A 56049-nucleotide genomic window follows, 5' to 3' on the forward strand; every position below is an offset into this window, starting at 1 on the left:
CTAGGTAATGTTCCGCGATAGCTCAACGGTGGAGCGCTCGGCTGTTAACCGATAGGTTGAAGGTTCAAATCCTTTTCGCGGAGCCATTTTTATAATGTAATAATATGTTTAAGATATACAAAAGCTAATTATTAGCTTTTTTTATTTTGTAGAGAATTATAGGATTAAGTTAATAAACAAATATTATATTAAGTGTGTATAATAAATATGAGTGTTATTAGTAATTTATATTTATTTATAATATGTAGTTAAGTACCAATAATTTTATATTATAGGTACTTTTATTTTTTATAATAAATACGGATATTTTACCTGAAATTACAGAACCTAATGTTAAGAACAGTAAAGAGGGGGAAATGAAATGTCTGAATATAGATTAGATATTCCTGGGAATATTAATTTAAGTGATTATAGTAGCATTCATGATTATATGGGAATAATTTCACAAAATGATAGATTTACAATTACTTCAAGAATGAAAAACTCTGAGGAAATGAAAATACTCTGTGAAATGTTAGAAAATAATAGTTTTACTATAGTGACTCAAGGAGATATGCAAAATGGTGAATACTATATTACTTCGCAAAAAGAAAGATAGTTATGAAGTTACAATATTTTCAATAAGATAGGCGGATGTTCTAAAGAGGCTTACTATAAAGTCTTGAATGTCATTAAATTGAGTGATATATTATAATAATAAATAATACATTTTAAAATATTCATTGGGAGGGGAATTGAAATGAAAAATACATTATTTAATATAAATAGGAAAAATCTTTGGGGAAGCTTAGAAGAAAATTCAATAACATTAATATTTGCAGGTGAAGCACCATATAAATCAGCAGATGAAAAATATGCATTTACTCCAAATAGAAATTTTTATTATTTAACAGGTGTTGATAAAGATAAAATGATTTTAATGATAGTAAAAATAAAGGGCAAGGCTGAAGAGACATTATTTGTAGAGAGAAATAACCCAGTATTGGCTAGGTGGGTAGGAGAGAAAATGTCTAAAGCTGAGGCAAAAGAAATCTCTGGTATACAAAATATTGAATTTGTAGAGAATTTTGAAAATTTATTTAACGCAATTTTAGAGAAAACGAAAATTGAAAATTTATATTTGGATCTTGAAAGACAAGAGTTTGATATATCAATGTCTACACCACAAAGGTTTGCAAAAGTTGTAACGAAAAGATACCCTTATTTAAAGGTACAAAACATATACCATGAAATAGCGAGTCTTAGACTTATTAAATCAGAGGAAGAAATAAAGTTAATAAGGAAAGCTATAGATATTACAGACATGGGTATAAAACAACTAATGAAAAATGCGAAAGTTGGTATTAAAGAATATAAATTAGAGGCTTACTTTGATTTTTCATTGAAAAGTGACGGTGTAACAGATTATGCTTTTCATACCATTGCAGCATGTGGTAAGAATGCAACTATACTTCATTATGTAAAAAATGATAGTGAGATTCAGGATGGTGAATTAGTTTTGTTTGATTTGGGGGCTCAGTATAAATATTACAATGCGGATATAAGCCGTACATTCCCTGTTAATGGGAAATATACAGAAAGACAAAAACAAGTTTATAATGTAGTATTAAAAGCGCAGGAAGCAGTAATAGCAATTGCAAAACCTGGTATATTGTTCTCAGTTTTAAATGAAACGGCTAAAGAGGTACTTGCAGCTGGATGTATAGAGTTAGGTCTTATTAAAGAACCGAGTGAACTATCTAAGTATTATTTCCATGGGGTAAGTCATTATTTAGGATTAGATACTCATGATGTAGGAAACCGTGACATAAAATTGAAACCTGGTATGGTATGTACTAATGAACCGGGACTTTATATAGAAGAAGAGAATATCGGAATTAGAATAGAGGATGATATACTAATCACAAAAGATGGGTGTGAAAATCTTTCAAAACAAATAATTAAGACTGTAGATGAAATTGAAGCATTTATGGCTAAGTAAATTTATATAAATAATTAAATGTGAATAAGTAGTAATTCTAGAATTACTACTTATTTTTAGCGTTAATAAATAATGCGTTATAACCATGCAATAATATTACTAGGTAGGTAATTCTTATTTTAAAATATTTACATATTATTAATATATTATGAATGAAAATGTAAAAAAAACCATTACGAAAATTATAATAGAAACAAGGTATAAAAATAGTTTTATAGAATAGTAAATATATGGAATAAAACAACTGGGAAGTTATATGTATTTATGAGGGTGTAAGAAAAGATTAAAATTAAATTAAATTAGGAGGAACGAAATGATTAAAAATAAGAATAATATTGTAGAGCTATTAGGTAAAATTAAAAGGTTCACATATTTTAAAGATAATTCAGAAATAGACGTAGTTTTAAAAGAGAGTGAAAAAATTAACATTAGATGTTATGATGATAAATGTATAATCATTAATTTTTTAGATTATGAAACGGGTATTTCTATGCTGTATAAAGATAGAAAATATATTAATATGGAAATCTCTTAATGAGTTTGCGTATTAAAAAATACATTTTAATAAGGATATGCTTAAAGTATTTTAGTATAGAATATTTTAAGCATGTCCTTTTTTATTAAATAATTACGTAATGCTATTATATCATGCAATAATTAGGATAAAATTGGGCATAATTAAAATAATAAGAAAATTTATTGCAAGTGAGGTGTTTGAACATGATGTTCAATAAATTTACAGAAAGAGCACAAAAGGTTTTAGTATATGCTCAAGAGGAAGCACAACAATTAAAGCATGGTTATGTAGGAACAGAACATATACTGTTAGGAATTTTAAAGGAACAAGATGGTGTATGTAAAAAGTCATTAAATAATATGAAAATTACGTCGGTCGAGGTAAAAAAATTAGTAATAGAGTATGAAGGTGAAGGCGACGTAGAAATGCGCAGAAATGAGATACCTTTGACGCCAAGAACGAAACGCCTATTAGAACTAAGTTTAATTGAAGCAAGAAATTTAAATCACAATTATATTAGTCCAGAACACATTTTACTTGCATTGATTAAAGAATCAGAGGGAGTTGCATATACAATATTAGCTAACTTAGGAGCAGACTTTAATATACTAAAAAATGATATATTAAATAATTGGTGCTCTGAAGGTAATCCGAAGGGAAGTATATCAAAAGAAAAAGGAAATCACAGTACGCCGACCTTAGATCATTTCGGAAAAGATTTAACTGAAATGGCAAAAGAAGGTAAGCTTGATCCTGTTATAGGAAGAGATAATGAAACTCAAAGGCTTTTAGAAATTTTATGTAGAAGGATGAAGAATAATCCGTGCCTTATAGGGGAGCCGGGCGTAGGTAAGACTGCTATAGCAGAGGGACTTGCACAAAGAATAGCTTCTGGGAGTATCCCGGAGATTTTAAAAGATAAAAGAGTTATAACTTTAGATATATCTTCTATGGTTGCAGGTTCGAAATATAGAGGAGAGTTTGAGGAAAGGCTTAAAAAGGTTATGAAAGAAATAGTCGTCGCAGGAAATATTATTATATTTATAGACGAAATTCATACTATAATTGGGGCAGGTGGAGCTGAGGGGGCTATTGATGCATCTAATATATTAAAACCATCACTTGCTCGTGGAGAAATACAATGCATAGGGGCAACAACTATAGACGAATATAGAAAGCACATTGAAAAAGATGCGGCACTTGAGAGAAGATTTCAACCTATTATTGTAGGAGAGCCAAGTAAACAAGAAGCTGTTGAAATATTAAAAGGATTAAGGGATAAGTATGAAGCACATCATAGAGTTAAGATCACCGATAGCGCAATAGAGGCCGCTGTTAATTTGTCCCATAGGTATATTGCGGATAGATATTTACCTGATAAAGCAATAGATCTTATAGATGAGGCGGGGGCAAAGGTTAGGATTCGAAATTTGACCGCTCCGCCAAATCTTAAAAATTTAGAAGATGAAATAGATAAAATTTCTAAAGAAAAATTGGATGCTATATCAGTACAGGATTTCGAAAAGGCGGCTAAAATAAGAGACACCGAAAGAAAGTTAAAGGAGAAATTATATAATTCTAAAAACAGTTGGAAAACACAAAATCAAGCGGATGAACTAATAGTTTCAGAACTCGAAATTGCTAATATTGTATCAAAATGGATTAATATTCCAATAGAAAAATTGACGCAAAAGGAATCAGAAAAATTATTAAAATTGGAGAAGTTACTACATGCGAGAGTGATAGGTCAATATGAAGCAGTTAAATCTATTTCAAGTGCAATAAGACGTGCAAGAGTAGGGTTAAAAGATCCCAAAAGACCAATAGGTTCTTTTATATTTTTAGGGCCGACTGGTGTAGGGAAAACAGAATTATCTAAAGCACTAGCTGAGGCTATGTTTGGTGATGAAAATAACATGATAAGAATAGATATGTCAGAATATATGGATAAGCATACAGTTTCGAGGCTTATGGGTTCACCTCCAGGATATGTTGGATTTGATGAAGGTGGACAACTAACAGAAAAAGTGAGAAGAAACCCATATTCAGTCATTCTTTTCGATGAAATTGAAAAAGCTCATCCAGATGTAGTTAATATTTTATTGCAAATATTAGATGACGGAAGGTTAACCGATGGAAAAGGTAAAACAATAGACTTTAAAAATACAGTAATTATAATGACATCTAACGTAGGGGCGTCTGCTCTTAAAAAGCAAAAGTCGCTAGGATTTGATATAAAGGAAAATGGCGTGAGTTCTGAATATGAAAAGATGAAAGAAAATATAATGGAAGAGCTAAAAGTTTCATTTAGACCAGAGTTTTTAAATAGAATAGATGATATTATTGTATTTCATTCACTAGAACAGGATGATTTATGTAAAATAGTAGAGTTAATGCTTAAAGTTGTGAAGGGACGTCTTGAAGATCTTAAAATTAATATTAGTTTTGATGATGAAACTAAGAAGCATTTGGCTAAGGCAGGATTTAATAGAAATTATGGAGCAAGACCATTAAGGCGAGAAATAACTAAAGTTGTGGAAGATAAATTATCTGAAGAAATACTGATGGGGAATATTAATAAAGGTGATAATATAAGTGTTGTTATGGAAAATGGTGAATTGATTTTTAAAATTTTACATATTTAATATTGTTTATATACATTAAAAAGTATATAATTAAAATGTAATATTTTTTTGTAAACCACTCTAGAGTGGTTTTTTAATTTATAGAAAATATAGAATTCATTTTAATATATAACTTTAATTTATAATTTATTAAGTAGGGAGAAAAGGATGAGAGAAGAGAAAAGTAAGGAACTTATGAGTATATTGAAAATGCTGGCACCTGGTACTTCGCTTAGAGAAGGTCTTGAAAATATTCTTAGAGCTAAAACTGGTGGACTTATTGTTTTAGGAAATGGTAAGGAAATATTAGATATTGTAGATGGTGGATTTGGAATAAATGCGGACTATAGTCCTGCTTATATATATGAATTAGCAAAGATGGATGGAGCTATAGTAATAAGTAGCGATTTGAAAAAAATATTATATGCTAATACTCAACTTATGCCAAGCTCCACAATACCAACTTATGAAACTGGAACAAGACATAGAACTGCGCAAAGAATAGCTAAACAAACAGGGTACGTTGTTGTTGCAATATCACAAAGAAGAACTATTATAACTGTTTATAAGGATGATATAAAATATGTGTTAAGAGATAGTAGTATTATTTTAGCAAAAGCGAATCAAGCTATCCAAACATTAGAGAAATATGTTTCAGTGCTTGAGCGAGTAGTAAGTAATTTAAATCTTTTAGAATTTCAAGATTTAGCTACATTGTTTGATGTACTATCAGCAATACAAAGGACAGAGATGGTTATGAGAATAGTTGGAGAAATAGAAAGGCATATATGTGAACTAGGCAATGAGGGTAGGCTAATTTCAATGCAACTAAATGAATTAATTAGAAGTGTTGAGGAAGATGGAATATTATTAATAAGAGATTATTGTCAAAGTGGTATGGATTATACCCAGATGTATAGACAAATAGAAAATATGACTTCAGCTGAACTAATAGATTTAGAGTTTATATCTAGAATTATTGGATATGTAGGGGTTCCTTTAGTTGATACTTTAATTTCTCCAAGAGGATATAGGATGCTAAATAAAATACCTAGAATACCTGTAAATGTTATTGAAAATCTAGTTAAGCACTTTAGAGAATTAAAAGCAACAATGGAAGCTTCTTATGAACAGCTTGATAGCGTAGAGGGAATTGGGGAAGCAAGAGCCAAAGCTATTAAAAACGGATTAAGAAGGTTGAAAGAGCAATTTATGCTAGACAAGCAAATTTAGCACAAAATAAGGTATAACTTATCTTGTGCAATATTTGCTAGCGCATGGTATATTTACCAAGGGTGCTAATTTTGTCGTATTCTTTTAAAAGAATGTCATATAAATTCAAACCTAAAATATTACATAATGAAGTAATATAAAAAAGATTGTTACCAAGTTCTTTTTCTAAAACTTCCCTACAGTTTTCACATAGAGCACCTTGCACCGGAGAATGAGAAGCAGCGGGGGTATCTAAATTTAAATCGTCTATATTAGGTGGCGTGTATATGGTTTTTTCTTCTAACTTAATACAGCCACAATTGGTAACAGATTTTGCAACAGCCCTATTGACTCTAGCGTCAGATTCTTGAAGTTTAGTAATTACATCTAAAACACTTCTATGCCGTAATAGGGATTCATCTACAGAATTTTGAAAATTATCAAATATACAATCTTTCATTAAGTTCAACTCCTTGTAAAAATTTAATTAGCTACATTATAGGATTCACATTACGGTTTTGTCAATAAACTAAGTACGCATTTCACCTTATGAATATATAATAAATCAATAGGAGTTTTATTAATAGGGGGAATGGTATGTTAAATATTGGTGAGAAAATATTTATATCAGATTATGGTGCTGGATATGTAAAGGATATATATGACGAAGAATCATCTAATATAGAATGTAAATATGTAAATATATATCTTTTATTAGATAACATGAATTTTATGATTCCAATAAATAAAATTGAAAATTATAGAGTAAGGGGAATTTTAAATAAAGTAGAATTAGAGGATATTTTAAATACAATAGCGAGTGATTCAGATTTTATTGAAAGAAATTGGAACAATAGGTATAGAAGCAACAAGAAAAAAATTCAAAGTGGGAGTGCTTTGAAAATGTGTGAGGTAATTAGAGATTTATATTATTTACAAAAGAAAGATATGCTACCGCCAGGAGAGGTCAAGATTTTAGAAAGAGTTGAAGGAATGGTTGCTAGTGAAATAATGTTAGCTTTTGAACTTAACATGGAACAAGCATTATGTAAAATAAGGAGTTTAGTTTAATAAATTGTTGATTGTGTGACATATTTTATTGAAATACACTCATTTATAGTATATATTAGATAATAACGGGATATAAATTCGAATAAGTGTTAATAATTTAAGGGGAGGTGAATTTTTTTGTTAAAAAAAATTTTTAGAGGACTTTTTACAATCATAGGATTAATTTTAGGGTATCTAATAGGTGAGATGCTTCTAAGCACAAGCTATTTAGCGGGGTTTAGTTATTTTAAAGAGGGTACAATTCAAGGAATAATATTCATCATTTTTTCTACTTTGATTGTTGGGGTTATTTTATTTTTGATATCTCCTATACTAGTGTCTTTTATAATGAAATTCATGGAGTATGTAGTGAAAAGCACACAGAAAATGCCAACGTCACAAATTGTTTTTGGTACAGGAGGAGCGATAATAGGGCTTGTAATTGCATCTTTGTTTTCAGGGTTATTTAATTATAAATCACCTTTATGGACTATTATTGTAATTATTTTTACAGTTATAATGATAGCTTTAGGAGCAGATATTTGTGCTAGAAAAAGAGATGAAATATTAGCTTTCTTTACAAGTATCAAAAAAAGCAACGGGTTTAAAGATAAAAAAATCAAGGGGTTTACTAATGAAAATCCAAAAGTATTAGATACATCGGTAATAATTGATGGCAGAATATTTGATATTTGTCAAACTGGTTTTGTTGAAGGTCCACTCGTAATACCAACGTTTGTATTAGAGGAACTTAGGCATATTGCTGATTCATCAGATGGGCTTAAGAGGAATAGAGGAAGACGAGGACTAGATATACTAAATAAAATACAAAAGGAATTAAATATTGAGGTTGAGATTTGGGAAAAAGATTTTCCAGACATTGCAGAAGTAGATAGTAAATTACTCAAATTAGCTCAGGTTTTGAACGGCAAAGTAATTACAAACGATTTCAACCTTAATAAGGTAGCTGAATTTCAGGGAGTTCCGGTTTTAAATATTAATGAACTTGCAAACGCAGTAAAACCAGTAGTACTTCCGGGGGAAGAAATGAAAATCCAAGTTATGAAAGATGGAAAAGAATCAGGGCAAGGAATAGCTTATTTAGATGATGGAACAATGATTGTTGTTGAAGGTGGACGAAAGTATATTGGTGAGAATATAGTTGTTATTGTAACATCAGTACTCCAGACGGCTGCAGGTAGAATGATTTTTGCTAAAAATAAAGATTCTTTAGTGAAAAGTTAGTTTTAAGATGTAAGTGAGGATTTTTATGGGTAGAAACTGCGCCATAATTTTGGCGGCGGGTAAAGGAAAAAGGATGGGAAAATCTATTAATAAGCAGTATCTAAATATTAAAGGATACCCAATTTTATACTATACTTTGGAGGCTTTTTCAAAAAGCAACTTTATAGATGAAATTATAGTAGTTGCTGCAGAAGCTGAAGTAGATTATTGTAATAAACAAATAATTAAAAAATATAACTTTTCAAAGGTGAAAAGTGTTGTTAGCGGTGGTAAAGAAAGACAATATTCAGTTTTAAATGGTCTAAAGGCTGTAACAAATTGCGAGATTGTACTTATTCATGATGGGGCTAGACCTTTTGTTAACGAAGATATTATTAGAAATGCTATTATTTATGCTGATTTATATGGAGCGGCAGCTTGTGGAGTACAACCTAAAGATACTATTAAGATTAAAGATTCTTCTGGGTTTTCTATAAAAACACTTAAGAGAGAGATGCTTTTTTGTGTTCAAACCCCACAAGCTTTTAGGTATAATCTTATATTAGAATGCCACAAAAAAATTATTAGTGAGGGTATTAAAGTAACTGATGATACGATGGTGGTCGAAGAATATGGTAATAAAGTATACCTTTACGAAGGTAGTTACGATAATATAAAGGTTACAACACCAGAAGATTTAGATATAGCTATGCAAATATTGCAAAGAAACTACTGTTGACATTATCGGATATAATGTGTATATTTATTAGTAACTATAAAATGTCACACATAAATTAAATATTAAGTAATGATGAAGAATAGTAGAAACCAATTTACAGAGAGAAAATACTAGGTTGAGAGATTTTCAAAGGTTTTGAACCTGCTTTGGAGCTGTAGCGAAACTACCGGTAATATATACCGTTAACAAATAAGTACAAATTTAGGTGGTACCGCGATGAAATTCGCCCTAAAACAGGGTGGATTTTTATTTTTTTTGTCGTTTTTATTTTAAATTTGATATATGTAAAAAGTAAATCGAAAATAGGAATGTCTAATATTAAAAAGGAGACTAATCATGGAATTTAATATGCTAAAAGGCAAATTTACAGTGGCGCAAGTTAGGCAGTTAAATCCACTAGTGCTTGCAATAGTTGGAGATGCAATTTATGAGGTATTTATCAGATCCTACCTTGTAGAAAAAAATAGAGATATGAATGCACATAAAATTCACGTTAAGGCGGTTTCGTATGTAAAAGCGCATGCACAAAGTGAGTATATGAAAAATTTAATAGCAGATTTAGACGAAGAGGAACTTGGAATTTTTAAAAGAGCTAGAAATTCTAAAAGTGGCACAACACCTAAAAATGCGGATTTAAATGAATATAAGTGGGCTACAGGCTTTGAAGCTTTAGTAGGTTTTTTATACTTAAGTGAAAAGAATGAAAGATTAAACGACATATTCGAGAAAATTATAAATCTTGATTTAGGAGATGAGTAATTATGCTTAAGGTTAAATTAATAGAACATACACCGAATCCAGAAAAAATTATAGCAGCAGCAGCTAAACTTTGTTATAGTCAAGTAGGAATTGATGAAATATTAGAAAATTTAGATGAACAAAAAACAAATAAATTTATAAAAACATTAATGACTTATGGACATCATTCACCAATAGAACATGTAAGCTTTACTTTTGCAGTTGAGGGGATATCTAGAAGCTTAACACATCAATTAGTTAGACATAGGGTAGCATCATATTCTCAACAGAGTCAGAGATATGTACAACTTAAACAATTTGAATACATAATTCCACCTAATATTGAGAAAGATGAGCAGGCAAAGGAAATTTTCATACAATCCATGAAGCGTGTTCAAGAGGAGTACAATAAGTTAGTTGAGATATTGTCTAAGAATGAATTAACAAACTTTATAGAGGAATATTTAAGGGCTGAAAAGCTTACAAATGTTGAAGAAATTGAAAAAAAACAATATTTAATTCTTAAAAATAAAGCGGAGAAAAAAGCCATCGAAGACGCACGGTATGTATTCCCAAATGCTTGTGAGACTAAAATAATAGCTACTATGAATGCTAGAGAATTAATGCATTTCTTTAATCAGAGATGTTGCACAAGAGCTCAGTGGGAAATACGCAAAATGGCCAAAACAATGCTGATGCAAGCTAGAGAAGTAGCACCATCACTTTTTAGATATGCAGGACCAAGTTGCGTTAGTGGACAATGTCCTGAGGGTAAAATGTGTTGTGGAAAGACTACGGAAGTAAGAAAAGAATACGAGATGAAATAGATGGAATGGAGAGGAATTTAAAATGAGTGACAATAAAAAATATCAAGGAAATAAAGGTAGTAATGGATTTGCAAGTAGTAGAGAAGAAAGACCAGGCTTTGCATCTAAGAGAGTGAGGACTAGTGAAAAAAGTGCTAAAGTAACTAGAGGATTTGCAGGTGGCAAGGAAGATAAAAGTGGAGCAATGCCTAGAAGAAATAGAACGGGCGATCATGGTGTTAAGGAAAGTAGAGAATTTACAGGTAATAAAGAAGATAAAAGCAAAGTAATAAATAGAAAAACTAGGCAAAATGAAGAGAATGTAGTAGCAAATAATAAGGGGAATAGAGTGAAATCTGAAATAAGCTCTAAGAATGGCAATACAGGCGGAGAAATTGAGCTTAAGATTATTAGAGAAGATTTAATTGAAGGAAGAAATGCAGTTATAGAAGCATTAAAATCAGATAGAACTGTAGAGTATATTCTTATTGCTAAAGGTGATATGGTAGGATCTATAAGCGTGGTATTAGCATTGGCTAAAGAAAAGGGAATTGTTACAAAAGAAGTAGATAGAAGAAAGCTAGATGAGATGTCACAAACTTCATCACATCAAGGGGTTATTGCTGTAGTAACACCATACAAATATTTTGAAATAAATGATATATTTAAATATGCAGAGGAAAAAGGAGAAAAGCCTTTTATAATTATATTAGATGAAATTGAAGATCCACACAATTTTGGGTCTATAATACGAACCGCAGAGGTATGTGGAGCTCATGGAATAATAATACCTAAGAGAAAAAATGTAGGAGCTACGCCTACGGTGTATAAAACATCTGCTGGTGCAATTGAACACGTAAAAATAGCAAAAGTAACTAACATAAATGTAGCCATAGAAGAAATAAAAAAACGTGGAGTGTGGGTTTACGGTGCCGATATGGATGGAGAAGATTATATTTTCAATACGGATTTAACAGGATCTGTAGCTCTTGTAATTGGAAGTGAAGGTAGAGGCATCGCAAAACTTACAAAAGAAAAATGTGACGTTCTAGTGAAAATACCAATGGTAGGAAAAATAACATCTTTAAATGCTTCTGTTGCAGCTGGCATAGTAATGTATGAAATTATGAAACAAAAAATTAGATGAGGTAAAAAGTGAGAACACTTTTCGTTGATGGATATAATGTTATTAATAGTTGGCCAAGTCTCAAAAAGGTTAAAGAATATAGTTATGAATCTTCAAGGGTTCAGCTTGTAGGTATCCTCCAAAACTATGTAGCATTCAAGGGCTATAAAATGGTTATAGTCTTTGATGCACAATTAGTTAAGGGTAGTATTCAAAAAAAAGAGAGACAAGGGAACTTAGTTGTGGTTTTTACAAAAGAGGGTGAAACAGCAGATAATTATATTGAAAAAATGGTTAACAACATAGGACGAAACACTGAAGTTTGTGTAATTACATCTGACTCCTTAGAACAACAGATTACATTCCAAAGAGGAGCTACAAGGATGTCTTCAATTGAATTTTATCATGAAGTAGTCAATACACAGAGGAAGATTGAAATAGAGATTGAAAAAAAATATTTGGAAAAAAGAAATTGGTTAGAAGAGAGAATAGATGAAAAAACATTGGAAAAACTTGAGAAAATGAGAAGGAGTCGTTGAATTTTCTTGACTATATAAATTGCTCTGAGGTATAATCATTTATATGACACATGGTTGGTGTGGAGGGGATATTTGTTGGAAAAAATCATTAAAGCTAGTGTGAATACTTCAAGCTTTGAAGAAAGATTGGATGAGGAAGTTGTTATTGAGGCACAAATTAGCAATGTTCGTGCACAAGAATATTTAATAAATAAATACAAAAATTTTGTTAAGGCAAAGGCTAAGTCTTATTTTTTGATTGGTGCCGATAAAGAAGATATTTACCAGGAAGGAATGATAGGTCTCTATAAGGCTATTAGAGATTTTAAGGCAGATAGATTATCTTCTTTTAGGGCTTTTGCAGAAATTTGTGTTACTAGGCAGATAATTACAGCAATAAAAACAGCCACTCGTCAAAAACACATTCCCCTTAATACATATATATCCTTAAATAAACCAATATATGACGAGGAATCAGACAGAACATTATTGGATGTGTTATCAGGTGCTAAAATTACTGATCCAGAAGAGTTGGTTATAAGTCGTGAGGAAGTAATAAGTATTCAAAATGAAATTGGTGAAGTCTTATCGGAACTTGAGATGGAGGTGCTTATGTCATACCTAGATGGTAAATCTTATCAAGAAATTGCTTGTGATTTAGATAGGCATGCAAAGTCCATTGATAATGCTTTGCAAAGAGTTAAAAGGAAATTAGAAAAATGTCTAAGTAAAAGGTAAAAATGTATTGACAAAAAAAACAAACAATAGTAAAATTAATAACTGGTGTATAGCTTTAAGTTGTACTTCAGCGGGAGTAGCTCAGTGGTAGAGCACCAGCTTCCCAAGTTGGGTGTCGCGGGTTCAAGCCCCGTTTCCCGCTCCAAAATTAAATGCCCATATAGCTCAGTCGGAAGAGCGTCACCTTGGTAAGGTGGAGGTCACCGGTTCAATCCCGGTTATGGGCTCCATAGCTATTAAGGTCATGCAGTACACTAGGATGAGTTTACGAACAAAAAACGGTATTATTTAAACAAGGAGGAATACAAAATGGCAAAGGCAAAGTTTGAAAGAACCAAACCACATGTAAACATAGGAACAATAGGGCACGTAGATCACGGCAAGACAACATTAACAGCTGCAATAACTGCTGTACTTGCAACTAAAGGATTAGCAGAAGTATCAAGATTTGACCAAATTGATAAAGCACCAGAGGAAAGAGAAAGAGGAATAACAATTAATACATCACATGTTGAATATGAAACAGAAAATAGACATTATGCACATGTTGATTGCCCAGGACATGCAGATTATGTAAAGAACATGATTACAGGAGCAGCACAAATGGATGGAGCAATCCTAGTTGTTAGTGCAGCAGATGGTCCAATGCCTCAAACAAGAGAGCATATATTACTTGCAAGCAGAGTTGGAGTAGGCTATATAGTAGTATTCTTAAACAAAGCAGATATGGTAGATGATCCAGAATTATTAGAACTTGTTGAAATGGAAGTAAGAGAACTATTAAGTGAGTATGACTTCCCAGGTGATGATATTCCAATTGTAACAGGATCAGCATTAAAAGCATTAGAAAATCCAACAGATCCAGAAGCAACAAAATGCATATATGAATTAATGGAAGCTGTAGATACTTACATCCCAACACCTGAAAGAGCAACAGATAAAGCATTCTTAATGCCAGTAGAAGATGTATTCACAATCACAGGTAGAGGAACAGTTGCTACAGGAAGAGTTGAAACTGGGATACTTAAGGTTGGAGAAGAAGTAGAAATAGTTGGACTTAGCGAAGATAAGAGAAAAGTTGTATGTACAGGAGTTGAAATGTTCAGAAAACTTCTAGATCAAGCAATGGCTGGAGACAACATTGGAGCATTATTAAGAGGAGTTCAAAGAGCTGACATTCAAAGAGGTCAAGTACTTGCAAAACCAGGTTCAATACATCCACATGCAAAATTTGTAGGTCAAGTATATGTTCTTAAAAAAGAAGAAGGCGGAAGACATACACCATTCTTTGACGGATATAGACCACAATTTTATTTTAGAACAACAGATGTAACTGGATCAATAAAATTACCAGACGGAATGGAAATGGTAATGCCAGGAGATCACATAGACATGAATGTAGAATTAATCACTCAAGTAGCAATGGATGAAGGATTAAGATTTGCAATCAGAGAAGGTGGAAGAACAGTAGGTTCAGGAGTTGTTACTTCAATAGTTAAATAGTATAGAAAAGCTACAATGGTACTAGGCATAAGGTGGAAAAATGACTTATGCTTAGTCCTTAGAAAAAAATATGACGCTGAATTATTAACGGCAGGAACGTTTAATGGAAAAGTGTCCTTAACTAATTCATTGACATATGTATTAAGTTGTGATAACTTATATAAGTATAATAAAAATGCTAAAGATAGCTTAGCGCTTAATAAGCATGAGTTTTCTGAAATAGATGAAAAATCGGGAGGTGTAGATTGTGAGAGTAAAAGTAACTCTAGCTTGTAATGATTGCAAACAGAGAAATTACAATACAATGAAAAACAAAAAAAATAATCCAGACAGAATAGAAATGAAGAAATACTGTAAGTTCTGCCACAAACATACACTTCATAAAGAAACAAAATAATATAGCATAAACACAAAAACAGTGGGGATGTGAATAAGATGGCTGTTACTGGGAATGTTAAATTAAAAGAAAAACCAAACAAAAGAGGCATAGTAAATTTTTTCAAGGAACTTAAGGCAGAAACGAAAAGAATAACTTGGCCTTCAAAACAAGATGTTAAAAAAGCAACTTTTGCAGTGGCGAGTTTTACTTTACTTTTTGTAGTATTTGTAGGTTTGTTGGATTATGGGTTTAATAACCTCTATATGCTAATCTTTAAATAAGGTAAAGGAGGGAGGTAGGGGACGGAATTCTCCACCCCTTGAGCTATGGCAGATAAAGCTAAATGGTACGTTGTACATACATATTCTGGTTATGAAAATAAAGTTAAAGTTAACCTAGAAAAAGCGATCGAAAATAGAAACCTTGAAGAATATGTACATGATATTCAAGTTCCTATGGAAGAAGTAGTTGAAGTAAAGGATGGAAAACAAAAAATAACTTTAAAAAAAGTATTTCCAGGTTATGTGATGGTGAAAATGCTTATGACAGATGAATCTTGGTACATAGTTAGAAACACAAGAGGAGTAACAGGATTCGTAGGGCCGGGTTCTAAGCCGGTAGCTCTTACTGAGGATGAAGTTAGAACTATGGGGATTGCAGAAAAAACTATAGTTTCTGATTACGAAGTAGGCGAGAGCATACAGGTAACATTCGGACCATTAGAAGGATTTGTTGCTCTAATACAAGAAATTCATTTGGAAAAGCAAAAAATCAAAGCACTTATAAATATGTTTGGCAGGGAAACCCCTGTTGAGCTAGAATTTAATCAGATACAAAAATTAGACTAAGTACTAAATAAAACGAAAGTTTTATTAAGTGGGAGGATTTTTAATCCGATTACCACAATATAGGAGGTATAAATTCATGGCTAAGAAAATAACAGGGATGATAAAACTTCAACTTCCAGCAGGAAAAGCTACTCCGGCACCACCAGTTGGACCAGCACTTGGACAACATGGTGTTAATATTATGGGATTTTGTAAAGAATTCAATGCGAAAACTGCTGATCAAGCAGGCATGATAATACCAGTAGTTATAACAGTATATCAAGATAGATCTTTTAGTTTTATACTAAAGACTCCACCAGCAGCTATATTATTAAAGAAAGCAGTTGGTTTAGAAAGCGGTTCTGGTGTTCCAAACAAAACCAAAATTGCTACAGTTTCTAAAGCTAAAGTAAGAGAGATAGCAGAACTCAAGATGCCAGATTTAAATGCAGCATCAATTGAATCTGCTATGAGTATGATAGCTGGAACAGCAAGAAGTATGGGAATAGTTGTAGAAGAATAATTTTGAATTAATTACGTGGGAGGTAAAAACCGTTATTACCACGAAGGAGGATACTATTATGGGAAAAAATTACAAAGAAAGCGCTAAACTTATAGATAAAAGTGCTTTATATACACCAAAAGAAACTATGGACCTTGTAGTAAAAACATCTAAGGCTAAATTCGATGAAACAATAGAGCTTGCTATAAGTCTTGGTGTTGATCCAAGACATGCAGATCAACAAGTTAGAGGTGCAGTAGTACTTCCTTATGGAACAGGCAAAAGTGTTAAAGTCCTAGTTTTTGCTAAAGGTGATAAAGCTAAAGAAGCAGAACTTGCAGGAGCAGATTTTGTTGGAACTGATGAATTAGTTGATAAAATTCAAAAGGAAAATTGGTTTGGATTTGATATAGTTGTTGCTACTCCAGATATGATGGGTGTTGTTGGTAAATTGGGTAGAGTGTTAGGACCTAAAGGTTTAATGCCAAATCCAAAATCAGGAACAGTTACATTTGATGTTACTAAAGCAATAAATGAAATCAAAGCTGGTAAAGTTGAGTATAGAGTTGATAAAACTTCTATAATTCATGTAGCTATTGGAAAAAAATCTTTTGGAGCTGAAAAATTAATTGCTAACTTTCATGCATTAATGGAAGCAGTAGTTAAAGCTAAACCATCAGCAGCTAAAGGACAATATTTAAAATCAGTATCAGTTTCAAGTACTATGGGACCTGGAATAAAAGTAAATCAGGCTAAAGTGTTAGATTAGTATAGACAAATAGGCTTAAACATGGTATGATTTTTAAAGTAAAATAAATGATATTCCGTAGATAGTAGGTGCGAAAGCGTAAAAGACAACATACCTACCGAGGATTCCAATAAATGTGCTTGTGTACAGATATTAGGTCTCTTCGTGTCTACGGAGAGATTTTAATTTTCTTATAAAGCAGTTAAAAACTGTTAGGAGGTGGATACACAGTGTTAAGCAATAATAGACAAGTAAAAGAAGTAAAAGTGGCAGAAATAAAAGAAAAATTAGCAAAAGCTAAAGGTGTAGTACTTAGTCAGTATCAAGGTCTTAATGTAGAAGAAGATACAGAGCTAAGAAAAAACCTTAGAGAAGTTGGGGTAGAATATAAAGTATATAAAAACACTTTAGTTATTCTAGCGGCTAAGGAATTAGGAATTGAAGGTATAGATACTTATCTACAAGGATCTATTTCATTAGCATTTGGATATGAAGATGCAACTGTTGCAGCTAGAGTTTTAAAGGATTTTGCAAAAACTCATAAGAAATTAGAGCTTAAAGCAGCTTTAATCGAAGGCAAAATATTCGACAGCGCAGAAGTTAACGCGCTTGCATCAATACCATCAAGAGATGTTCTTATTGCAAAATTACTTGGAAGCTTCAAGGCTCCATTATCAAATCTTGCATACTTATTGAACTCAATTAAAGAGCAAAAGGAATCAGCACAATAATATTTTAAATATTATGTGAAGGTACATAGCTAATTAATTTAATTGTTTCAAATTATACCTTCTATGAAGGTGATTATGCCTTGTTTATAGGCAAATACAAATATATATATACATGAAAAAAATTCGGAGGTGCATTTATAATGACAAGAGAAGATATTATTCAAGCTATAAAAGATATGAGTGTTTTAGAATTAAATGAACTAGTAAAAACTTGCGAAGAGGAATTTGGCGTAAGTGCTTCAGCACCAGTTGCTGCTGCAGGAGCTGCTACAGCTGTCGCTGAAGAAAAAACTGAATTTGACGTAATTTTAAAAGCTGTAGGACCTAACAAAATTAAAGTTATTAAAGTTGTTAGAGAATTAACTGGATTAGGACTTAAAGAAGCTAAAGATATAGTTGATGGAGCTCCAAAAACTATAAAAGAAGCTGTAAGTAAAGATGATGCTGCTGCAATGAAAGCTAAACTTGAAGAAGTTGGCGGCGAAGCAGAAGTAAAATAATTTTATTATAAAACAAGGGTACTTTTATATAAGAGTGCCCTTTTTTAAAATGTTATGTTGACATAGAATTATAATTATGATAATATTGCGTAATGTAAGAAAACTAGTAATTTTATATTAAAATAAATGTAATTATTGGTTATTGTGAATTAAATTAACAAATAAGGTTATAATAATATGATAAGTGTCTGAATCCAGAAGCATAAGGTCCTAATGGAAAGTGTGTTTTTGGTTATTTTAGTTTATACAAGGGGTGAAAGCTGATGGTACATCCTGTCCAACTAGGTAAGAGAACAAGAATGAGTTTTTCAAAGATTGCAGAAGTAACTGATATGCCAAATTTAATTGAAATACAGTTAGATTCTTATGATTGGTTTTTGAAAGAGGGACTTCAAGAAGTTTTTGATGATATAAATCCTATTCAAGATTACACGGGAAATCTTGTTCTAGAGTTCGTAGGATACAAACTTGATATAGAAAATATTAAGTATACTGAAGAACAATGTAAAGAAAGAGATACAACTTACGCAGCGCCTTTAAAAGTTAAGGTTAGATTGCGTAATAATGAAACAGGTGAAATCAAGGAGCAAGAAGTCTTTATGGGAGATTTCCCACTGATGACACCACAAGGAACATTTGTTATTAACGGAGCAGAAAGAGTTATAGTAAGTCAATTGGTTAGATCACCAGGGGTTTACTACAATTATTCGGTTGATAAAACAGGCAAGAAACTATACTCTGCTACTGTAATTCCAAACAGAGGAGCATGGCTAGAGTATGAAACAGATTCTAATGATATCGTATATATTAGAATTGACAAGACTAGAAAACTGCCAATAAGTATCTTAGCAAGAGCTATGATGGATAATGGTAGTGATTTAGACTTACATCAATTATTGGGTGAAGAAGAAAGATTAAAGGCAACAATAGAAAAAGACAATACTAAAACAAGAGAAGAAGCTTTGATAGAAATATATAAGAGATTAAGACCAGGTGAACCACCTACAGTAGATAGCGCTGTATCTCTTATTGATTCATTATTCTTTGATGCGAAGAGATACGATTTGTCAAGAGTTGGTAGATATAAATTCAATAAAAAATTATCAATTAATCACAGAATCGCAAATCAAATCGCTGCTGAGAATATTGTCAACCCTACAACTGGTGAAGTTATAGTCGAAAAAGATCAAAAAATAGATAGAGAAACAGCTTTAGAAATTCAAAATCTAGGAATTAATGTAGTAGATCTTCAAGTTGAGGATAAAGTAATAAGAGTTATAGGAAATAATTTTGTTAATCTTAATAAAGTAGTTAACTTTGATATTTCTGACCTTAATATTAGGGAAATGGTTCATTATCCAACATTAAAAGAAATACTAGATAATTATAGTGATGAAGAAGAGATTAAAGAGCAAATAAAAGCAAATAAAACTAGATTGATACCAAAACATATAATTAAAGATGATATGTATGCTACAGTGAGCTACGAGTTAGGACTAACTTACGATATCGGTTATATTGATGATATTGATCATTTAGGAAATAGACGAATTAGATCTGTAGGGGAACTTTTACAGAATCAATTTAGAATAGGATTATCTAGAATGGAAAGAGTTGTTAAGGAAAGAATGACAATTCAAGACCAAGAAGGAATTACTCCTCAAGCACTTATAAACATAAGACCAGTAGCGGCAGCTATAAAAGAATTTTTTGGAAGTTCTCAACTTTCTCAATTCATGGATCAAACAAATCCATTATCAGAACTTACAAACAAAAGAAGATTATCTGCACTAGGACCAGGTGGGCTTTCTAGAGAGCGAGCTGGCTTTGAAGTTAGAGACGTTCATTACTCGCATTATGGTAGAATGTGTCCAATAGAGACGCCAGAAGGACCAAATATAGGACTTATTAATTCACTTGCAAGTTACGCTAAGGTAAATGAATATGGATTTATCGAAACACCATATAGACTTATAGATAAGAAAACATCAATAGTTACTGACAAGATTGTTTATATGACTGCAGATGAAGAAGATTCATATCTAGTAGCACAAGCAAGTGAACCAATTAGTGAAGATGGTACTTTTGTAGATGATAAGGTAACTGTAAGAAAGACAACAGAAATAATGATCGTTCCCAAAAATGAAGTTGATTTAATGGATATATCACCAAGACAGATAGTTTCTGTTGCAACTGCTATGATTCCATTTCTTGAAAATGATGATGCAAGTCGTGCACTTATGGGTTCGAACATGCAGCGTCAAGCAGTGCCATTATTAAAGTCACAATCTCCAATTGTAGCTACTGGAATAGAATATAGAGCTGCAGTAGATTCTGGTGTTCTTCCGAAAGCTAGAAATGCCGGCATAGTTGAGTACGTAAGTGCTAACGAGATTAAAGTAAGAAGAGATTCAGATAGTGGACTCGATGTTTATAAAATTCTTAAGTTTAAAAGATCCAATCAGGGTACATGTATAAATCAGAAACCTATAGTTAATAAAGGAGAAAAAGTTGAAGTAAACTCTGTTTTAGCAGATGGCCCTTCAACAGATCTTGGAGAAATAGCTTTAGGTAAGAACATCCGTATTGGGTTTGTAACTTGGGAAGGTTATAATTATGAGGATGCAATGCTAATATCTGAAGAACTTGTTCGTGATGATATATTTACTTCAGTTCATATTGAAGAATACGAATCAGAAGCAAGAGATACTAAGCTTGGACCTGAAGAAATAACTAGAGACATCCCAAATGTTGGAGAAGATGCACTTAAAGACATAGATGAGGGTGGAATAATAAGAATTGGTGCTGAGATAAGATCTGGAGATATCCTTGTTGGAAAAGTAACCCCTAAAGGAGAAACAGAGCTTACCGCAGAGGAGAGATTATTAAGAGCAATATTTGGTGAAAAAGCAAGAGAAGTAAGAGATACATCACTTAGGGTACCTCATGGCGAGGCTGGAATAATAGTCGACGTTAAGGTATTCACTAGAGAAAATGGTGATGAACTTCCACCAGGTGTAAATGAACTAGTTAGATGTTATATAGCTCAAAAAAGAAAGATATCTGTCGGCGATAAGATGGCAGGAAGACATGGTAATAAAGGAGTTATCTCAAGAGTATTACCAGTGGAAGATATGCCATTTTTACCAGATGGAAGACCGCTTCAAATATGCTTAAATCCACTAGGAGTTCCTTCTCGTATGAATATAGGTCAAGTACTTGAGGTTCATCTAGGTTGGGCAGCTAGTGAATTAGGTTGGCACATTGCAACTCCAGTATTTGATGGTGCACAAGAGGAAGAAATTGAAGCGTGCTTGATAAAAGCAGGATATGATGCAGATGGAAAAACTGATTTATATGATGGGCGTACAGGAGAAGCACTTGATAGCAGAGTTACTGTTGGATATATGTATATCTTGAAATTACATCATCTAGTAGATGATAAAATACATGCTAGATCTACAGGACCATATTCTCTAGTAACACAGCAACCATTAGGTGGTAAAGCACAGTTTGGTGGCCAAAGATTTGGAGAAATGGAAGTTTGGGCACTGGAAGCTTATGGTTCAGCTCACACGTTGCAAGAGATTCTAACAGTTAAATCTGATGATGTTGTAGGTAGAGTTAAAACATATGAAGCAATTGTTAAGGGTGAAAATATCCCAGAACCAGGTGTGCCTGAATCGTTTAAAGTTCTTATAAAAGAACTGCAAGCCTTGTGTCTTAATGTTAAAGTTCTTACTGATGATAGGGAAGAAATTAAAATTAAAGAGTCAGTAGACGATGAAATGGAAGAATTAAATCTAAATGTTAACATAGAAGGTTCAGAAGATGTAGTGCCTGAATCGCCAACTGAAGAGTACGTTGAACTTATTGATGAAGATGAAGAAGTAGATGTTGATATAAATTATGATGAAGTACCATTAGAAGATTTTGGTGAAGATTTAGAATTGAATGATTTTAATGATGAACATTAATATGAAGGGAGGCTGGACCCTTGTTTGAATTTAATAATTTTGATGCTATTCAAATAGGATTAGCATCACCGGAACAAATTAGAGAATGGTCGAAAGGTGAAGTAAAAAAACCTGAGACTATAAACTATAGAACTTTAAAACCTGAAAGAGATGGACTTTTTTGCGAGCGCATATTTGGACCAATAAAAGATTGGGAATGTCACTGCGGAAAATACAAGAGAGTAAGATATAAGGGAATAGTTTGTGATAGATGTGGTGTTGAAGTTACAAAATCAAAAGTAAGACGTGAAAGAATGGGGCATATAGAACTTGCTGCTCCAGTATCTCACATTTGGTATTTTAAAGGAATACCATCTCGTATGGGACTTATTTTAGATATGTCACCTAGATCACTAGAAAAAATTCTTTATTTTGCTTCTTATGTAGTATTGGATCCAAAAGAAACATCACTACTAAGAAAGCAAATCCTTAGTGAAAAAGAATATAGAGAAGCTATTGATAAATTTGGAAATGATAGCTTTGTTGCTGGTATGGGTGCAGAATCTGTTAAAGTACTTCTACAAGGTATAAACTTAGAGGAACTATCTAAGGAATTAAAAGAAGACTTAAAAACAAGTACCGGACAAAAAAGAATTAGAAGTATAAGAAGGCTGGATGTATCAGAGTCATTTAGAAAATCTAAAAACAAGCCTGAGTGGATTATAATTGATGTCATCCCTGTAATACCACCTGATTTAAGGCCAATGGTTCAATTGGATGGGGGAAGATTTGCTACTTCTGATTTGAATGATTTATATAGAAGAGTAATAAACAGGAATAATAGACTTAAAAAGCTTTTAGATTTGGGAGCTCCAGACATAATCGTTAGAAATGAAAAAAGAATGCTTCAAGAAGCTGTAGATGCATTAATTGATAATGGAAGACGTGGAAGACCAGTTACAGGACCAGGTAATAGGCCTTTAAAATCTTTATCTGATATGTTAAAAGGTAAACAAGGAAGATTTAGACAAAATCTACTTGGAAAACGTGTTGATTATTCTGGACGTTCGGTTATAGTTGTTGGACCAGAACTTCAAATGTATCAATGTGGACTTCCAAAGGAAATGGCTTTAGAACTATTTAAGCCTTTTGTTATGAAAAAGCTAGTTGGTAGTGGAGTTGCTCATAATATTAAGAGTGCTAAGAGAATGGTTGAGAGGGTTATGCCTCAAGTATGGGATGTATTAGAAGAAGTAATAGCTGATCATCCGGTATTATTAAATCGTGCACCTACATTGCATAGACTTGGAATTCAAGCTTTCCAACCTATATTAGTAGAGGGTAGGGCTATTAAGCTACATCCACTTGTATGTACAGCATATAACGCTGACTTTGATGGAGATCAAATGGCGGTACATGTACCATTATCTGTTGAAGCCCAAGCTGAAGCAAGGTTCTTAATGCTTGCAGCTCACAATATAATGAAACCGTCAGATGGTAAACCAGTTTGTGTACCTACTCAAGATATGGTTTTAGGAGCTTACTACTTAACTATTGATAAAGATGGTGCAAAAGGTGAGGGAAGAGCATTCTCATCACCAGATGAAGTAATGATGGCATATCAAGTAAAGGATATTGCTATTCATGCAAAAATTAAAGTTAAGGTATCTGGCGTTGTTAATGGCATTAGTGTAACTTCTGTTATAGAAACTACACCAGGAAAATTAATATTTAATGAAACTATACCTCAAGATTTAGGATTTATTGATAGAAGTATTCCTGGCAATGAACTTAACTGTGAAATAGATTTCTTAGTAAGTAAAAAGAATCTTGGTAGCATTATTGATAAATGTTACTTAAAATATGGTCCTTCAGAAACTTCTAAGATGTTAGATAAGATAAAGGCCAAAGGATATCATTACTCAACAATTGGAGCAATTACTGTTGCTACATCTGATATGCAAGTTCCAGAAGCTAAAAAAGAATTGTTAAGAGATGCTGATGAAACTGTAAATAAGATTGAGAAAATGTATAGACGAGGATTTATATCTGAGGAAGAAAGATACCAAAGAGTAATAGAAAAATGGACTAAGACCACAGAAGATGTAGCAAATGCATTAATGGATAGTTTGGATAAATTTAATCCAATATTCATGATGGCAGATTCAGGGGCCAGAGGGTCTAAGAGTCAGATTAAACAATTGGCTGGTATGAGAGGTCTGATGGCTAATCCATCAGGTAAGATAATAGAGTTACCAATTAGAGCGTCATTTAGAGATGGACTAACCGTATTAGAGTATTTCATCTCAACACATGGAGCTAGAAAAGGTAATGCAGATACAGCACTTAAGACTGCCGATTCAGGTTATCTAACAAGAAGACTTGTTGATGTATGTCAAGATGTTATAGTAAGGCACGAAGATTGTGGAACAAACGAAGGTTTTGAGGTTTCAGAGATTTGTGATGGTAGTGAGGTAATTGAACAATTAGTTGAAAGATTAACTGGGAGATATTCTGCTGAAGATATTATTCATCCAAAGACAGGCAAAGTAATAGTTCCTAAGGGTGAATATATGGACATAAATTTAGCACAAGAAGTTCAAAATTCTGGTGTTAAAAAAGTTATGATTAGATCGGTATTTACATGTAAGGCTAAAATCGGTGTTTGTGCTAAATGTTATGGAATGAATATGGCAACTTCCCAAAAAATAAATATTGGAGAAGCCGTAGGAATAATCGCAGCACAATCTATCGGAGAACCAGGAACACAACTTACAATGAGAACATTCCATACTGGTGGAGTAGCAGGGTCAGATATTACTCAGGGTCTTCCAAGGGTTGAGGAATTATTTGAAGCTAGAAAACCAAAAGGACTTGCAATAGTAAGTGATGTAACTGGTAGCGTTAAAATGGAAGATACTAAGAAAAAGAGAGTTGTAATTGTAATTGGTGATGCAGGAGAAGAATTAAGTTACGATATACCATTTGGTTCAAGATTAAAAGTTGCAAATGGTGATAGAATTGAGGCTGGAGACGAAATAATTGAGGGTTCAGTTAATCCGCATGATATTTTAAGAATCAAAGGCGTTAATGGAGTTAAAAATTATTTATCATCAGAGGTACAAAAAGTTTATAGACTTCAAGGTGTTGATATTAATGATAAGCATTTAGAGGTTGTTGTAAGACAGATGACAAGAAAAGTAAAAATTGAGGAATCTGGAGATACTGAACTACTTCCAGGAAATTTAGTTGATATTTTTGCTTTTGAAGATGCTAATTCAAAAGTTGAATCTGAAGGTGGAGTACCTGCTGTAGGTAAGATATCACTATTAGGTATAACTAAAGCCGCACTTGCAACAGAATCATTCTTGTCAGCAGCGTCATTCCAGGAGACAACAAGGGTTCTTACTGATGCAGCTATTAAGGGTAAAATTGATCCATTGCTTGGATTAAAAGAAAATGTAATAATTGGAAAATTAATACCTGCAGGTACTGGTATGACAAGATATAGGACTATAAAGATAAATACTGAAGATGAAGTTAAGGTAGAAAGTGAAAATGATTTAGAACTATAACTTGTAACTAGTTGACAGGCGGATACTAAAATGATAAAATACACCTTGTGTGTGATTTAAATCGAGTAGATGCATCTTAAGTAGATAAATCTTATGATTCTAGTTATGAAGGGAGTTATAAATGGTAGATAAAATTGTAGGTCAGAAGGTCGTTGGAGTTAAACAAACCCTAAAAGCATTAAAGAATAATCAGGGTAAGGTTTTGTATATAGCCAAAGATGCTGATAATAGTATTACTGAGCCTATTTTAAAATTAGCCAAAGTTAATTCCCTGCAAATAGTATTTGTAGACACAATGAAAGAACTAGGAAATCTTTGTGACATAGATGTTGCATCAGCAACAGCATTGCGTTTTGAAGATTAAATTATTGCTAGCAACTAAATAATATAGATATATCATGTGATAACATAACATTAAGTTGTGTTATGACACATTGATATAAATGAAAATTATCTTATAAAAATGGGGAGGTGAAACCATGCCAACTATTAACCAATTAATAAGAAAAGGCAGAAAGACATTAGCTACAAAATCAGCTGCACCAGCATTAAAAAATTGCCCACAAAAAAGAGGCGTTTGTACAGTAGTTAAAACGACAACTCCTAAGAAGCCAAACTCAGCATTAAGAAAAGTTGCAAGAGTAAGACTTACAAACGGATATGAAGTTACTGCGTATATTCCAGGTGTAGGCCACAACTTACAAGAACATAGTGTTGTTCTTATAAGAGGTGGAAAAGTTAAGGATTTACCAGGAGTTAGATACCACATCATCAGAGGAACATTAGATTCAGCTGGAGTTGCAGGAAGACTACAAAGTAGATCTAAATATGGTACTAAAAGACCAAAGCAGGCAAAAAAATAATGCTTTGAACTAAGGTACAATGTCTTCAGCATTTATATATATGATAATTTAAATATTTACATACATTTGCAGAAGTACAGAGTGCTTTGCGGTAGAAATATCGAGTACCTATGAGTTAATTAAAATTGTTAAGGAGGGAAGTAAAGTGCCGAGAAAAGGATATATTGCAAAAAGAGATGTATTACCAGATCCTATGTACAACAGCAAAGTCGTTACAAAGTTAATAAACAATGTAATGGAGGATGGTAAAAGAGGAGTAGCACAAAAAATATGCTATGAAGCTTTTGACATAATCAAAGAAAAGACAGGTAAAGAACCTTTAGAGGTTTTTGAAGCAGCATTAAATAATGTTATGCCATTACTTGAAGTAAAAGCTAGAAGAATAGGTGGAGCTAATTATCAAGTGCCTATCGAAGTTAGACCTGAGAGAAGACAAACATTAGGATTAAGATGGTTATTAATCGCTGCAGATAACAGAGGCGAGAAATATGCAAGAGAAAAACTTGCGAATGAGTTACTTGAGGCTTCAAACAACACTGGAGCAGCAGTAAAGAAAAGAGAAGACATTCACAAGATGGCTGAAGCTAATAAGGCTTTCGCTCATTACAGATATTAATAACAAAACTGTTTTGGCTTTGCCAAGACAGTTTTGTCAAATTTAAAATCACTCGTTGAGAGGAGGAACAAATAGTGGCAAGAGAATATGCTTTAGAAAAATTCCGTAACATAGGTATTATGGCTCATATTGATGCTGGTAAAACAACTACTACTGAACGTATACTATTCTATACAGGAAAAACACATAAGATTGGTGAAGTTCATGATGGTGGAGCTACAATGGATTGGATGGTACAAGAACAAGAAAGAGGTATAACAATAACTTCTGCGGCTACAACTTGTTTTTGGAAAGGTTATAATATAAACATTATTGACACACCAGGGCACGTAGATTTCACAATTGAAGTTCAGAGAGCTTTAAGGGTACTTGATGGTGCAGTTGCTGTATTTGCTGCAAAAGGTGGAGTTGAACCACAATCTGAAACAGTGTGGAGACAAGCTGCTAAGTACAATGTTCCAAGAATGGCGTATGTTAATAAAATGGATATAATGGGTGCAGATTTTTATAGAGTTGTTGAGATGATGAGAGAAAGACTTCATGCTAATGCAGTTCCAATACAACTTCCAATAGGAAAAGAAGAAGGGTTCCTCGGAATTATAGATTTAATTAGAAATATTGCAGAAGTCTATAAGGACGATTTAGGAACACAAATAGAAGAAATAGAAATTCCAGAAGATATGAAAGAATTAGCAGAAGAATATAGAGCAGCTATGGTCGAAGCAATAGCTGAGCTAGATGAAAATCTTATGATGAAATATCTTGATGGTGAAGAAATAAGTGAAGAAGAATTAAAAGCAGCATTAAGAAAAGGTGTACTTAACAATGAAATAGTACCCGTAATCTGTGGTTCTTCATACAAAAACAAAGGTGTCCAAATGATGATAGATGCGGTTATAGAATATATGCCATCACCACTTGACATACCAAATGTTAAAGGACAGGATATTGATACTGCCGAACCATTGGAAAGACATCCAAGCGATGATGAACCAATGGCAGCATTAGCATTTAAAATAGCCACAGACCCATTTGTTGGTAGACTTTGTTTTACAAGAGTTTACTCAGGCATAATGAAAACTGGTACATACGTTTTAAATGCTAACAAGGGTAAAAAAGAGAGAATTGCTAGACTGGTTAAAATGCATGCTAATCACAGAGAAGAAGTTGATGAATTACGTGCAGGAGAATTAGGTGCAATAATTGGACTTAAAAATACAACTACTGGAGAAACTTTATGTGATGAGGATAATCCAATATTGTTTGAGACCATGGACTTCCCAGATCCAGTTATTCATGTAGCTATTGAGCCTAAAACTAAAGTAGGACAAGAAAAATTGGGAATGGCTCTTGCAAAACTCTCAGAAGAAGATCCTACCTTCCAAACTTATACAGATCAAGAAACTGGTCAAACAATAATTGGTGGTATGGGTGAGCTTCATCTAGAGATTATTGTTGATAGACTTCAAAGAGAATTTAAAGTTGAATGTAATGTAGGTAAGCCACAAGTTGCTTATAAAGAAACAATACGTAAGCAAGTTAAAGCAGAAGGTAAATACATTAAACAATCAGGTGGACGTGGACAATACGGTCACTGTTGGATAGAGTTAATACCAACTACTGAACCTTACTCGTTTGAAAATGCTACTGTTGGTGGATCTATTCCAAAAGAATTTATAGGACCAATAGAAAATGGAATTAAAGAAGCATCAAAAACTGGTATTCTTGCTGGATACCCAGTTCTTAACTTTAAAGTTAAAGTAGTTGATGGTTCATACCATGATGTTGACTCAAATGAAATGGCATTTAAGGTTGCTGGTTCTATGGCTTTCAAAAATGGTATGGCAAAAGCAGATCCAGTATTGCTTGAACCAATAATGAGAGTTGAAGTAACAGTGCCAGAGGAATACATGGGTGATGTTATGGGAGATATTAATTCAAGAAGAGGTAGAATTGAAGGAATGGAAGCTGAATCAGGCGCTCAAGTAATAAGAGCAATGGTTCCATTATCTGAAATGTTTGGATATTCTACAACACTTAGATCAAGAACTCAAGGTAGAGGAGTATACAGTATGGAATTTGCTGCATACGAACCAGTTCCAAAGAGCATTCAAGAACAAGTTATAGGCGAAAAATAATAATTAATATATTAGATAATATGTAAATATAAGGAGGAATACAAAATGGCAAAGGCAAAGTTTGAAAGAACCAAACCACATGTAAACATAGGAACAATAGGGCACGTAGATCACGGCAAGACAACATTAACAGCTGCAATAACTGCTGTACTTGCAACTAAAGGATTAGCAGAAGTATCAAGATTTGACCAAATTGATAAAGCACCAGAGGAAAGAGAAAGAGGAATAACAATTAATACATCACATGTTGAATATGAAACAGAAAATAGACATTATGCACATGTTGATTGCCCAGGACATGCAGATTATGTAAAGAACATGATTACAGGAGCAGCACAAATGGATGGAGCAATCCTAGTTGTTAGTGCAGCAGATGGTCCAATGCCTCAAACAAGAGAGCATATATTACTTGCAAGCAGAGTTGGAGTAGGCTATATAGTAGTATTCTTAAACAAAGCAGATATGGTAGATGATCCAGAATTATTAGAACTTGTTGAAATGGAAGTAAGAGAACTATTAAGTGAGTATGACTTCCCAGGTGATGATATTCCAATTGTAACAGGATCAGCATTAAAAGCATTAGAAAATCCAACAGATCCAGAAGCAACAAAATGCATATATGAATTAATGGAAGCTGTAGATACTTACATCCCAACACCTGAAAGAGCAACAGATAAAGCATTCTTAATGCCAGTAGAAGATGTATTCACAATCACAGGTAGAGGAACAGTTGCTACAGGAAGAGTTGAAACTGGGATACTTAAGGTTGGAGAAGAAGTAGAAATAGTTGGACTTAGCGAAGATAAGAGAAAAGTTGTATGTACAGGAGTTGAAATGTTCAGAAAACTTCTAGATCAAGCAATGGCTGGAGACAACATTGGAGCATTATTAAGAGGAGTTCAAAGAGCTGACATTCAAAGAGGTCAAGTACTTGCAAAACCAGGTTCAATACATCCACATGCAAAATTTGTAGGTCAAGTATATGTTCTTAAAAAAGAAGAAGGCGGAAGACATACACCATTCTTTGACGGATATAGACCACAATTTTATTTTAGAACAACAGATGTAACTGGATCAATAAAATTACCAGACGGAATGGAAATGGTAATGCCAGGAGATCACATAGACATGAATGTAGAATTAATAACTCAAGTAGCAATGGATGAGGGATTAAGATTTGCAATCAGAGAAGGTGGAAGAACAGTAGGTTCAGGAGTTGTTACTTCAATAATTAAATAATAATTAATAAGTTGTTTTTTATAATCAATTGATGATTTAATATAATAAAAGCTTTTATTATTAAGGGGAAGAGGACGCTCTTCCCCTTTTAAATACGAAAAAAATCATGTATAATTATGAATATAAATAGCTGATATAAAAATAATTAAATAATAAAAAAAAAAACTTGTCAAAGCAAAAGAAATGTTGTATACTTTAGAGGTTGTATTGTGGTAACAGTGATGAGGTAAGAGGTTGCCGGACTTCCGGGTAATTCTTCACCGAACATGTCCTGATCTTGAATCGGGCGACGGGGTTCCTACAATTGTTTCATGTTTTTATTTCACGAAACACCCGGAACAGTTTACAGAACATCCGCTGTTGTACGTAAGAAGTAGAGCGTGCGATGAAAAGGAGGAAATAATAATGATAAAGCAAAAAATTAGAATTAGATTAAAGGCTTTTGATCATAATATATTAGATCAATCAGCTGAGAAAATTGTTCAAACTGCTAAAAGTACAGGAGCTAAAGTAGCTGGTCCAGTGCCACTACCTACAGAAAAAGATGTAATTACAGTATTAAGGGCTCCACATAAATATAAAGATTCGAGAGAACAATTCGAAATAAGAACTCATAAGAGGCTAATAGATATCATTAGTCCATCACCTAAAACTGTTGATGCTCTAATGAGACTCGACTTACCAGCTGGTGTTGATATCGAAATAAAACTATAAGCGTACATAGAAGTGCGATAAAACGTAAGTAATAGGTTTCTATTACTAACTATTATGATCACCATTGTGGTCCGCTAATAAGTAGGAGGTGTATTTTCATGAAAAAAGGAATAATGGGTAAAAAACTTGGTATGACTCAAATATTTGATGAGAATAGAAAAGTTGTTCCAGTAACTGTTGTTGAAGCAGGTCCATGTGTTGTTGTTCAAATAAAAACTGTTGAAAATGATGGTTATAGTGCAATTAAAGTTGGTTTTGGTGACATAAGAGAAAAGTTAGTTAACAAACCAATGCAGGGACAATTTGCTAAAGCAGGTACTTCTTTAAGAAGATTCGTAAAAGAATTTAGAATGGAAGATACAAGTGCTTATGAAGTAGGTCAAGAGTTTAAGGCTGATATATTTGCAGCTGGAGATAAAATTGACGTATCAGGAATATCTAAAGGTAAGGGATTCCAAGGTTGTATTAAAAGATGGAATCAACACACAGGACCAATGAGTCATGGTTCTAAATTTAAGAGAGCAGTTGGATCAATGGGAGCATCTTCTGATCCATCAAAAACGTTTAAAAATAAACGTATGCCAGGTCATATGGGTAATGTTAGTAGAACAGTATTAAACCTTGTAATAGTTAAAGTAATGCCTGAAAAGAACATTATATTAATTAAAGGTGGTATTCCAGGACCAAACAAAGGTACAGTTGTAATAAGAAATGCTGTTAAAGCGTAACTTTAAAGAAAGGAGGATGCAGAATGCTTACATTAGATTTATTTAATAAACAAGCACAAAAAGTTGGAGACATTCAGTTAAATGAAAGTATATTTGGAGTTGAAATCAATGCAGATGCTATGCATCAAGTTGTTGTAGCACAACTTGCAAATAAAAGACAAGGAACTCAATCAGCTAAAACTAGAGCTGAAGTTCGAGGCGGTGGAATTAAGCCTTGGAGACAAAAAGGAACTGGTAGAGCAAGACAAGGTTCTATTAGAGCGCCACAATGGATACATGGTGGTATAGTATTTGCTCCAAAGCCAAGAGATTACCGTATGTCTGTACCAAAGTCAATGAGAAGAGTTGCTTTCAAATCAGCTTTATCAGCTAAAGTAGCTGAAAATGAAATGATAGTAATTGATAGTTTGGAATTTGACTCACCAAAAACTAAGGCAATGTTAGAGGTTTTAAAAGCTTTTGATGCTAAGAAAACTTTAATAGTTGTTGAAACTTCAGATGAGAATGTTTATAAATCAGGAAGAAATATACCTGGAGTACAAGTTACACCAGTAAATAACTTGAATGTTTATGACATACTTAAATATGAAAAATTCATAGTTACAAAGGATGCTGTATCTAAGATTGAGGAGGTGTATATATAATGAAGCTAACTAGCCATGATATTATAAGAAAACCAGTAATTACTGAAAAAAGTATGGCGGTAATGGCTGATAAAAAATACACCTTTATAGTTGATATCCATGCAAATAAAACTCAGGTTAAAAAAGCAGTAGAAGAAGTATTTGGAGTTGTCGTTGAAAATGTAAGAACTTTAAAAAACATAGGTAAAACTAAAAGAGTTGGAGTTCACATTGGAAAAAGGGCAGACTTTAAAAAAGCTATTGTTACTTTAACAACAGAAAGTAAAACAATTGAGTTTTTTGATGGAATGTAATTATTAAGCTAGTATTGGCAGAAGCCAGATAAGCGAGAAAAAAGGAGGGAATTCACATGGCAATTAAAAAATTTAGACCCACCACACCTTCAAGAAGAAATATGACTATGTCTGATTTTGAAGAAATAACAACAGATAAGCCACTAAAATCACTTCTTGTAAGTACAAAAAGACATGGTGGTAGAAATAACCAAGGTAAGATAACTGTTCGTCACCGAGGTGGTGGAGCAAAACAGAGTTACAGAATAATTGATTTTAAGAGAAATAAAGATGCTATTCCAGCAAAAGTTTCTACAATTGAGTATGATCCAAACAGATCTGCTTACATAGCTCTTGTTGTTTATGCTGATGGTGAAAAAAGATACATAATTGCTCCAGTTGGTTTGAAAGTTGGAGATGTAATTGTATCCGGTGCAGATGCTGATATAAAAATCGGAAATACACTTCCAATAGTTAATATACCATTGGGTTCTACAATTCATAATATAGAATTACAAGTAGGAAAAGGTGCTCAACTTGTAAGATCAGCAGGTTCTTCAGCTCAGCTTATGGCTAAAGAAGGAGAATATGCTCAAGTAAGACTTCCAAGCGGTGAAGTAAGATATATTAGATTAAACTGTAGAGCTACTATAGGAACAGTTTCTAATTTAACTCATGACATTGTTAATATAGGTAAAGCGGGAAGAAAGAGACACCTAGGATTTAGACCTACAGTCAGAGGATCAGTAATGAATCCGAACGACCATCCACATGGTGGTGGAGAAGGTAAGTCACCAGTTGGTCACGCTAGTCCGATGACTCCTTGGGGTAAACCAGCATTAGGATATAAAACTAGAAAAACCAAAAAATACTCTGATAAATTTATTGTCAAAGGTAAAAATAGAAAATAGTTTGAGGAGAATTTATCCTCTTTACTACTATGTTTATTGTGTATGAAGGGAGGCCACAAAGTGAGTAGATCAGTAAAAAAAGGACCTTATGTACAAGAAGTTCTGTTAAAAAGAATAAATGAAATGAACAAAAATGGCGAGAAAAAAGTAATAAAGACTTGGTCAAGAAGTTCTACTATTTTCCCACAAATGATAGGGCATACTATCGCAGTTCATGATGGAAGAAAACATGTGCCAGTTTATGTTTTAGAAGATATGGTAGGACATAAATTAGGAGAATTCGCATTAACTAGAACATTTAAAGGACACATTGACAGAGAAAGAACTAGCAAAGTAAGATAGTGCTGGAAGGAGGAAACAATCAATGGAGGCTAAAGCTATAGCTAAATACGTAAGAACTTCCTCGATGAAAATGGGGATAGTACTTGGGTTAATAAGAGGTAAAAATGTAAATGAAGCTTTTGCTATATTACAATACACTCCAAAAAATGCAGCTGAAGTAGTTAATAAAGTACTTAAATCGGCTGTAGCAAATGCAGAAAACAATTTAAATTTAGATATTAATAGACTATATGTTGCTGAAGCTTATGCATGCCAAGGTCCAACACTTAAGAGGTTTAGACCACGTGCACAAGGAAGAGCGTATAGAATAAGGAAAAGATCTAGTCATGTCACTATTATAGTTACAGAGAGATTATAAGAAGGAGGGTTATAGCGTGGGACAGAAAATACATCCACATGGCTTTAGAGTCGGTGTAATAAAGGATTGGAGTTCTAAATGGTATGCAGATAAAAAGAATTTTTCAGATAATCTTGTTGAAGACTTTAAGATTAGAAAATTCTTAAAAAGTAAACTTTATACAGCTGGAATTTCTAAGATTGAAATTGAAAGAGCAGCTAAAAGAGTTAAAATCAACATACACACTGCTAAACCAGGAATGGTAATTGGTAGAGGTGGATCTGGTATTGAAGTTATAAAACTTGATATGAAAAAATTAGTAGCAGATAAAAATGTTCTAATTAATATAGTAGAAGTTAAACAAGCAGAAAACAATGCTCAATTAATGTCAGAAAATGTTGCTTCTCAATTAGAAAAAAGAATTTCTTTTAGAAGAGCAATGAAACAGACAATTCAACGAGCTATGAGATCTAATGTAAAGGGAGTCAAAATTGCTTGTGCAGGAAGACTTGGCGGAGCTGAAATAGCTAGAACTGAACATTATCATGAAGGTACAATACCATGCCAAACATTAAGAGCTGATATAGACTATGGATTTGCAGAAGCAAATACAGTATATGGTAAAATTGGCGTTAAAGTTTGGGTATATAGAGGTGAAGTTCTTCCTACAAAGAAAACCGTTAAGGAAGAAGTAAAAGCGTAAGGAAGGAGGAATAAGACATGTTAATGCCTAAGAGATCTAAACATCGTAAGGTTCAACGTGGTAGAATGAGAGGAAAAGCTACAAGAGGAAACTTTATTGCATATGGTGATTATGCATTACAAGCTATGGAATGTGGCTGGGTTAAAAGTAATCAAATTGAAGCTGCCAGAGTTGCTATCAATAGAGAAGTTAAAAGAGGCGGTAAGGTTTGGATAAAAATCTTCCCTGATAAGCCAGTAACTGAAAAACCAGCTGAAACTCGTATGGGTTCAGGTAAAGGATCAGTAGAATATTGGGTAGCAGTTGTTAAGCCAGGTAGAGTCTTATTCGAAATCGCAGGAGTAACAGAAGAAGCAGCTAGAGAGGCAATGAGACTTGCTTCACACAAACTTCCAATAAAAACTAAGTTTGTATCTAGAAAAGATTTCGAGGAAATGGGTGGTGAAGTCATTGAAGGCTAATGAATTAAAAGAATTAAGACAAAGTAATCCTCAAGATTTGCTAGTAAAAATGTCTGATCTGAAGGCAGAATTATTTAACCTTAGATTTCAGCTAGCTACAGGGCAACTAGAAAATCCTATGAGAATTAAGCAAGTAAAAAAATCTATAGCCCAAATTAAGACCATCCTTAGGCAAGAAGAAATAAAGGCTTTAGAACAGTAAAACTGAAAGGAGGTTGCTTTTGTGGAAAGAAATAATAGAAAAACAAGAACAGGTAGAGTAGTTTCTGATAAAATGGATAAGACAATAGTTGTTGCAATTGAAACAAAAGTTCGTCATCCATTATACGGAAAAATAATTAATACAACAACAAAATTTAAAGCTCATGATGAAAATAATGAAGCTAAAATTAATGATAAGGTTACAATTATGGAAACTAGACCATTGTCTAAAGATAAAAGATGGAGAATTACTGGTATAGTTGAAAAAGCTAAATAACATTTCAGTTCAACGACTGAAAGGAGGGTATTCGATATGATACAACAGCAAAGTAAATTAAAAGTCGCAGATAATTCTGGTGCAAAAGAAATTATGTGTATTAGAGTATTAGGTGGTTCCAAGAGAAAATGGGGAAACATCAGTGACACAATAGTTGCTAGCGTAAAAAGTGCAACACCAGGTGGAGTTGTTAAAAAAGGTGAAGTTGTTAAAGCAGTTATAGTCAGATCAGTAAAAGGGTTAAGAAGAGCAGACGGAACATACGTTAGATTTGATGATAATGCTGCTGTTATTATAAAAGACGACAAAACCCCAAAGGGAACTCGTATATTCGGACCTGTTGCAAGGGAGTTAAGGGATAAAGACTTCACTAAGATCTTATCACTAGCGCCTGAAGTTCTATAAGATAGGAGGTGTCTAACATGGCAGTTAAAAAAGTACACGTGAAAAAAAATGATTCAGTAATGGTTATTTCAGGTAAAGACAAAGGTAAAATAAGCGAAGTCTTAGCTGTATATCCTAAAACTGGTAAAGTTTTAGTGAAAGATGTTAGTGTAATTACAAAACATCAGAAACCAAGCAAACAAAATATGCAAGGTGGTATAACTCACAGAGAAGCAGCTATTAATAGTTCTAAGGTTATGTTATATTGCACAAAATGCAAAAATGTAACGAGAATAAATAGTAAGATTCTAGAAGATGGAACTAAGGTAAGAGTTTGCAAAAAATGTGCAGAAACATTTTAATTCCTGAAAGGAGGTTTAACATATGAGTTCAAGACTACAAGAAAAATATGAAAAAGAAGTAGTTCAAGCTTTAATGGAGAAATTCGGTTATAAAAATATAATGGAAGTTCCTAAGCTTGAGAAAATAGTATTGAATATGGGAGTTGGAGAAGCTAAAGATAATTCTAAGGTTTTAGATGCAGCGCTTAGTGATATGCAGATTATTGCAGGTCAAAAGCCAATCATAACAAGAGCAAAGAAATCTATAGCTAACTTTAAATTAAGAGAAAATACACCAATAGGGTGTAAAGTTACTTTAAGAAAAGCTCAAATGTTCGAATTTGCCGATAAATTAATGAACGTTGCATTACCTAGAGTTAGAGATTTTAGAGGAGCTTCTTCTAAAGCATTTGATGGTAGAGGGAATTATGCTATAGGAATTAAAGAACAACTTATTTTTCCTGAAATAGAATATGATAAAATTGATAAAATTAGAGGAATGGATATAATATTCGTTACTACAGCAAAGACAGACGAGGAAGCAAGAGAATTATTAAGATTCCTTGGAATGCCATTTGCTCAATAATTAGGAGGGAAACATATGGCACGTAAGGCTTTAATAGAGAAATGGAAAAAAGAACCTAAATATTCAACTAGAGCTTATACAAGATGCAGACTTTGCGGAAGACCACATTCAGTATTACAAAAATTTGGTATATGCCGTATCTGTTTTAGAGAACTTGCACACAAGGGAGAAATTCCTGGTTGCAGAAAAGCAAGTTGGTAATTAGAACATTCTAATGAAAGGAGGCACGAAAAATGGTTATGACTGACCCAATCGCAGATTTGCTAACACGTATAAGAAATGCAAATGTTGTAAGACATGAAATAGTAGAAGTACCTTCATCAACTATAAAGAAGGAAATAGCAAATATATTACTTCAAGAAGGGTACCTTAAAAATATCGAAGAGTACAATGATGGTGTCGTTCCTATGATGAGACTTGCAATGAAATATGGTCAAAACAAGGAAAGAGTTATCACTGGACTTAAGAGAATATCTAAACCAGGCTTAAGAGTATATTCTAAAAATGAAGATATTCCAAAAGTATTGAATGGATTAGGAGTTGCTATAATATCAACTTCTAAAGGATTAGTAGCAGATAGAGAAGCTAGAAAATTAGGCCTAGGCGGAGAAGTTATTTGTTATATTTGGTAGTCTAATAATTCTAAGTCATAACGACTATAATTTGTTATGTACATAGTAATAATAGATAATTAGTTAACAATTAAAAGAGATATATGGGATATAATTATTAATAATGGTTATATGTCTGAAAAGAATACAGGAGGTGTAAGTATGTCAAGAATCGGAAGACTTCCAGTAGTTATACCTAATGGAGTAACTGTTACAGTTTCACCAGTGAATGTTGTTAATGTAAAAGGACCAAAAGGTGAACTAACTCAAAACATGAGTACTAAAATGAATATAGCTATGGAAGACAATACTGTGGTAGTTACAAGACCGAGTGATGTAAAAGAGCATAGAGCTCTTCATGGATTGACAAGATCATTAATCAACAATATGGTTATTGGTGTTGTAGAGGGATATGAGAAAACACTTGAATTAGTTGGCGTTGGTTATAGAGCTCAACTTAAAGATGGTAAAATAACATTAAGCCTTGGATATTCACATCCAGTTATAATTGATGCAGTTCCAGGAATCCAATTTATATTACCAGATGCTAATAAAATAATAGTAAAAGGTATTGATAAACAATTAGTTGGAGCTGTTGCAGCAGAAATAAGAACTTGGAGAAAACCAGAACCTTACAAAGGCAAAGGAATCAGATATTCTGGAGAAATTGTTAGACGTAAGGAAGGTAAAACAGGTAAATAAGTAGGAAGGAGTGAATGATGTGTTCAAGAAAGACGATAGACAAAAGTCAAGAGTTAAGCGTCATCTTAGAGTTCGTAAAAAGATCTCTGGTACAGCAGAAAGACCAAGATTAGCTGTATATAGAAGTGAAAAGAACATATATGCTCAAGTAATAGATGATGTTGCAAAAATCACATTAGTTTCTGCTTCAAGCATAGATAAAGCTTTTGAACCAAAAGTAGGAAGTAATAAAGATGCGGCAAAATTAGTAGGTAAAATGATTGCTGAAAGAGCACTTGAAAAAGGAATAAAAGAAGTAGTATTTGACAGAGGCGGATATGTATATCACGGTAGAGTACAAATCCTAGCTGAAGGAGCAAGAGAAGCTGGACTTAAATTCTAAGAGAAGGAGGGAAACACATGAAAATTGATCCTAGCACATTAGATCTTAAAGAAAAAGTAGTTAACATAAACAGAGTTGCTAAGGTTGTTAAAGGTGGAAGAAACTTCAGATTCAGCGCATTAGTTGTTGTTGGAGACGAAAACGGACACGTTGGCGTTGGTATGGGTAAATCTGTAGAAATTCCTGAAGCAATTAGAAAAGGAATAGAAGATGCTAAGAAAAATCTAGTAAACGTGGCTATGGTTGGAACAACTATTCCACATACTATTGATGGTAAGTTTGGTACTTCTGTTATACACATAATGCCCGGTGCTGAAGGTACAGGAGTTCTAGCTGGCGGTCCAGTTAGAGCGGTTCTAGAATTATCAGGATTAAAGGACGTTAGAGCTAAATCTTTAGGTTCTAGTAATCCTAGAAATGTAGTTAATGCTACTATTGATGGGTTATCAAGATTGAGAACAGCAGAAGACGTTGCTAAATTAAGAGGTAAGACTGTAGAAGAAATTTTAAGATAGGAGGGGAAAACCTTGGCTAAAGTTAAAATAACATTGGTTAAAAGCTTAATTGGTAGAAAGAAAGAACATATCGCTACTGTTAATGCTTTAGGATTAAGAAAAATACGAAAAAGTGTTGAGCACGAGGAAACTCCTCAGATCAAAGGCATGATTAACAAAGTAATATATCTAATAAATGTAGAGCAAGTATAAAAACGAGGAGGTGTTGACATGAAACTTCATGAGTTAAAACCTGCGGAAGGTTCAAAAAAATCTCCAAAGAGAATCGGTAGAGGTACTGCTTCAGGTTGGGGAAAAACTGCGGGAAGAGGTCAAGATGGCCAGAACTCTAGATCTGGTGGTGGAACAAGACCAGGATTCGAAGGAGGCCAAATGCCTTTATATAGGAGATTGCCAAAAAGAGGTTTTACAAATATTTTTGCAAAACAATACTCTTGTATAAATGTAGATAGGCTTAATGTATTCGAAGATGGTACAGAAGTTACACAGGAATTGTTAGTAGAGAAAAGAATCGTAAGAAAGATACATGACGGAGTTAAAATACTTGGTAATGGTAATTTAGAAAAGAATTTAACTGTAAAAGTATCTAAACTCTCGAAAGCAGCAGCTGAAAAAATTACAGCAGCTGGGGGAAAAGTTGAGGTGATATAAATGCTATCAACTATACGTAATGCCTGGAAAATTCCTGATTTAAAAAAACGTATGATATTTACGCTACTTATGGTTGTAATTATACGGGTAGGTATTTTCATTCCTGTTCCCGGTGTAGATGCTAGCAAGTTAGCAAGTTTAACTAGTAATGGAGGAACATTATTTAGTTTTTACAATATGCTTTCGGGTGGTGCATTTGGTAAATTTAGTATTTTCGCGATGGCTGTTGGTCCATACATAAATGCATCTATTATAATGCAATTACTAGTAATCGCAATTCCTTCTTTAGAGCAACTTTCTAAGGAAGGACTTGAAGGACGTAAGAAAATACAAGATTATACTAGATATGCTTCAATAGTACTTGGAGTTTTGCAGGCCTTTGGTTTGTATGCAAGTATTGCAGGGACCGGAGCATTTTCGGATACATCTAGTTTAACCATATTTTTAGTGGTACTAACGATGACTACTGCATCAGTATTTTTGGTGTGGATAGGTGAACAAATAACAGAAAAAGGTATTGGTAATGGTATTTCATTGATAATATTTATTAATATTATATCTGGATTACCTGACCTTGCATATAAAATCGCTGGACTTCAAAAGGCAGGCACTGTAAGTTTTGTTGAGGTTATATTGTTTGTTGTAATTGCTGTGGCATTATTAATTGCAGTAGTAATAGCAAGTTTAAGTGAAAGAAGAATTCCAGTTCAATATGCAGGTAAAGCTGTTGGAAATAAAGTTTTTAAAGGACAATCAACACATATTCCAATTGGAGTAAATGCATCTGGAGTTATCGGTATAATTTTTGCAATGTCAGTAATGATGTTTCCAGCAACAATAGCAGAGTTAAAACCGACATCTTCAATTGCAAAATTCATCACAGGAAGTCGTTGGAGCATATTTGAAGCAAATACTTGGAAATATGCATTGGTATATTTTGTATTAATAGTATTCTTTACATGGTTTTATACTCAGGTAACATTTAAACCAGATGAAATGGCAGAAAATATGCATAAATCATCAGGTTTCATACCAGGTATTAGACCGGGCGAGAATACGGCAACATATATCGATAGTGTACTTACTAAGGTTTCAATCCTTGGAGGAGTTTTTGCAGGTGTTATAGCATTGTTTCCTATTATTACTGAAGGCTTTACTCAATTCAAGGGAATATACTTTGGAGGTACAATGTTATTAATTATGGTTAATGTTGGTATTGAAACATTGAGACAACTTGAATCACAATTGGTAATGCGTCATTACAAAGGATTTCTTAAATAAAATAACACCAGGAGATGATACTATGAGAATAATCTTATTAGGTCCTCCGGGGGCTGGAAAAGGAACTCAAGCTAAATCAATTAGCAATAAGTTCTCAATACCACATATATCAACAGGGGACATATTCAGAAAAAATATTTCAGAAAAAACCCCTCTTGGAATTGAAGCTAAGAGACATATTGATAAGGGGCATTTAGTCCCTGATAAATTGACTATAGATATAATAAAAGATAGGTTAGATAATGAAGATTGCATTAATGGATTTTTATTAGATGGTTATCCTAGAACTGTCAATCAAGGTGAAGCTTTAAAAACTTTATTGGATGAAAAAGATATTCACCTTGATACAGCATTATTAATAAAGGTTCCTAGAGAATTCATTCTAGATAGAATGACTGGTCGTAGAGTTTGCCTTGCTTGTGGTGCTAGTTATCATATTGCATTTAATCCATCGAAAGTAGATGGTAAGTGTGATGTATGTGGAAGTGATCTTGTTCAAAGAGCTGATGACACTGAAGTAACCGTTAATGAACGGATCGACATATATGAAGCTCAAACACAACCATTGATAAAGTATTACGGTGACAAAAACTTATTATCAGAAGTTGACGGGACACAAGAAATTAATAGTGTATTTGGCAGCATCTGTAGTATCTTAGCTGAGATAAAAAAATGATAAACATTAAAAATGATGTTGAAATTTAATTTATGAGAGATGCGGGTAAAGTGGTTGTAGAAGCTCTTGCAATAATTGAAGAGGTAATAAAACCTGAAATAACCACTGCAGAACTAAATAAATTAGCTGAAGAGTTCATAATAAAACAGGGTGCTAAACCATCTTTTAAGGGTTATTGTGGATTTCCAGCGTTCATATGTACATCTGTTAATGATGAAGTGGTTCATGGAATTCCATCTAACCGGGTTTTACTTGAAGGAGACATAATTAGCATAGATTGTATTCCTGAAATATTAACATTGAACTAATTGAGGTGAATGATTTGGACAAAAATAGCCTTATAGGTAAGGTGGTACATTCTAAAGCAGGCAGGGATATTCACAAAACATTTATTGTTGTAGGTATACTAAGTAATGAGTATGTGTATATTTCTGACGGAGAGTTAAGAAGGATCGAGAAACCTAAAAAGAAGAAGGTTAAACATCTAAATTTTACAGGCACTGTAGCTGAAGAAATTAGGGATATAATTTTATCTGAAAAAGAGGTTACTAATTCTAAAATTAAAATATTTTTGCAGTCTGCAGATATTGGTAAGGAGGTTTGATTACCTTATGTCAAAAGATGATATAATAGAAATGCAAGGTGTGGTAGTAGAAACTTTGCCCAATGCGATATTTCAAGTTGAATTGGAGAGTGGGCATAAAATATTAGCTCATATCTCGGGTAAGTTAAGAATGAATTTCATAAGAATATTACCAGGAGACAAGGTTACAGTAGAACTTTCCCCATATGATTTGACACGTGGGAGAATAACTTGGAGAGACAAGTAATAAGGAGGGTTAGCTATGAAAGTAAGACCATCAGTTAAACCTATGTGTGAGAAATGTAAGGTTATTAAGAGAAAAGGAAGAGTAATGGTTATCTGTGAAAATCCTAAGCATAAACAAAAACAAGGTTGATCGGTTTTATTTATAAGAAGTATTAACATAAGTAGTAAATATAAAGTTAATATTAATAATAATAAATCGCTATTACATCGTTTTAGAAGATATAGATGTGATAAAATTATAACAACAATTACGTGGGAGGTGTAAACAGTAAATGGCAAGAATAGCAGGTATTGACCTACCAAGGGAAAAAAGAGTTGAAATAGGTTTAACATATATATTTGGTATAGGCTTAACAAAATCACAAGGTATTATTAAAACTGTTGGGATAAATCCTGATACAAGAGTTAAGGACTTAACAGAAGAAGAAGTTAATGAGTTAAGAACATACATTCAAAAGAATTTTATAATTGAGGGTGACTTAAGAAGAAGAGTTGCATTAGATATAAAAAGGTTAATGGAAGTTGGATGTTATAGAGGCATAAGACATAGAAAAGGTCTTCCAGTAAGAGGACAAAAAACTAAAACTAATGCAAGAACAAGAAAAGGCCCTAAGAAAACAATGGCGGGTAAGAAGAAATAGTAAGGAGGGAATAACATGGCTCAGAAAGTTAAAAGAAGTAGAAGAAAAAAAGAAAGAAAAAATGTTGAGCACGGTTGTGCACACATAAAGTCTACTTTCAATAATTCCATCGTTACACTTACAGATGCAGCTGGTAATGCTTTATCTTGGTCTAGTGCAGGTGGATTAGGATTTAGAGGATCTAGAAAGAGTACTCCATTTGCAGCTCAAATGGCAGCAGAAGCTGCTACAAAAGCAGCTATGGAGCACGGACTAAAGAGTGTTGACGTATTTGTTAAAGGACCAGGAGCAGGTAGAGAAGCGGCAATTAGGTCACTTCAAGCGGCTGGATTAGAAATTACATTAATCAAAGACGTTACTCCAATTCCTCATAATGGATGTAGACCACCAAAGAGAAGAAGAGTTTGATTTATAGTTTATAAAAACAGGAGGTGTAATTTGAATGGCAAGATATACTGGAGCTACTTGTAGACTTTGCAGAAGAGAAGGTATGAAGCTCAACCTTAAGGGTGATAGATGCTTTACAGATAAATGTGCATTTGCCAGAAGAGGCTATGCACCAGGACAACATGGACAAAGCAAGAAAAAAATGTCCAATTACGGATTACAGTTAAGAGAAAAACAAAAAGCTAAGAGAATATACGGAGTACTTGAAAGTCAATTTAGAAGATACTATGAAAAAGCTGACAAGTTAAGAGGAATAACAGGTGAGAACCTATTAAGACTCCTAGAAGTGAGACTTGATAACGTAGTTTATAGATTGGGTTATGGTAATTCAAGACAAGAAGCTAGGCAACTAGTTACTCACGGACATTTCTTAGTTAATGGTAAAAAGGTAGATATTCCTTCTTACAGTTTAACAGCAAATGAAGTAGTGTCTGCATGTGAAAAAAGCAGAGCTACTGAGAAGTTTAAGGTTTTCATTGAAAACCCTAAAACTTTACCAAATTGGTTAGAAGCTAACTTAGAAAAATTTGAAGGAAAAGTTTTAGCACAACCAACTAGGGAAGATATAGATGTTCCTGTTAATGAAACGTTAATCGTCGAATTATACAGTAAATAGTCATCAATATAGAATCAGTTGCCCTCATAATAGGTTGCCAATTAAAAAAGGGAGGGTTTATATGTTGGAAATAGAAAAGCCAAAAATAGAATGTGTAGAAACAGCTGAAGATGGTTCTTATGGTAAATTTATAATTGAACCATTGGAAAGAGGTTATGGTATAACTTTAGGTAATGCATTAAGAAGAATTCTTCTTTCTTCTTTACCTGGAGTTGCTACAACAGCAGTTAAGATTGATACAGTACTTCACGAATTTTCCACAGTTAAAGGTGTTAAAGAAGATGTTACAGAATTAATTCTAAACATCAAAAGCTTAGCACTTACAATGGAGGGTGAAGGTCCTAGAACAGTTTATATTGATGCTAAAGGACCCGGAGTAGTTACTGGAGCAGACATTAGCACTGATGGAGATGTAGTGGTAGTTAATAGTGATTTGCATATAGCAACATTGGATGACGATGCTAAATTATATATGGAACTAACTGTTAATAAAGGTAGAGGATATGTGTCTATGGCTAAAAATAAGACAGATGAATTGCCAATAGCTACTATACCAGTAGATTCAATTTATACTCCAGTTAAAAGAGTAAATTTTGCTGTTGAAAACACAAGAGTAGGCCAAATCACTGATTATGATAAATTGACAATTGAAATTTGGACTAATGGTACAATTAGACCAGATGAGGCTATTGGTTTATCAGCTAAAATTCTTATCGAACACTTTAAATTATTTATGACATTAACAGATCATGCTGATAATGTTGAAATAATGGTTGAAAAAGAAGAAGATAAGAAGGAAAAAGTTCTTGAAATGACTATTGAAGAATTAGACCTTTCAGTTAGAAGCTATAATTGCTTGAAAAGAGCTGGAATTAATACAGTTCAAGAATTAACAGAAAGATCAATGGATGATATGATGAAGGTTAGAAATTTGGGTAAGAAATCACTTGAAGAAGTTGAACAGAAACTTCAAGCTTTGAGTTTGAACTTGAAACTAACTGAAGAGTAAGGAGGGAAATACATGGCAATGTATCGTAAATTAGGCCGTTCCACTGATCAAAGAATTGCAATGTTTAGAAGTCTTGCAACTAATTTGTTGAAGTATGGTAAAATTGAAACTACAGTAACTAGAGCAAAAGAAACTAGAAAATTTGCTGAAAGAATGATAACTCTTGGAAAAAGAGGAGATCTTCATGCTAGAAGACAAGCACTTGCATTCATTACTGAAGAAAGCGTAGTTAAAGATTTATTTGATAATATTGCACCCAAATACGCTGAGAGAAACGGCGGATATACTAGAATTATGAAAATGGGTCCAAGAAGAGGCGACGCAGCAGAAATGAGTATAATTGAATTAGTATAGTTTAAGCAAAGGGGATTAAGTGGGAACAAACTTAATCCCCATTTTATTATTAATATTTAATTGATTTTGAAAAAATTTCTACTGAAGTTGTGATTAACTAATTTAGTAGATTTTTAATTTTATCATATTTATAAACGTTGGGAGTGACACTTATGGGTGAAAAAATGGTTATATGTAATAAACTTGTTTATAAGTACCCGCAAAGTGAAGGTGAAGAACCTAAGGTTGCCATAGATGGACTAAATCTAGAGGTTAATAGGGGCGAATTCTTAGTGGTACTAGGCCATAATGGCTCAGGAAAATCAACTTTTGCTAAACATATAAATGCACTACTAATACCAACAGACGGGGAAATTTATGTGGATGGATTACAAACATCTGTAGAAGCTAATTTATGGAACATTAGAAATGTAGCTGGTATGGTATTTCAAAATCCAGATAATCAAATTGTTGCAACTATAGTAGAAGAAGATGTTGCATTTGGTCCAGAGAACTTAGGATTAGACCCTAAGGAAATTAGAAAAAGAGTGGATGATGCGTTAAAAAGTGTACATATGTATGAATATAGAAAACATGCTCCACATTTACTTTCAGGTGGTCAAAAACAAAGAGTAGCTATTGCAGGTATTCTTGCTATGATGCCCAAATGCATTGTTTTCGATGAACCAACAGCTATGCTTGATCCATATGGAAGAAAAGAAGTTATGAGCACTATAAAAAAAATAAACAAAAATTATGGGATAACAATAATTCTAATAACTCATAATATGGAAGAAGCAGTAGAAGCGGATAGAATAGTAGTTATGGATAGTGGTAAAATTGTAATGAATGGAAAACCAAAAGAAATATTTAAGAATGTAGCTATTATGAAAGAAATAGGTTTAGATGTTCCGCAGGTAACAGAACTTGCGTACGAACTTAGACAGAAGGGGATTAATATAGGATCTGATATACTAACTATAAATGAGATGGTGAATGCATTATGTCAATTAAAATAGAAAATTTAACATATATATACATGCCAAAAACTCCTTTTGAAAAAAAAGCTATAGATGATGTATCTATAGAAATAAAGCAAGGAGAATTTGTGGCACTCATTGGGCATACCGGCTCAGGTAAATCGACACTAATTCAACATATAAATGGTTTGCTAAAACCAACTTCAGGTACGATTTTAGTAGATGATATTGATATAACAAAGAAAAAAATGAAATTAACAAATATAAGAAAAAAAGTTGGGCTAGTATTTCAATATCCTGAATATCAACTTTTTGAAGAAACTATTGAAAAAGACATTTCATTTGGACCTCGAAATTTAGGTTTAGATAATGATGAAATAAATAGAAGAGTTCAAAGAGCTATGAAAATTGTTGGACTTGATTATGAAGAATATAAAGATAAATCACCTTTTGAGATAAGTGGTGGACAAAAGAGAAGAGTAGCTATTGCGGGAGTAGTGGCTATGGAACCAAGGGTATTAATCTTAGATGAACCAACTGCAGGACTTGATCCCAAAGGAAGAGATGACATCTTAAATAAGATTGTTGAGCTTTATAAAGCAAACAATATGACTATAATTTTAGTATCACATAGTATGGAAGATGTAGCTAAAGTTGCAAATAGAGTTTTAGTAATGGATAAAGGAAAGTGTATCTTAGATGGAACACCTGAGAAAGTTTTTAGAGAGATAGATACCTTAGAAAGTGTTGGCCTTGCAGTACCGCAGGTAACATATTTAATCAGGGAACTTCGTAATAAAGGATTTGATTTATCACAAGATATATTCACCATAGAAAAAGCAAAACAAGAGTTGCTTAAGATACTCAAAAAAGATTAGTATGACTCTTTTGCTTGATTAAGACATCATATTTAAAACAGTAATATGTGCTTTTATAGCGGTTTGGAGGAATTTGTATGATCAAAGATATTACAATAGGACAATATATACCAGGGAATTCTTTTATACATAAGTTAGACCCAAGATTTAAGATATTAATATCTATATTATTTATTATTGACTTATTTCTGGTAAATAATTTTGAAGGCTACTTTTATGTATTTATATTTATATTAGTCACAATACTAATAGCAAAGTTATCTTTAAAGTACATTTATAGCGGATTAAAGCCCATCTTAATTTTATTACTTATTACGGCAATATTAAATATTTTTATGACTGGTGGGAATGGAAGTCTTCCACTTATTCAATGGCATTTTATAAAAATTTATAAAGAAGGTTTAATTATTGCCGCGTTTATGATTATTAGACTAGTGTTTTTAATTATGGGAACATCAATACTAACACTTACAACATCACCTATAGAATTAACTGATGGTATAGAGAGCCTCCTTAATCCATTTAAAAAAATAGGATTGCCAGCCCATGAGCTAGCAATGATGATGACTATAGCATTAAGGTTTATTCCGACGTTAATGGATGAGACAGATAAAATCATGAAAGCACAAATGGCCCGAGGTGCTGATTTCGAATCTGGTAATTTAATAAGTAGGGCTAAAAGTTTAATTCCTATTTTAGTACCTTTATTTATAAGTTCTTTTAGGCGGGCAGATGAATTAGCGATGGCTATGGAATCTAGATGCTATAAGGGTGGAGAAGGAAGAACTAGAATGAAACAACTAAAAGTAACTAAAAGAGATTATATTGCCAGTTGTTCTTTTATACTGCTGTTTGTCATTACTATTGTTAGTAGAACATAATATTCTTCTAAAATGCAAAGGGTTATTAAATCCTAGCTATAAGTAGAAAGGGGCATGATGCAGTGAGAAACATCAAGATTATTATAGAATACGATGGAACAAACTACTCAGGATGGCAAAGACAAAATAATGTTATGACTATTCAAGAAAAAATTGAGAGTGCTATAGAGGAACTTACGGGTGAAAAAACTCAGATTACAGGTTCTAGCAGGACAGATGCTGGAGTTCATGCAAAGGGTTATACAGGTAACTTCTATACTAATAGCAAAATAGTTATAGAAAAATTTACAGGAGCTATTAATAGTAAGCTCCCAAGAGACATTGTGATTTTACATTCTTTTGAAGTTCCATATGAGTTTCATTCAAGGTATAACAGTATGGGTAAGATGTATAGTTATACTATAATTAATAGACGACAAGCTGTTGCAGTAGGGCGTGATTACATATACCATCATAAGCAAATATTAGATGTAGAGGCTATGCAAACAGGTGCCCAGTATTTCATGGGTACTCATGATTTTTCTGCTTTCAAAAATTTAGGTAGTTCTGCGAAAACTTCAGTAAGAACTATTTCTAGGCTAGATATTGTAAAGAATGAAGAGCTTATAAAAATATATATTGCAGCTGATGGATTTTTATACAATATGGTTAGAATAATAGTTGGAGCATTAATTAGAGTTGGGGAAGGGAAAATAAAACCAAGCGAGATTAAAGATATAATTGAGTCGAAACAGAGATCAAAAGCTGGAAAATCTGTTCCGGCGAATGGATTATGTTTAGAAGAAGTTTTTTATTAAAATAAAAGTAATAAAATTGTAACATGCTTGTGTAAAAGCATTGACACACCCGGTAGAATGTATTATACTTATTAATGTTTGTATAAAATATCGTGTATAAGATCCACTAGCCCCGGATCTTTAGCATAGAGTTTTAATTGTTAAAAGTTCAGGGAGGGAAAATAATGAAATCATACTTAGCAAAACCACTAGAAGTAGAAAGAAAATGGTTCGTTGTAGATGTAGAAGGAAAAGTTTTAGGAAGGGCAGCAAGTCAAATAGCTGCAATACTAAGAGGAAAACATAAACCAACATTTACGCCACATGTAGATACAGGTGACTTTGTAATTGTAATAAATGCAGATAAGATAGTTTTAACTGGTAAGAAATTAGACCAAAAAATGTTAAGACATCACTCTCATTATCCAGGTGGATTAAAAGAAGTTCCATATAGAGTAGCATTAGCTAAAAAGCCTGAGTTCATTTTTGAAGAGGCAGTTAGAAGAATGCTTCCAACGGGACCATTAGGTCGTCAAACACTTAAAAAAATGATCGTTTACAGAGGACCAGAACATAAGAATGAAGCACAAAACCCAGAAGTACTAGTACTTAAATACTAATTAGATTCGAAGGGAGGATATATAATGGCAAAGGTTCAATATATAGGAACAGGAAGAAGAAAAACATCAGTTGCTAGAGTAAGACTTGTACCTGGAGAAGGTAAAATTATTATAAATAAAAGAGCTATAGAAAACTATTTTGGATTAGAAACTTTAATTCTTATAGTTAACCAGCCGTTAGTATTAACTGGAACTAAAGATAAATTTGATGTTTTAGTTAATGTTAATGGTGGTGGATATACAGGTCAAGCTGGAGCAATAAGACATGGTATTTCTAGATCTTTATTAAAAGCTGATCTAACTTTAAGACCAGAACTTAAAAAAGCAGGATTCTTAACAAGAGATCCTAGAATGACAGAAAGAAAGAAATACGGTCTTAAAAAAGCAAGAAGAGCATCTCAATTCTCAAAGAGATAATAATAGCAAAGTTGAAAACCCTTCAAACATTTATGTTTGCAGGGTTTTTCTTTTTAAGAATGCATAAAGAAATAAATTGAAACGTAACTAACAAATAATTAGTAGATATTTGGAGATTATTTTAGTAAGAATAAGGATAATATCTGTTTTTTTTAATATTCTTTGACATCATATCCATAGACTTAAGGGGAGAAATATATTTCTCGAATCTTTCATTTAAAACATTCCAATTTATATTATCAATAAATGCAGAAATGTATTTTTTTCTATTTGTTCCAAAATCCATAAAGTATGAATGCTCGTAAACATCCATTATGAGTATTGGACAAGAAAGCCATACTGCACCATTATCATGTGAATCACTTCCTACTATGTGCAAGCTGTTATCAAGTAGATCAAGTGTAAGTACTGCCCAACCCCTCATTGATAAGCCTACATTTGTAAGGTAAGAAATAAAATTATCATAGGATAAATATTGATTTATTATAGCATTAAATATTGGACCATAGGGTGTGTTATTGCCTCCCGTCATATTCTCAAAATAAAGGTTGTGGAGTTTTACGCCATTCAGTGAGTATGTTTCGCCTCGTTTTAAAGAACGCATTTTAGAATAAGTGGGGTTACTATCAGTATAATTATCAGGTGTGTATGGAGTATTCCAAATTTCATTTAATTTGGTTACATAACCTGTATACAATTTATAATGTTCATCTAGTTGTTTTTTAGAAATTCCTTGGACTGATTCAAAATCAAATGTTTTAGGTTTAAGATTGTACATTAAATCACCTCTTTAAATAATATATTATGTTATATAATATGTAATAAAATTAGAGTGGTGTATTTATTCTTTTTTGAGTACTTAAATAATAATAAATCAATGAACTGTTGAATAAAATTACACATAGCAATAAATAAAAGGATGGGTGAATTGAAGTACAGAAATAATAAAATGATAGCTATTGTCATGGTAATTGCTATAGGAATGGTAAGTTTTATAGGTGTAAATATAGGGATTGCGAAGGAAACTATGAATTCTAATCAACTAGGTAATAAAAAAATACTTATTGATTCTGGTCATGGGGGAATGGATGGTGGAACTAGCTCTAAGGATGGGACTGTAGAAAAAAACATCAATTTAACTATAGCAACAAAACTTAAAGCTAGCTTGCAAAAGGCAGGATATGAGGTAGTTATGACAAGAGAGGATGATACAGGTCTTTATTCAAATAAGGGGACTATAAGAGAGAAGTATCGTGAAGATTTAAAAAAGAGGTGTGATTTAAAAAAGTCCAGTAATTGTGATATGTTTGTTAGCATTCATTTGAATTACTTTACCGAGAGTAAATATTATGGAGCACAAGTATGGTATTCAAATTATAAAGATAGCTCTATATTAGCAAATGCAATTCAGAAAAATTTCAAGTTAGATTTAGATTCTAATAATAAAAGAGTGCCTAAAGCTGCTAAAAGCTCTTATAAGATACTAAGGGAGAATGATGTTATGCCGAGTGTCATAGTGGAATGTGGATTTTTATCAAATTATGAGGAAGAACAAAAATTGAAGTCTGATGAGTATCAAGGAAAAATTGCAGGATCAATAAGTAAATCAATATGCGAATTTTATAAAAGTAATTTATAGGAATAAATAATTATATTGCGGCATGTTTAGAATTCTTTTAATTGCAAACTAAAGAGATATATTATTAAAACAATATGTCCTTTTAGTTTGTATTTTTTAGAATAACAGTAGATATGAATTAATTAGTGTTAGAAATGAAGTTATAGAATGGATGATAGATAGGCACGATGTATAGTGAATTTGTTGAAGATGATACATAATTATTATATGACCAGCAGCGAATTGTAAGTAGTAAAATTATAAAAAGATTAATAAGTTTTTTTATGCATAGAACTTCCTTTTTTTTATTGATACTCTATCATAATATGAGCGATTTAAAATTTTGCTACAAGGGTATGAATTTAAATTACATTTTTTTATTATAGATGATTATATTAAAAAAAACAAATCCTATGATATAATTGGTGTAATCATAAATATATGAAACAAAAGGTGAAATTATGGATAAATCAGGGAAAATATATGTAAAAGCAATGAATAAGTATAATGATGGCTATATAGACAAGGCGTTAGACCTTTGTGAAAAAAGTATTTCTTTAAAGAGTACAAATGCTGCTGCTCTAAATTTAAAGGGTATTTTATATTATTTAAAAGGTGATTTAGAAAATGCTAAGAAAATGTGGGATATCAATTATAAAAGAAATAATGATAAAGTATCAAAGAAATATCTATCCGATAGTTTGAGAGATAAGAAAAGATTACAATTATATATAAAGGCATTGGAGTTAATAAAGCAATTAAACATATGTGAGGCCTTAGAAACTTTAAAACAATGCCAAGATAGTGATTTTAATTCTATAAATGTGAATAACAACATAAGTCTTTGTTATATAAAGCAAGGCGAATATGATAAAGCATTACAATATATAAATGAGGTTATAAAAGTAGATAAGAAGAATGCCGAGGCGAGTATTAATAAGGAGACATTAATAAAATATGGAAACTTAAAGAGAAAAATAAATTATGTAAAAATAGGTGTAGTTACTGCGAGCCTATTATTAATTATAACTGTGATATTTATAGGCGAAAAAAACATTTACAATATAAAACATATTTCAACAATGGGTGCACAAAAACTACAAAGTGGAATATCATTAATAAAGGGAAATGACAAATTAGTAGCAATTAAGAAGAATACTAATTTAGATAAATCGAGTACAAAAATGGTAGGCAACAAAGTACAAAAAATTCAAGAATTCCCACGAGAACAATTTAAGGTAAGCATAAAGAATAAAAATATGGAGCAAATAGTTTCGTATGTTAATAGATGGAATAAAGCTGATTTAGAGATGAATGATAAGTTACTTATGGTAAAAGGTGAAGAAATTATAAAAAGCGAGGGAGTATTATACTTTTATAATAAAGGTGTAGGTTATATAAAGGATAAAGAGTATACTAAAGCTCAAAAGTATTTCTTATACGCGTTACCATATTCTAAAGGTAATTATTTACAAGAACATATTCTTTACATGTTAGCAGTAAGTTATAAAGCTAGTTCCGACTTCCAGAATGCTGTTAAATACTATGAGCTTATTTTAAAGCAATTTCCAAGTGGAAGTTACTCCGAGGAAGTCTTATATAATTTAGTTTTAATAAACAAAGAGGTAGATTCAAATAAAGCAAAATTTTATGCTGAAAAATTAGTGGAACAATTTCCGGATTCGTTATATAAGAACTCGATAGTAAAGAAAATATTGGGTATATAAAAATAAATAACATAGCAAAGGTGTAATAGACATCTTTAAGTTTTACTTTGGGTATACTAATTTTAAAATATGTAACACAAATTTCACAACCCTATTACACATTTTAAAAATATTGATATAGAAGAGGTCAATTTGTAATATTATTGACTAGTAACAGTATAAGGTATACAATAATAACAATATAAACATACCCTAGCGGGGTATAATAAATGGAGGTAATAATATGATAAAAGAAGTTAATGATATAAATTTTAATGAAGAAATAGGAAATTCAGATAATATAGTTGTAGTTGATTTTTGGGCACCTTGGTGTGGACCTTGTAAAATGTTAAGTCCTGTAATTGAAGAATTAGCAAAAGAGATGGGAACAAATGTTAAATTTGCTAAAATAAATGTGGATGAAAGTCCTATAACGGCATCAACATACAAAATTTCAAGTATTCCAACAGTTATGGTATTTAATAAGGATTCTGTTAAAGAAACATTAGTAGGATTTAGACCAAAGGCTGAGCTTAAGAAAGTAATAGAGAAAAATTTATAAAATTTTAAATACAATTAAGTCATAATAGTACTTAGAAAGCAAATAAAACAATAAAATAACATATATAGTTAGTAAAATATTTTGGAGATAGATAATTTAAATTTTTATAATTTAAATAAATATCTCCATTTTTAAAGGTATAGAATATTTACTAATGATAAGGATAAACTGTTAATTATTGTGCATTTAGGTAAACCAAGAGGAGGAGAAAGTATGAGTGAGAGATATGATATAGCTATAATTGGAACAGGCCCAGCAGGGCTAGAAGCAGCAATTAATGCTAAAATAAGAAATAAAAATATAGTAATCTTTGGGAATAAAGATCTCAGTCCTAAATTATCAAAAGCGGCAAAGGTAAATAATTATTTAGGCCTTTATAACGTTACAGGAATTGAACTTAAAAACAAATTTGCAGATCATATTGAGGATATGGGTGTAGAGATTGTAAATGAAAAAATAAACAATGTTTATGCTATGGGGGATTATTTTGCTCTGATGGTAAATGAAAAGGTATATGAGGCTAAAGCTATAATATTAGCTACAGGTATAGAATATACTAAGCCATTAATAGGAGAAGAAGAATTCTTAGGAAAAGGAGTAGGATATTGTGCTACCTGTGATGCTCCATTATATAAGGGGAAAACAGTTGTTATAGTTGGTTATAATAAAGAAAGCGTCGAAGAAGCTAATTATGTAAGTGAGTTAAGTGGAAAAACATATTATATACCAATGTATAAAGGTGAATATAATTTAAATGAAAATGTAGAAATTATAAATAACAAGCCTTTAAAAATAGTTGGAGATGATGTGGTTACTAAGATGATTTTAGATCAAGGTGAAATAGCTACAGATGGTATTTTTATGTTAAGAGACAGCGTATCTCCGAGTCAATTAGTACCAGGTATTGAGATAGAGAATGGTCATATAAAGGTCAATAGAGATATGAAAACAAATATAGAAGGATGTTATGCAGCAGGAGATTGTACTGGCACACCATATCAATATATGAAATCTGCAGGAGAAGGTTTAGTAGCAGCATTATCTGCAGTTTCTTATGTGGATAAGTTACATGAAAATAAATAGAAACATAAATGAATTTTAATTTATCTAATATAATTAATAAAACCAGGTAGTTAGCGAAAGTTAACTGTCTGGTTTTAATTTTAT

At 32.6% G+C, this 56049-nt stretch carries 72 protein-coding genes, 3 tRNA genes, 1 pseudogene and 1 other annotated feature; of the genes and pseudogenes, 74 read left to right on the forward strand and 2 right to left on the reverse strand.

Going from position 1 to position 56049, the window contains the following annotated elements:
- Window positions 1-11 precede the first annotated feature (11 nt).
- The 6 genes from KPL54_RS11310 to disA all read left to right on the forward strand — a co-directional run bounded on the left by KPL54_RS11310 (window position 12) and on the right by disA (window position 6355).
- A tRNA-Asn gene (locus KPL54_RS11310) sits at window positions 12-86 on the forward strand.
- Window positions 87-361: 275 nt separating this feature from the next.
- Window positions 362-598: a hypothetical protein gene (locus KPL54_RS11315; protein ID WP_216106689.1), complete on the forward strand. Its 237-nt coding sequence runs from the start codon at window positions 362-364 to the stop codon at window positions 596-598.
- A 141-nt stretch (window positions 599-739) separates the two neighbouring features.
- Window positions 740-1981 (forward strand): aminopeptidase P family protein, encoded by a 1242-nt coding sequence (locus KPL54_RS11320; RefSeq protein ID WP_216106690.1) that lies wholly within the window; start codon window positions 740-742, stop codon window positions 1979-1981.
- Window positions 1982-2294: 313 nt separating this feature from the next.
- Window positions 2295-2516, forward strand: a complete 222-nt coding sequence (locus KPL54_RS11325; protein WP_216106691.1) for a hypothetical protein — start codon at window positions 2295-2297, stop codon at window positions 2514-2516.
- A 185-nt stretch (window positions 2517-2701) separates the two neighbouring features.
- Complete coding sequence (locus KPL54_RS11330) at window positions 2702-5143, forward strand: ATP-dependent Clp protease ATP-binding subunit (RefSeq protein ID WP_216106692.1); 2442 nt, start codon at window positions 2702-2704, stop codon at window positions 5141-5143.
- 147 nt (window positions 5144-5290) lie between these two features.
- On the forward strand, window positions 5291-6355 hold the full coding sequence (gene disA / locus KPL54_RS11335; protein ID WP_216106693.1) for a DNA integrity scanning diadenylate cyclase DisA: 1065 nt from the start codon (window positions 5291-5293) through the stop codon (window positions 6353-6355).
- A gap of 37 nt (window positions 6356-6392) precedes the next feature.
- Here the strand turns inward: disA and KPL54_RS11340 are convergent, their stop codons facing one another.
- A complete protein-coding gene (locus KPL54_RS11340) occupies window positions 6393-6794 on the reverse strand; it encodes a DUF1573 domain-containing protein (protein ID WP_216106694.1) in 402 nt (133 codons plus the stop codon).
- Between the two features lie 137 nt (window positions 6795-6931).
- On the opposite strand from KPL54_RS11340, the gene KPL54_RS11345 reads away from it, so the two are divergent.
- From KPL54_RS11345 to rpsI, 64 genes and pseudogenes are all read left to right on the forward strand, one after another.
- The gene (locus KPL54_RS11345; RefSeq protein WP_216106695.1) at window positions 6932-7405 is read left to right on the forward strand and encodes a CarD family transcriptional regulator; all 474 of its coding nucleotides are present in this window, start codon (window positions 6932-6934) and stop codon (window positions 7403-7405) included.
- A gap of 117 nt (window positions 7406-7522) precedes the next feature.
- A complete protein-coding gene (locus tag KPL54_RS11350; protein ID WP_216106696.1) occupies window positions 7523-8629 on the forward strand; it encodes a PIN/TRAM domain-containing protein in 1107 nt (368 codons plus the stop codon).
- A 25-nt stretch (window positions 8630-8654) separates the two neighbouring features.
- Complete coding sequence (gene ispD, locus KPL54_RS11355) at window positions 8655-9347, forward strand: 2-C-methyl-D-erythritol 4-phosphate cytidylyltransferase (RefSeq protein ID WP_216106697.1); 693 nt, start codon at window positions 8655-8657, stop codon at window positions 9345-9347.
- 336 nt (window positions 9348-9683) lie between these two features.
- A complete protein-coding gene (locus KPL54_RS11360) occupies window positions 9684-10106 on the forward strand; it encodes a Mini-ribonuclease 3 (RefSeq protein WP_071614650.1) in 423 nt (140 codons plus the stop codon).
- Between the two features lie 2 nt (window positions 10107-10108).
- Window positions 10109-10912 carry an FAD-dependent thymidylate synthase gene (thyX, locus tag KPL54_RS11365; protein ID WP_216106698.1) on the forward strand — a complete coding sequence of 268 codons (804 nt, stop codon included), beginning with the start codon at window positions 10109-10111 and terminating at the stop codon, window positions 10910-10912.
- A gap of 184 nt (window positions 10913-11096) precedes the next feature.
- On the forward strand, window positions 11097-12038 hold the full coding sequence (gene rlmB / locus KPL54_RS11370) for a 23S rRNA (guanosine(2251)-2'-O)-methyltransferase RlmB (RefSeq protein ID WP_216106811.1): 942 nt from the start codon (window positions 11097-11099) through the stop codon (window positions 12036-12038).
- 8 nt (window positions 12039-12046) lie between these two features.
- Window positions 12047-12556: an NYN domain-containing protein gene (locus tag KPL54_RS11375; RefSeq protein WP_216106699.1), complete on the forward strand. Its 510-nt coding sequence runs from the start codon at window positions 12047-12049 to the stop codon at window positions 12554-12556.
- Between the two features lie 75 nt (window positions 12557-12631).
- Complete coding sequence (sigH, locus tag KPL54_RS11380) at window positions 12632-13273, forward strand: RNA polymerase sporulation sigma factor SigH (RefSeq protein WP_216106700.1); 642 nt, start codon at window positions 12632-12634, stop codon at window positions 13271-13273.
- A 70-nt stretch (window positions 13274-13343) separates the two neighbouring features.
- Window positions 13344-13418, forward strand: a tRNA-Gly gene (locus KPL54_RS11385).
- A 9-nt stretch (window positions 13419-13427) separates the two neighbouring features.
- A tRNA-Thr gene (locus tag KPL54_RS11390) sits at window positions 13428-13503 on the forward strand.
- Window positions 13504-13582: 79 nt separating this feature from the next.
- The gene (gene tuf / locus KPL54_RS11395; protein WP_071614634.1) at window positions 13583-14776 is read left to right on the forward strand and encodes an elongation factor Tu; all 1194 of its coding nucleotides are present in this window, start codon (window positions 13583-13585) and stop codon (window positions 14774-14776) included.
- A gap of 15 nt (window positions 14777-14791) precedes the next feature.
- Window positions 14792-15052 (forward strand): hypothetical protein, encoded by a 261-nt coding sequence (locus KPL54_RS11400; RefSeq protein WP_216106701.1) that lies wholly within the window; start codon window positions 14792-14794, stop codon window positions 15050-15052.
- Window positions 15024-15173, forward strand: a complete 150-nt coding sequence (gene rpmG, locus KPL54_RS11405) for a 50S ribosomal protein L33 (protein ID WP_071614647.1) — start codon at window positions 15024-15026, stop codon at window positions 15171-15173. Before KPL54_RS11400 ends, rpmG begins: the two co-directional genes overlap by 29 nt.
- A 38-nt stretch (window positions 15174-15211) precedes the next feature.
- Window positions 15212-15436, forward strand: a complete 225-nt coding sequence (secE, locus tag KPL54_RS11410; protein WP_216106702.1) for a preprotein translocase subunit SecE — start codon at window positions 15212-15214, stop codon at window positions 15434-15436.
- Window positions 15437-15481: 45 nt separating this feature from the next.
- Window positions 15482-16003 carry a transcription termination/antitermination protein NusG gene (gene nusG, locus KPL54_RS11415; RefSeq protein ID WP_071614645.1) on the forward strand — a complete coding sequence of 174 codons (522 nt, stop codon included), beginning with the start codon at window positions 15482-15484 and terminating at the stop codon, window positions 16001-16003.
- Window positions 16004-16079: 76 nt separating this feature from the next.
- Window positions 16080-16505, forward strand: a complete 426-nt coding sequence (gene rplK, locus KPL54_RS11420) for a 50S ribosomal protein L11 (protein WP_216106703.1) — start codon at window positions 16080-16082, stop codon at window positions 16503-16505.
- 58 nt (window positions 16506-16563) lie between these two features.
- Window positions 16564-17253, forward strand: coding sequence for a 50S ribosomal protein L1 (gene rplA, locus KPL54_RS11425; protein WP_071614643.1), 690 nt, complete (start codon window positions 16564-16566; stop codon window positions 17251-17253).
- A 37-nt stretch (window positions 17254-17290) separates the two neighbouring features.
- Window positions 17291-17427, forward strand: a sequence feature (ribosomal protein L10 leader region).
- A 35-nt stretch (window positions 17428-17462) separates the two neighbouring features.
- A complete protein-coding gene (rplJ, locus tag KPL54_RS11430) occupies window positions 17463-17963 on the forward strand; it encodes a 50S ribosomal protein L10 (protein WP_216106704.1) in 501 nt (166 codons plus the stop codon).
- A gap of 140 nt (window positions 17964-18103) precedes the next feature.
- Entirely contained in the window at window positions 18104-18463 is a 360-nt protein-coding gene (gene rplL, locus KPL54_RS11435) for a 50S ribosomal protein L7/L12 (protein WP_071614641.1), read from the forward strand.
- Between the two features lie 263 nt (window positions 18464-18726).
- Window positions 18727-22440 (forward strand): DNA-directed RNA polymerase subunit beta, encoded by a 3714-nt coding sequence (gene rpoB, locus KPL54_RS11440; protein WP_171295823.1) that lies wholly within the window; start codon window positions 18727-18729, stop codon window positions 22438-22440.
- A gap of 20 nt (window positions 22441-22460) precedes the next feature.
- A complete protein-coding gene (gene rpoC / locus KPL54_RS11445) occupies window positions 22461-25994 on the forward strand; it encodes a DNA-directed RNA polymerase subunit beta' (protein ID WP_171295822.1) in 3534 nt (1177 codons plus the stop codon).
- Between the two features lie 121 nt (window positions 25995-26115).
- A complete protein-coding gene (locus tag KPL54_RS11450) occupies window positions 26116-26358 on the forward strand; it encodes a ribosomal L7Ae/L30e/S12e/Gadd45 family protein (RefSeq protein WP_071614638.1) in 243 nt (80 codons plus the stop codon).
- 115 nt (window positions 26359-26473) lie between these two features.
- Window positions 26474-26857, forward strand: coding sequence for a 30S ribosomal protein S12 (rpsL, locus tag KPL54_RS11455; protein ID WP_071614637.1), 384 nt, complete (start codon window positions 26474-26476; stop codon window positions 26855-26857).
- A gap of 145 nt (window positions 26858-27002) precedes the next feature.
- Entirely contained in the window at window positions 27003-27473 is a 471-nt protein-coding gene (gene rpsG / locus KPL54_RS11460; protein ID WP_071614636.1) for a 30S ribosomal protein S7, read from the forward strand.
- 74 nt (window positions 27474-27547) lie between these two features.
- The gene (gene fusA / locus KPL54_RS11465; protein WP_216106705.1) at window positions 27548-29611 is read left to right on the forward strand and encodes an elongation factor G; all 2064 of its coding nucleotides are present in this window, start codon (window positions 27548-27550) and stop codon (window positions 29609-29611) included.
- Window positions 29612-29656: 45 nt separating this feature from the next.
- Entirely contained in the window at window positions 29657-30850 is a 1194-nt protein-coding gene (tuf, locus tag KPL54_RS11470) for an elongation factor Tu (protein WP_216106706.1), read from the forward strand.
- A 402-nt stretch (window positions 30851-31252) separates the two neighbouring features.
- Complete coding sequence (gene rpsJ / locus KPL54_RS11475) at window positions 31253-31564, forward strand: 30S ribosomal protein S10 (protein ID WP_439648466.1); 312 nt, start codon at window positions 31253-31255, stop codon at window positions 31562-31564.
- 98 nt (window positions 31565-31662) lie between these two features.
- Window positions 31663-32292 (forward strand): 50S ribosomal protein L3, encoded by a 630-nt coding sequence (gene rplC / locus KPL54_RS11480; protein ID WP_071614632.1) that lies wholly within the window; start codon window positions 31663-31665, stop codon window positions 32290-32292.
- 23 nt (window positions 32293-32315) lie between these two features.
- Window positions 32316-32936 carry a 50S ribosomal protein L4 gene (gene rplD / locus KPL54_RS11485; protein ID WP_071614631.1) on the forward strand — a complete coding sequence of 207 codons (621 nt, stop codon included), beginning with the start codon at window positions 32316-32318 and terminating at the stop codon, window positions 32934-32936.
- Complete coding sequence (gene rplW / locus KPL54_RS11490) at window positions 32936-33229, forward strand: 50S ribosomal protein L23 (RefSeq protein ID WP_071614630.1); 294 nt, start codon at window positions 32936-32938, stop codon at window positions 33227-33229. The genes rplD and rplW overlap by 1 nt, the downstream gene beginning before the upstream one ends.
- Before the next feature lie 56 nt (window positions 33230-33285).
- Window positions 33286-34119: a 50S ribosomal protein L2 gene (gene rplB / locus KPL54_RS11495; RefSeq protein ID WP_071614629.1), complete on the forward strand. Its 834-nt coding sequence runs from the start codon at window positions 33286-33288 to the stop codon at window positions 34117-34119.
- Window positions 34120-34179: 60 nt separating this feature from the next.
- Complete coding sequence (gene rpsS / locus KPL54_RS11500) at window positions 34180-34461, forward strand: 30S ribosomal protein S19 (RefSeq protein WP_071614628.1); 282 nt, start codon at window positions 34180-34182, stop codon at window positions 34459-34461.
- A gap of 22 nt (window positions 34462-34483) precedes the next feature.
- Window positions 34484-34819 carry a 50S ribosomal protein L22 gene (gene rplV, locus KPL54_RS11505; RefSeq protein WP_216106707.1) on the forward strand — a complete coding sequence of 112 codons (336 nt, stop codon included), beginning with the start codon at window positions 34484-34486 and terminating at the stop codon, window positions 34817-34819.
- Window positions 34820-34835: 16 nt separating this feature from the next.
- Entirely contained in the window at window positions 34836-35501 is a 666-nt protein-coding gene (gene rpsC / locus KPL54_RS11510) for a 30S ribosomal protein S3 (RefSeq protein ID WP_071614626.1), read from the forward strand.
- A gap of 17 nt (window positions 35502-35518) precedes the next feature.
- Complete coding sequence (rplP, locus tag KPL54_RS11515; RefSeq protein ID WP_071614625.1) at window positions 35519-35962, forward strand: 50S ribosomal protein L16; 444 nt, start codon at window positions 35519-35521, stop codon at window positions 35960-35962.
- The gene (gene rpmC / locus KPL54_RS11520; RefSeq protein ID WP_071614624.1) at window positions 35952-36164 is read left to right on the forward strand and encodes a 50S ribosomal protein L29; all 213 of its coding nucleotides are present in this window, start codon (window positions 35952-35954) and stop codon (window positions 36162-36164) included. The genes rplP and rpmC overlap by 11 nt, the downstream gene beginning before the upstream one ends.
- Window positions 36165-36185: 21 nt before the next feature.
- Window positions 36186-36440 (forward strand): 30S ribosomal protein S17, encoded by a 255-nt coding sequence (gene rpsQ / locus KPL54_RS11525; protein WP_071614623.1) that lies wholly within the window; start codon window positions 36186-36188, stop codon window positions 36438-36440.
- Window positions 36441-36476: 36 nt separating this feature from the next.
- Window positions 36477-36845, forward strand: coding sequence for a 50S ribosomal protein L14 (gene rplN / locus KPL54_RS11530; protein WP_071614622.1), 369 nt, complete (start codon window positions 36477-36479; stop codon window positions 36843-36845).
- Window positions 36846-36862: 17 nt separating this feature from the next.
- Window positions 36863-37186, forward strand: coding sequence for a 50S ribosomal protein L24 (gene rplX / locus KPL54_RS11535; RefSeq protein WP_071614621.1), 324 nt, complete (start codon window positions 36863-36865; stop codon window positions 37184-37186).
- A 22-nt stretch (window positions 37187-37208) separates the two neighbouring features.
- Window positions 37209-37751 carry a 50S ribosomal protein L5 gene (gene rplE, locus KPL54_RS11540; RefSeq protein ID WP_071614620.1) on the forward strand — a complete coding sequence of 181 codons (543 nt, stop codon included), beginning with the start codon at window positions 37209-37211 and terminating at the stop codon, window positions 37749-37751.
- A 15-nt stretch (window positions 37752-37766) separates the two neighbouring features.
- On the forward strand, window positions 37767-37952 hold the full coding sequence (locus KPL54_RS11545; protein ID WP_071614619.1) for a type Z 30S ribosomal protein S14: 186 nt from the start codon (window positions 37767-37769) through the stop codon (window positions 37950-37952).
- Window positions 37953-37984: 32 nt separating this feature from the next.
- Complete coding sequence (gene rpsH / locus KPL54_RS11550) at window positions 37985-38383, forward strand: 30S ribosomal protein S8 (protein WP_071614618.1); 399 nt, start codon at window positions 37985-37987, stop codon at window positions 38381-38383.
- A gap of 141 nt (window positions 38384-38524) precedes the next feature.
- Window positions 38525-39064: a 50S ribosomal protein L6 gene (gene rplF, locus KPL54_RS11555; protein ID WP_071614617.1), complete on the forward strand. Its 540-nt coding sequence runs from the start codon at window positions 38525-38527 to the stop codon at window positions 39062-39064.
- Window positions 39065-39083: 19 nt separating this feature from the next.
- A complete protein-coding gene (gene rplR / locus KPL54_RS11560) occupies window positions 39084-39446 on the forward strand; it encodes a 50S ribosomal protein L18 (RefSeq protein WP_216106708.1) in 363 nt (120 codons plus the stop codon).
- Between the two features lie 17 nt (window positions 39447-39463).
- Window positions 39464-39961 (forward strand): 30S ribosomal protein S5, encoded by a 498-nt coding sequence (gene rpsE, locus KPL54_RS11565; RefSeq protein WP_071614615.1) that lies wholly within the window; start codon window positions 39464-39466, stop codon window positions 39959-39961.
- Between the two features lie 12 nt (window positions 39962-39973).
- Entirely contained in the window at window positions 39974-40153 is a 180-nt protein-coding gene (gene rpmD, locus KPL54_RS11570; protein ID WP_071614614.1) for a 50S ribosomal protein L30, read from the forward strand.
- 18 nt (window positions 40154-40171) lie between these two features.
- A complete protein-coding gene (gene rplO, locus KPL54_RS11575; RefSeq protein WP_071614613.1) occupies window positions 40172-40612 on the forward strand; it encodes a 50S ribosomal protein L15 in 441 nt (146 codons plus the stop codon).
- On the forward strand, window positions 40613-41893 hold the full coding sequence (gene secY, locus KPL54_RS11580; RefSeq protein ID WP_216106709.1) for a preprotein translocase subunit SecY: 1281 nt from the start codon (window positions 40613-40615) through the stop codon (window positions 41891-41893). It abuts the gene before it with no gap.
- Between the two features lie 22 nt (window positions 41894-41915).
- The gene (locus tag KPL54_RS11585) at window positions 41916-42569 is read left to right on the forward strand and encodes an adenylate kinase (RefSeq protein ID WP_216106710.1); all 654 of its coding nucleotides are present in this window, start codon (window positions 41916-41918) and stop codon (window positions 42567-42569) included.
- A 32-nt stretch (window positions 42570-42601) separates the two neighbouring features.
- Window positions 42602-42850, forward strand: a pseudogene (locus KPL54_RS11590) (M24 family metallopeptidase); the annotation flags it as partial.
- A gap of 32 nt (window positions 42851-42882) precedes the next feature.
- Window positions 42883-43173 carry a KOW domain-containing RNA-binding protein gene (locus tag KPL54_RS11595; RefSeq protein ID WP_309245384.1) on the forward strand — a complete coding sequence of 97 codons (291 nt, stop codon included), beginning with the start codon at window positions 42883-42885 and terminating at the stop codon, window positions 43171-43173.
- 7 nt (window positions 43174-43180) lie between these two features.
- Complete coding sequence (infA, locus tag KPL54_RS11600; RefSeq protein ID WP_071614608.1) at window positions 43181-43399, forward strand: translation initiation factor IF-1; 219 nt, start codon at window positions 43181-43183, stop codon at window positions 43397-43399.
- Between the two features lie 15 nt (window positions 43400-43414).
- Window positions 43415-43528 carry a 50S ribosomal protein L36 gene (rpmJ, locus tag KPL54_RS11605; RefSeq protein ID WP_021122033.1) on the forward strand — a complete coding sequence of 38 codons (114 nt, stop codon included), beginning with the start codon at window positions 43415-43417 and terminating at the stop codon, window positions 43526-43528.
- Between the two features lie 142 nt (window positions 43529-43670).
- The gene (rpsM, locus tag KPL54_RS11610; protein WP_076605255.1) at window positions 43671-44039 is read left to right on the forward strand and encodes a 30S ribosomal protein S13; all 369 of its coding nucleotides are present in this window, start codon (window positions 43671-43673) and stop codon (window positions 44037-44039) included.
- Between the two features lie 15 nt (window positions 44040-44054).
- The gene (rpsK, locus tag KPL54_RS11615; RefSeq protein WP_076605254.1) at window positions 44055-44447 is read left to right on the forward strand and encodes a 30S ribosomal protein S11; all 393 of its coding nucleotides are present in this window, start codon (window positions 44055-44057) and stop codon (window positions 44445-44447) included.
- Window positions 44448-44481: 34 nt separating this feature from the next.
- The gene (rpsD, locus tag KPL54_RS11620) at window positions 44482-45102 is read left to right on the forward strand and encodes a 30S ribosomal protein S4 (RefSeq protein WP_071614607.1); all 621 of its coding nucleotides are present in this window, start codon (window positions 44482-44484) and stop codon (window positions 45100-45102) included.
- 61 nt (window positions 45103-45163) lie between these two features.
- Window positions 45164-46111, forward strand: coding sequence for a DNA-directed RNA polymerase subunit alpha (locus KPL54_RS11625; RefSeq protein ID WP_071614606.1), 948 nt, complete (start codon window positions 45164-45166; stop codon window positions 46109-46111).
- A 12-nt stretch (window positions 46112-46123) separates the two neighbouring features.
- The gene (gene rplQ / locus KPL54_RS11630; protein ID WP_071614605.1) at window positions 46124-46465 is read left to right on the forward strand and encodes a 50S ribosomal protein L17; all 342 of its coding nucleotides are present in this window, start codon (window positions 46124-46126) and stop codon (window positions 46463-46465) included.
- Window positions 46466-46617: 152 nt separating this feature from the next.
- Complete coding sequence (locus KPL54_RS11635) at window positions 46618-47463, forward strand: energy-coupling factor transporter ATPase (protein ID WP_216106713.1); 846 nt, start codon at window positions 46618-46620, stop codon at window positions 47461-47463.
- Window positions 47448-48302 (forward strand): energy-coupling factor transporter ATPase, encoded by an 855-nt coding sequence (locus tag KPL54_RS11640; protein WP_216106714.1) that lies wholly within the window; start codon window positions 47448-47450, stop codon window positions 48300-48302. The genes KPL54_RS11635 and KPL54_RS11640 overlap by 16 nt, the downstream gene beginning before the upstream one ends.
- 77 nt (window positions 48303-48379) lie before the next feature.
- Window positions 48380-49183 carry an energy-coupling factor transporter transmembrane component T family protein gene (locus tag KPL54_RS11645; protein ID WP_216106715.1) on the forward strand — a complete coding sequence of 268 codons (804 nt, stop codon included), beginning with the start codon at window positions 48380-48382 and terminating at the stop codon, window positions 49181-49183.
- Between the two features lie 62 nt (window positions 49184-49245).
- Window positions 49246-49980 carry a tRNA pseudouridine(38-40) synthase TruA gene (gene truA / locus KPL54_RS11650; protein ID WP_216106716.1) on the forward strand — a complete coding sequence of 245 codons (735 nt, stop codon included), beginning with the start codon at window positions 49246-49248 and terminating at the stop codon, window positions 49978-49980.
- 164 nt (window positions 49981-50144) lie between these two features.
- Complete coding sequence (rplM, locus tag KPL54_RS11655) at window positions 50145-50579, forward strand: 50S ribosomal protein L13 (protein WP_071614600.1); 435 nt, start codon at window positions 50145-50147, stop codon at window positions 50577-50579.
- 24 nt (window positions 50580-50603) lie between these two features.
- Complete coding sequence (gene rpsI, locus KPL54_RS11660; protein ID WP_071614599.1) at window positions 50604-50996, forward strand: 30S ribosomal protein S9; 393 nt, start codon at window positions 50604-50606, stop codon at window positions 50994-50996.
- A gap of 121 nt (window positions 50997-51117) precedes the next feature.
- On the opposite strand, the gene KPL54_RS11665 is transcribed toward rpsI, so the two are convergent.
- On the reverse strand, window positions 51118-51774 hold the full coding sequence (locus KPL54_RS11665) for a superoxide dismutase (protein ID WP_216106717.1): 657 nt from the start codon (window positions 51772-51774) through the stop codon (window positions 51118-51120).
- Between the two features lie 150 nt (window positions 51775-51924).
- Between KPL54_RS11665 and cwlD the strand changes: the two genes are divergently transcribed.
- From cwlD to KPL54_RS11685, 4 genes are all read left to right on the forward strand, one after another.
- Window positions 51925-52635, forward strand: a complete 711-nt coding sequence (gene cwlD / locus KPL54_RS11670) for an N-acetylmuramoyl-L-alanine amidase CwlD (RefSeq protein ID WP_375372989.1) — start codon at window positions 51925-51927, stop codon at window positions 52633-52635.
- A 440-nt stretch (window positions 52636-53075) separates the two neighbouring features.
- Window positions 53076-54341 (forward strand): tetratricopeptide repeat protein, encoded by a 1266-nt coding sequence (locus KPL54_RS11675; protein WP_216106718.1) that lies wholly within the window; start codon window positions 53076-53078, stop codon window positions 54339-54341.
- A 223-nt stretch (window positions 54342-54564) separates the two neighbouring features.
- A complete protein-coding gene (gene trxA / locus KPL54_RS11680; protein ID WP_071614595.1) occupies window positions 54565-54882 on the forward strand; it encodes a thioredoxin in 318 nt (105 codons plus the stop codon).
- A 213-nt stretch (window positions 54883-55095) separates the two neighbouring features.
- A complete protein-coding gene (locus KPL54_RS11685) occupies window positions 55096-55965 on the forward strand; it encodes an NAD(P)/FAD-dependent oxidoreductase (protein ID WP_216106719.1) in 870 nt (289 codons plus the stop codon).
- The last annotated feature ends 84 nt before the right edge of the window (window positions 55966-56049 follow it).

It is taken from the genome of Clostridium estertheticum, assembly GCF_018861295.1.
In the GTDB taxonomy this organism is placed as follows: Bacteria; Bacillota; Clostridia; order Clostridiales; family Clostridiaceae; genus Clostridium_AD; species Clostridium_AD estertheticum_D.

Excerpts from the sequence above, each read along its gene's own strand:
- secY (WP_216106709.1), top strand. The coding sequence starts at position 40,613 with ATGCTATCAACTATACGTAATGCCTGGAAAATTCCTGATTTAAAAAAA.
- rplC (WP_071614632.1), top strand. The coding sequence starts at position 31,663 with ATGAAAAAAGGAATAATGGGTAAAAAACTTGGTATGACTCAAATATTT.
- infA (WP_071614608.1), top strand. The coding sequence starts at position 43,181 with ATGTCAAAAGATGATATAATAGAAATGCAAGGTGTGGTAGTAGAAACT.
- KPL54_RS11635 (WP_216106713.1), top strand. The coding sequence starts at position 46,618 with ATGGGTGAAAAAATGGTTATATGTAATAAACTTGTTTATAAGTACCCG.
- rplL (WP_071614641.1), top strand. The coding sequence starts at position 18,104 with ATGACAAGAGAAGATATTATTCAAGCTATAAAAGATATGAGTGTTTTA.
- trxA (WP_071614595.1), top strand. The coding sequence starts at position 54,565 with ATGATAAAAGAAGTTAATGATATAAATTTTAATGAAGAAATAGGAAAT.
- rplX (WP_071614621.1), top strand. The coding sequence starts at position 36,863 with ATGGCAGTTAAAAAAGTACACGTGAAAAAAAATGATTCAGTAATGGTT.
- rplN (WP_071614622.1), top strand. The coding sequence starts at position 36,477 with ATGATACAACAGCAAAGTAAATTAAAAGTCGCAGATAATTCTGGTGCA.
- rplF (WP_071614617.1), top strand. The coding sequence starts at position 38,525 with ATGTCAAGAATCGGAAGACTTCCAGTAGTTATACCTAATGGAGTAACT.
- rplM (WP_071614600.1), top strand. The coding sequence starts at position 50,145 with ATGAAATCATACTTAGCAAAACCACTAGAAGTAGAAAGAAAATGGTTC.
- rplA (WP_071614643.1), top strand. The coding sequence starts at position 16,564 with ATGGGAAAAAATTACAAAGAAAGCGCTAAACTTATAGATAAAAGTGCT.
- KPL54_RS11345 (WP_216106695.1), top strand. The coding sequence starts at position 6,932 with ATGTTAAATATTGGTGAGAAAATATTTATATCAGATTATGGTGCTGGA.
- KPL54_RS11645 (WP_216106715.1), top strand. The coding sequence starts at position 48,380 with ATGATCAAAGATATTACAATAGGACAATATATACCAGGGAATTCTTTT.
- KPL54_RS11320 (WP_216106690.1), top strand. The coding sequence starts at position 740 with ATGAAAAATACATTATTTAATATAAATAGGAAAAATCTTTGGGGAAGC.
- KPL54_RS11665 (WP_216106717.1), bottom strand. The coding sequence starts at position 51,774 with ATGTACAATCTTAAACCTAAAACATTTGATTTTGAATCAGTCCAAGGA.
- KPL54_RS11400 (WP_216106701.1), top strand. The coding sequence starts at position 14,792 with ATGGTACTAGGCATAAGGTGGAAAAATGACTTATGCTTAGTCCTTAGA.
- KPL54_RS11685 (WP_216106719.1), top strand. The coding sequence starts at position 55,096 with ATGAGTGAGAGATATGATATAGCTATAATTGGAACAGGCCCAGCAGGG.
- KPL54_RS11325 (WP_216106691.1), top strand. The coding sequence starts at position 2,295 with ATGATTAAAAATAAGAATAATATTGTAGAGCTATTAGGTAAAATTAAA.
- rpsH (WP_071614618.1), top strand. The coding sequence starts at position 37,985 with ATGGTTATGACTGACCCAATCGCAGATTTGCTAACACGTATAAGAAAT.
- KPL54_RS11330 (WP_216106692.1), top strand. The coding sequence starts at position 2,702 with ATGATGTTCAATAAATTTACAGAAAGAGCACAAAAGGTTTTAGTATAT.
- rlmB (WP_216106811.1), top strand. The coding sequence starts at position 11,097 with ATGCCTAGAAGAAATAGAACGGGCGATCATGGTGTTAAGGAAAGTAGA.
- KPL54_RS11450 (WP_071614638.1), top strand. The coding sequence starts at position 26,116 with ATGGTAGATAAAATTGTAGGTCAGAAGGTCGTTGGAGTTAAACAAACC.
- nusG (WP_071614645.1), top strand. The coding sequence starts at position 15,482 with ATGGCAGATAAAGCTAAATGGTACGTTGTACATACATATTCTGGTTAT.
- rpsL (WP_071614637.1), top strand. The coding sequence starts at position 26,474 with ATGCCAACTATTAACCAATTAATAAGAAAAGGCAGAAAGACATTAGCT.
- ispD (WP_216106697.1), top strand. The coding sequence starts at position 8,655 with ATGGGTAGAAACTGCGCCATAATTTTGGCGGCGGGTAAAGGAAAAAGG.
- KPL54_RS11360 (WP_071614650.1), top strand. The coding sequence starts at position 9,684 with ATGGAATTTAATATGCTAAAAGGCAAATTTACAGTGGCGCAAGTTAGG.
- rplO (WP_071614613.1), top strand. The coding sequence starts at position 40,172 with ATGAAACTTCATGAGTTAAAACCTGCGGAAGGTTCAAAAAAATCTCCA.
- rplK (WP_216106703.1), top strand. The coding sequence starts at position 16,080 with ATGGCTAAGAAAATAACAGGGATGATAAAACTTCAACTTCCAGCAGGA.
- KPL54_RS11545 (WP_071614619.1), top strand. The coding sequence starts at position 37,767 with ATGGCACGTAAGGCTTTAATAGAGAAATGGAAAAAAGAACCTAAATAT.
- rplD (WP_071614631.1), top strand. The coding sequence starts at position 32,316 with ATGCTTACATTAGATTTATTTAATAAACAAGCACAAAAAGTTGGAGAC.
- KPL54_RS11640 (WP_216106714.1), top strand. The coding sequence starts at position 47,448 with ATGTCAATTAAAATAGAAAATTTAACATATATATACATGCCAAAAACT.
- rpmJ (WP_021122033.1), top strand. The coding sequence starts at position 43,415 with ATGAAAGTAAGACCATCAGTTAAACCTATGTGTGAGAAATGTAAGGTT.
- thyX (WP_216106698.1), top strand. The coding sequence starts at position 10,109 with ATGCTTAAGGTTAAATTAATAGAACATACACCGAATCCAGAAAAAATT.
- rpoB (WP_171295823.1), top strand. The coding sequence starts at position 18,727 with ATGGTACATCCTGTCCAACTAGGTAAGAGAACAAGAATGAGTTTTTCA.
- tuf (WP_071614634.1), top strand. The coding sequence starts at position 13,583 with ATGGCAAAGGCAAAGTTTGAAAGAACCAAACCACATGTAAACATAGGA.
- rplP (WP_071614625.1), top strand. The coding sequence starts at position 35,519 with ATGTTAATGCCTAAGAGATCTAAACATCGTAAGGTTCAACGTGGTAGA.
- rpsD (WP_071614607.1), top strand. The coding sequence starts at position 44,482 with ATGGCAAGATATACTGGAGCTACTTGTAGACTTTGCAGAAGAGAAGGT.
- tuf (WP_216106706.1), top strand. The coding sequence starts at position 29,657 with ATGGCAAAGGCAAAGTTTGAAAGAACCAAACCACATGTAAACATAGGA.
- rplE (WP_071614620.1), top strand. The coding sequence starts at position 37,209 with ATGAGTTCAAGACTACAAGAAAAATATGAAAAAGAAGTAGTTCAAGCT.
- rplW (WP_071614630.1), top strand. The coding sequence starts at position 32,936 with ATGAAGCTAACTAGCCATGATATTATAAGAAAACCAGTAATTACTGAA.
- rpsI (WP_071614599.1), top strand. The coding sequence starts at position 50,604 with ATGGCAAAGGTTCAATATATAGGAACAGGAAGAAGAAAAACATCAGTT.
- KPL54_RS11340 (WP_216106694.1), bottom strand. The coding sequence starts at position 6,794 with ATGAAAGATTGTATATTTGATAATTTTCAAAATTCTGTAGATGAATCC.
- rplB (WP_071614629.1), top strand. The coding sequence starts at position 33,286 with ATGGCAATTAAAAAATTTAGACCCACCACACCTTCAAGAAGAAATATG.
- secE (WP_216106702.1), top strand. The coding sequence starts at position 15,212 with ATGGCTGTTACTGGGAATGTTAAATTAAAAGAAAAACCAAACAAAAGA.
- rpsE (WP_071614615.1), top strand. The coding sequence starts at position 39,464 with ATGAAAATTGATCCTAGCACATTAGATCTTAAAGAAAAAGTAGTTAAC.
- rplQ (WP_071614605.1), top strand. The coding sequence starts at position 46,124 with ATGGCAATGTATCGTAAATTAGGCCGTTCCACTGATCAAAGAATTGCA.
- KPL54_RS11625 (WP_071614606.1), top strand. The coding sequence starts at position 45,164 with ATGTTGGAAATAGAAAAGCCAAAAATAGAATGTGTAGAAACAGCTGAA.
- KPL54_RS11675 (WP_216106718.1), top strand. The coding sequence starts at position 53,076 with ATGGATAAATCAGGGAAAATATATGTAAAAGCAATGAATAAGTATAAT.
- disA (WP_216106693.1), top strand. The coding sequence starts at position 5,291 with ATGAGAGAAGAGAAAAGTAAGGAACTTATGAGTATATTGAAAATGCTG.
- rpsM (WP_076605255.1), top strand. The coding sequence starts at position 43,671 with ATGGCAAGAATAGCAGGTATTGACCTACCAAGGGAAAAAAGAGTTGAA.
- KPL54_RS11585 (WP_216106710.1), top strand. The coding sequence starts at position 41,916 with ATGAGAATAATCTTATTAGGTCCTCCGGGGGCTGGAAAAGGAACTCAA.
- rpsK (WP_076605254.1), top strand. The coding sequence starts at position 44,055 with ATGGCTCAGAAAGTTAAAAGAAGTAGAAGAAAAAAAGAAAGAAAAAAT.
- rplV (WP_216106707.1), top strand. The coding sequence starts at position 34,484 with ATGGAGGCTAAAGCTATAGCTAAATACGTAAGAACTTCCTCGATGAAA.
- KPL54_RS11315 (WP_216106689.1), top strand. The coding sequence starts at position 362 with ATGTCTGAATATAGATTAGATATTCCTGGGAATATTAATTTAAGTGAT.